Genomic DNA, 55,144 nt, shown 5'->3' with positions numbered 1-55,144 from the left:
GGGCGAGCGACAGCGGAACATCCTGATTCACATGCAGGCGCTGGTCACCGAGCCACGCGCCCGACCCTTCGGATGCCGTGAACACCTCGCCGAGGGCCGGGTTGACGACCGCGCCGGCGAGGGTGTTCCAGCTCATCGGATCGGGATCGCCCTGCACCACGGCGATACTGACGGCGTAAAAAGGAATGTCGTAGAGGTAGTTGACGGTGCCGTCGATGGGGTCGACCACCCAGGTGAGCCCGCTCGTACCGCCCGTCGCGTCGGATTCTTCACCGTAAAACCCGTCGTTCGGCCGGGCATCGGCCAGCAATTCACGAATGTGCCGCTCGACCTCACGGTCGGCCGCGGTGACGATGTCCTCCGGCGATGATTTGGAGGCGGCGATCTCGACCCCCTCGACGCGGCGGTGCTTGGCAAGCGCACCCGCTGTGAGCGCCACGGTGCGCGCGAGATCAAGCAGCTCGGTGGGGGCAGGATGCGTCATGCCCCAACGCTACAGGTAGCCGTCTTAACCAGATCAGGCAGGCCGGAAGGCCTGCCTGATCACGCTGCACTACTGGTGGCGAGTGCGAGGTTCGAACTCACGAAGGCTACGCCGTCTGATTTACAGTCAGATCCCTTTGGCCGCTTGGGTAACTCGCCAGGCGCTCCCGACCAGGTGTAATCACTTGACCGGAGACGCGGGATTAACAATACAAGATGAAACGCCTCACCGAGAAATCAGCTTCTCGATAAAGGCGCATCGGCTACCCGGCGGGCGGACCGCCCATGCTTGCCGGCGGGGCGCCCGGTTCGGTCGACGTGTCGCCGCCAAGGCCCGCGAGCCCGCTCTCGGTCTCAGGCTCGGAACTGGCGATGGCTGCATTCAGATCGGCCAGAATCACTGTGTCACCGGCAGTGACTCCCGACGTGATTTCGGTCAGCTCGGAGCTGACCGCGCCCACCGTTCCGACGGCACCGCTCAGCACCCACCACCGGGCCTTGATTTGACGGATGCGTGTGCGCAGCTTCATTGTTCTCCTCAGATATTCACCTTTGGCACGTTGTTGCCTGTGCCGCTACAACGAACCTAAGGACGCTGTCTATGCCCGAGGCATCCGTGGCCTATGAATCGCCTATGAGTCACACGAGAGCGCGTTTGGAGTGCTCAATCGGACACTCTTTGCGCTCTCGCGGGTCGGATACCATGGGGGAATGGCAGATTCAACGTTCGACATCGTCAGCAAGGTCGACCCGATGGAGGTCGACAACGCCCTCAACCAGGCCCACAAAGAAGTCGCCCAGCGCTACGACTTCAAGAACGTGGGGGCCTCGATCGCGATGAGCGGCGAGAAGGTGCTCATGAAGGCGAACACCGAGGAGCGCGTCAAGGCGATCCTCGAGGTGTTCGAGTCCAAGCTGATCAAGCGCGGCATCTCTCTGCGCAGTCTCGATGCCGGCGAGCCGTTCGCCTCCGGCAAGGAGTACCGCATCGAGACGTCGATGAAGGCCGGGATCGACCAGGAGAACGCGAAGAAGATCAGCAAGATCATTCGCGATGAGGGGCCCAAGGGCGTCAAGAGCCAGATTCAGGGCGATGAACTGCGGGTCAGCTCGAAGAGCCGCGACGACCTACAGGCGGTCATGGCGCTGCTCAAGGGCAAGGACCTCGACGTGGCCCTGCAGTTCACCAACTTCCGCTAGCCGGCGCGCGGCCCTCCCGGCTCACCTTACGGAGGCGGGCCCCTGACGGGTTATGGGCCCCGTTTCCGGGCCCGGTCCCGGTCGAAAAAGAGCGGGCTACTCCGCGCGGGAGACCGCGACCATTTCGTCGCGATCGACGACCTTGATGCGGGTGCGGCCAGCCGCCTCACCGAGCGCGAGCTCGTGCTGGTCCAGGTTGTGCCATCCGTCGAGTCCGGTGTAGCGCACGCCGCGCGCGTCGAGCAGCGCCACGATGCTCTCCTCCGACGGCGACTCGGGCCGCCACCAGTTTCCCAGGTCGTTGATCACGTGCTTGATGGTTTCCATCGCGTCGCTCTTGGTGTGGCCGATCAAGCCGACCGGCCCACGCTTGATCCAGCCGGTCACGTAGACGCCGTACATCTGCTGGTTGAACAGTCCGCCGGTCCCAGCTGAGGGGTCGCGCCGCAGCACCTGGCCCTCGCGGTTGGGAATCACGCCGCGCTTCTTGTCGAACGGCACGTCGGCCAGCTCCGACCCGAAGTAGCCGACCGCCCGGTACACGGCCTGAACCGGGATCTCGCGCATCTCACCGGTGCCGACGACGCCACCGGCGGCATCCGTTGTGGTGCGTTCCCAGCGAAACGCGCCGACCCGGCCGGTGCCGTCGTCGACGACCTCGACTGGCTTGGCGAAGAAGTGCAGGTGCAGGCGGCGGCTGGCCGTGCCGGTTTCGCGGGCGCGCCACGCGTTCAGCGTCTTGTCGATCACGAAAACCTGCTTGTTGCTCACGACGGCATCCTTGGCGGCCTCGTCGTAGTCGAAGTCCTCATCGTAGACGATCATGTCAACGTCGTTCAGCTCGCCGATCTCGCGCAGCTCAAGCGGCGTGAATTTAACGGATGTCGGCCCGCGGCGGCCAAACACGTGCACGTCGGTCACCGGTGACGCCTTCAACCCGTCGTACACGTTTCCGGGAATCTCGGTCGGAAGCAGGTCCTCGGCGTGCTTGATCAGCATGCGGGACACGTCGAGGGCCACGTTACCGTTGCCGATCACGGCAATCTCGCTTGCTGTGAGCGGCCAGGTGCGCGGCACGTCGGGGTGACCGTCGAACCAGCTGACGAAGTCGGCGGCGCCGTACGACCCCGCGAGCGACGCGCCCGGAATGTTCAGGTCAGCGTCCTGCACGGCGCCGGTCGCGAAGATGACCGCGTTGTAGTGCTTTTTGAGGTCGTTGAGGGTGACATCGACGCCGAACCGCACGTTCCCGAACACTCGAATATCGCCGCTGTCGAGCACCCCGCGCAGGGCGGTGATGATGCCCTTGATGCGCGGGTGATCTGGCGCCACGCCGTAGCGTACCAGCCCGTACGGCGCGGGAAGGTGGTCGAACAGGTCGATCGAGACCTCAAAGTTGCGCTCAGCCTTGAGCAGAATGTCGGCGGCGTAGATGCCGGCCGGGCCTGCTCCGACGATGGCCAGTCTCAATTTGGTCACGGAAACTTCCTTACTGCGCGAGCAGTCGGGGCAAGCCCCAACACGCTCTAGCTGGAACGTTCGACGATGGTCTCGGCGAATCGGGTGAGGGCTTTCTTGACCGAGCCCTTCGGTAGCGGGGCGAGGGCGGCGACCGCGTCGCGGGCCCAGCCGTGCGCCTCGGCGAGGGTTTCAGCGGTGACGGCGTGCTCACGCAGCGCCGTGATCGCTGCATCGGCAGCTTCGGTCGGCTCGGCGACGCCACTCATCACGTCGCGTTCGAGCCGCTCCAGCAGATCAGCGGATGCCCCATCGCTCGCGGCGCGTTCCCGTAATCGAAGCAGTGGCAACGTCACCACTCCCGCCCGGAGGTCCGTCCCCGGCACCTTGCCGGTCTCCTCGGGTTGCGGTGACAGGTCGAGCACATCGTCGATGAGCTGAAAGGCCACGCCGATCTTCTCGCCGAAGTCGACGACGGGCTGCTCGAACTCGGCCGGAGCGTTGGAGAACACCACCCCACCCTGGGCTGCGGCGGCGATGAGCGAGCCGGTTTTGCCGGCGAGTACCTGAATGTAGTGTTCGACCGGATCATCGCCGGCGCGCGGGCCGACCGTCTCCTGAAATTGGCCCATCACGAGGCGCTCAAAGGTGATCGCCTGCAGTTTGATGGCACGTTCGCCGAGCCGGGCCATCAACTGGCTGGCGCGGGCGAACAGCAGGTCGCCGGTGAGGATCGCGATGGAGTTGCCCCACACCGTTTGGGCACTCGGCACCCCGCGGCGTTTGTCGGCGTCGTCCATCACATCGTCGTGATAAAGCGAGGCGAGGTGGGTCAGCTCGATGGCCGTCGCCGCGGTGACCACGTCGGGAACGACGCCATCGCCGAGGTGCGCGGTGAGCAGGGCGAGCATGGGACGCACCCGCTTACCACCCGCATTGAGCAGGTAGCGACTGGTGACGGTGGCAATTTCGTTGGCGTAAACGAGCTCGTCGAGGAGCGCGGCTTCGATCCGCTCGATGCCGGAATCGATGTTCGCAGCCAAGCCACGATCGGCCGCAGTCGAGAAAATACGATCGCCGAGGCCCGCCTGGCTAATCACCGACGCGCTTCGTCGGATCACGGGGGCTCTGGATTTCACGTAAGTCAGCCTATCGAGTTGATCAGGATTTGGTTCCACGGTGCAGCGCCACGATGCCCAGCGTGAGATTGCGGTAGGCGACGCTGGAGTAACCGGCCGAGCGCAGCCATCCGCTTAATACCGGCTGGGTCGGCCAAGCCGCGATGGACTCCCCCAGGTAGTCGTAGGCCTCGGCGTTCGACGAGGCAAGCCGCACGACCCGCGGCATCACGTAGTTGAGATAGGCGAAATAGCTTTGGCGCACGAGCGTGAGCGGCGGAGTTGAGAACTCGCAGATGACGACGCGACCGCCGGGCTTGGTTACCCGGTAGAACTCGGCGAGAGCCTTCTTCGGTTCGACGACGTTGCGCAGTCCGAACGAGATGGTGACGGCGTCGAATTCGTTGTCTTTAAAAGGAAGCGCGGTGGCGTCGGCCTGTACGAATTCGATGTTCGGGTTGTGCGCGTGGCGAGCCTGGCCGACCTCGATCATTCCAGCCGAGAAGTCGGCGGCGACGACGTGGGCGCCGCTGTGCGCAAGGGCTGCGCTGGAGGTTCCGGTTCCGGCGGCGATGTCGAGAATGCGCTCCCCGGCCTGCGGGTTGACGGCCTTGGTGGTGGCGAGGCGCCAGAGCGACGCGTTGCCGACCGACAGCAGCGCATTTGTGCGGTCATAGTGGGCGGCCACCTCGTCGAACATGGCAGCCACCTGCGCGGGCCGTTTGTTCAGGTCTGCTCTATTCACCCCATCATTCTAGGTTGCGGGAGGCTCCCGAAACTGCACGGTTGCCGGGGCCCAGAGTCGCATTGGCGCAGTGACGCGGGCGTAGGCTACAGAAGTGAATGTGCAGGCCTTGACGGTCGAAACCTCCCCGATAGCCGATATCCGCCAACTGATCCTGTTGCTCGATGACCGCACGCCCCTGCTCTGGATGCGTCGCAACCAGGGTTTGGCCGGCATCGGTTGCGCGCTGCGGCTCGAATTCTCCGGTCCCACCCGCATGACGGATGCTGCGGCGGCGTGGAAACAGGTCGTCGCCCTGGCCACCGTGACCGACCCGCTGGCCCGCACCGGCACCGGACTGCTGGCCTTCGGTGCGTTCGCCTTCGATGAGTCGTCCGCGCAGACCAGCGTGCTGATCGTGCCCGAGATCATCGTCGGCCGCGAAGACGGCCAGTGCTGGGTGACGCGCATTCACGTGACCGGCGAGAGCGCCTCCGCGAACCCGCTCGCGCTGCATCCACTCGGCGACGAGTATCGCATCGCGCTACTCCCGGGAGCGTTACCCCCCGCAGGCTTTCGCACCGCGGTCAGCTTTGGTATCGAACGCATTCGCGCGCAACAGGTCAACAAAGTCGTGCTCGCCCGCGACCTGGTCGGGCGAGTACCGGCCGAGTCCGACCTGCGCCGCGCTATCAGCAAGCTCGCGCTCGGCTACCCGGATTGCTGGACCTACGCTGTCGACGGCCTCATCGGGTCGAGCCCGGAAACCCTCATTCGCGCTGACCACGGCTCCGTCAACGCCCGGGTGCTGGCCGGCACCATCTCGCGGGGAGCGGATGCCGAAGACGACCGCGAGGCGGCACTCACCCTGGCCACTTCGTCGAAGGACGGCGACGAACACGAGTTTGCCGTGCAGAGCGTGCTCAAATCTTTGCGCCCGCACACCTCGGTGCTCGCGACGAGTGAGATTCCGTTCACGGTAAAGCTGCCGAACCTGTGGCACCTCGCGACCGACCTCGAGGGCACGCTGAGCGACGGGTCGACCTCGCTCGATCTGATCGCGGCATTGCATCCGACGGCCGCAGTCGCCGGAACGCCGACTCTCGAAGCCCTGAGCCTCATTCGCGAGCTCGAGCCGTTCGACCGGGGCCGCTATGCCGGGCCGGTCGGCTGGGTTGGCGCCGACGGCGACGGTGAGTGGGCGATCGCCCTGCGCTGCGCCCAAGTCGCCCCCGAGGGCGGCATCACTGCCTATGCCGGGTGCGGCATCGTGCTGGACTCCGACCCCGACCGCGAGTTGGCCGAGACGAAGATGAAGTTTCGCCCCATCGTCGAGGCCTTCGGGTAGCTCGACCACAGCCTCGCCGGCCGTCGCGCCCGACTCGCGCGGCGCTGGGGCGCAAGTTGTCCTAAAACACGCGCCCAGAGAACGCTTTGCGACCCCTCGCCCTCGCGGCACAGTCTCAGCGAACGAGCGGAACCTCGAGGATGACCGGACCGGTCGGAGCGGCGGTCAGGGCACGCTCCAGGTCGGCCCGCGTGGCTGCGGCCTCGTAGTCCCAGCCGTAGGCGGCAGCGAGCGCACGCAGGTCGACATTGCGCGGCGTGTACAACACCCGTTCCATCGCCTCAGCGGGCGCAGTCCGGGCCACCTCGAGGCCGTCGAAGATGCTGCCGCCGCCATCGACTCCAACAATGACCTGCAGTCGCGGCCGCGGTTCGCCGGGAGCGAGCAGCAGCGAACCCACGTCGTGCAGAAACGTCAGGTCGCCCATCAGTACCCGCGTCACTCCGACGGAGCGCGGTTCCGGTTCGGCCTGGCTGGCCAGGGCTACTCCGAGGGCCGTCGCAATGGTGCCGTCGATGCCGGCCAGCCCGCGGTTGGCCAGCACGGTGATCTTTTTGCCGGGAACGCGCTTGTCTGCTTCTCTGATAAGCCGGGAGGCACCGAGCACGAGCCGGTCGTGCGGCCACGATGCACGCCACACGGCGTCGACGAGCAGCGCCCGGGTCAGCGGTGCCCGCAGCACGGCCAGCTCAGCGCGGGTGATACCGCGTCTGTCGATTGGTACCCGGCCTTCATCGGCCGCCGCATCGGTCAGGGCCCGGCTGGTCATGACCCAGCGGCCCAGCCACTGGCGACCGGCCGGCGTACGCGCGGCCGCAGCGCACGAAGCATCCGCTCCAATCGAGCGGGTGAAGGCACGCACGGCGTGGCCGGGGTTGTACCATTCGAGTCCGGTCGGGGCGATCACGATGGTCTCCACACCGTGGCGTTCGATAAGGGCAGGAATCTCACGGCTGAGCGTGGGGTGGCCGAACACGATCACGCGCTCGACCTCGCCGCCCAGATCGACGGCGCCGAGCAGCTCGCGATAATGCACGACCAGGTTCGGGCCGAACCGAGCCCCGCTGGAGACTTCGGCCAACAGCGGCCAGCCTCCGACATGGGCGAGTTCTTCGGCCTCCGTGCGGGCGCCATCGCCGGCAACGACGATCGTGCGGGGTCCGGGTGCGAGCAGCATGGTCGGTCCGCCGGTCGAAGCGACGGGTGCAACGGAAGCAACCGGCGCCACCGGCGGCAATCCAGCAGGAAGCGCGGCCGACAACGGTTCCCGAAACGCCAGATTCACCTGCACCGGGCCGGGGGCCGCGGTGAATACGCCGGTGGCAGCATCCGTCGTTTGGCGGGCCAGCGCTGCGGCAATACCGGTCTCGTCGGGTTCGCCGACCGGCGCCGGAACGTCGAGGCACAGTCGGGTGGCGACACCGAAAATGCCGGGCTGCACGGTGGTCTGGTTCGAACGGATGCCGCGCAGCTCGGTCGGACGATCGGCCGTCAGCAGGATCATCGGCACCCCGGCGTGGTGCGCTTCGAGCACAGCCGGGTGCAAATTAGCCACGGCCGTGCCCGACGTGACGACGACGAGGGCAGGCCGACCGGTCTCCAAGGCGAGGCCAAGCGCGAGAAAGCCGGCGCTGCGTTCATCGGTGCGCACATGCAAGCGTATGCCGCCGGCCCGTTCCAGCTCGGCCGCGGCCAGCGCAAGCGCCTGCGAGCGCGCTCCGGGACAGAGCACGAGATCGCGCAGCCCGAGAAGGACGAATTCGTTCAGCAGGGCGATGCTGAAGTCAGAAGCCGGGCTCTTCTGGTGTGGGTTGACAACAACGACCCGCTCAGGCATCCCGACGGCCAGGCTGCTCGCCCTCGCCCGGTTCCTTCTTCTTCGGGTCTACGCCGGCACCCTTGCCCGGTGCCGGATCGTTTTTGTCGAGATCGGCGAGGTCCTGCTCCATCCGCCGGATGCGTTCCTGCTGGTCTTTCTCGTTGAATGGTCGGTTTTCGCCGGTTGCTGTGGCAACGCCGCCGCCGTTCAGGCCACGCAGAAAATCGAGGTCGTCATCGGGAGCAACCGATCGGTACGACCGGGTGGTGGGAGTGGAGCGTCCGTGGCCGACCAGCAGCCAGAGCAGCGGGCCGATCAGTGGTACCAGTACGATGACGAAAATCCATACCCATCGCGGCAAACCACGAATGCGTTTGCGGTCGAAGACGGCGCAGTCTACGAGGGAGTAGACCGTGAGAATGACCAGGGCCAGTCCTAGTCCGATCAAGAGCTTGGGCATGAGCTAATTGTATGGCGCTTGGCCGTGAGAGACATGTGCGGATGCTCAGGCGCGGCATTCTAAACTTGGCTCATGAAATTCGTGGCCCCTTGGCTGTACTACTCCGTGATGCGCGTGCTGATGTTTGCCGTACCGCTGGCGATCCTGCTTTCCTTCGGCTTCTGGCCCTGGGTTGCAGCCGTCATCGCTGCCATACTCGGCCTGTGCCTGTCCTACCTGTTCCTCGGCAAGTCCCGCGAGAGCGTTGCGCGTGACCTGTATAAGGCGCGGCACCCCGACAAGGAGCCGGTGAACCCGGATTCTGAGGTCGAGGATGAGGCGCTGAATACCGAAGAAACCACCAACTCAAAACGCGAAAGCAAGTCCCAGTAACAGCCCATAGGCCAACGCCGCGAGGCTGGTCAGCTTGAGCGCAAGTATGAGTTCCTTGGCCGACGTCGCGGTGACCGTGATGAGGCAGGCCGGCAGCGCCAGCAGCAGCACGAAGAACGTGAAGATCCCGAGCGGATAAACCAGGCTGAACAGTCCGGCGATCACGAACGGCAGCAGCAGGAAGACGCAGAAGACAACCCGGGAGGCTGTGCGTCCGATGCGCACCGCGAGGGTGCGCTTGCCAGCGGCCTTGTCGGGCACGATGTCACGCAGGTTGTTGACCATGAGCACGGCACAGGCGATCAGGCCGATGGCCACACCGCCGAGCACGCTCTCGGTCGTAAAGTCGCCGACCTGCACGTAGGTGGTGCCGGTGGTGGCGACGAGGCCGAAGAAGACGAACACGAACAATTCGCCGAGGCCGAGGTAGCCATAGGGCTTCTTGCCGCCGGTGTAGAACCAGGCCGCCAAAAGGGCGACGACGCCGACGAGTAGCAGCCACCAGTACTGGGTCAGAATGACGAGGGTCAGGCCGGCCACAGCGGCGAGGCCGAAGAAGACCAGCGCGACGCGCAACACGGTGCGGGGGTCGGCGACACCGCCGCCGGTGAGCCGGGCCGGACCGACCCGAAAAGCGTCGGTGCCGCGAATGCCATCGGAATAGTCGTTGGCGTAGTTGACGCCGATCTGCAGCAGAAGGGCCGCCGCGAGGGCGAGCAGCGCGCGCACCGGGTGGTAGATACCGGGGCCAGCCGCGACGATGGCGGCTCCGGTGCCGAGAAGCACAGGAGCGATGGCGAGCGGCAGGGTGCGCAGGCGCGCACCGACGATCCAGTCGGCGGCGGTGGCTTGTTTGACCGCAGCCGGTCCCTTGCGCGGCGGACCGTTCTTGTAGGCGGGGTGGCCGGATCTGCCGCTGGTTTTGCCGCCGGAAGCGGCACCGGCCAGCGTCGCTGCAGGGTTCAGTCTTTGTTGTTTGGGCCTGACCGGCCTAGCTCCTTGTGCCACGCCACCATATTACTGGTCGGGCGTACCGGCGAAAGCCTGCCGGGCCAGCGCCACCCGGTCGGGCTTACCCGAGGCCAGCAATAGAATCTGCTCCACTCGCACGACGCGCGCGGGCCTGGCCGCACGCCCCAGCAGCGCTACAACGGAAGCCCTGACTCCAGCCAGATCCGCGGCTGCGCCTTCTGCCCCGGCGACCACCAGAACCGGCACCTGGCCCCATTGGGCATCATCGCCGCCGAGCACAACCGCCGTCTCGAAGCCTCCAAAAGACCGTACGATCCGTTCGACGGCGTCGAGGGACACCTTCTCACCGCCGGAGATGATCACGTTGTCAGCCCGGCCGAGCACCGTGACGCGGCCACTCGCCGGGTCGATCGAGCCGAGGTCGCCGGTGCGATACCAGCGCACCCCGTGCTCCACGACAAACCGGTCAGCCGCGCGCGCAACATCGTCGAGGTAGCCCTCGGCGAGCACCGAGCCCGACAGCTCGAGCTGCCCGTCGACGATGCGCACAAGGGTGTCACCGATCGGAACCCCGTTGTAGACGCACCCACCTGCGGTCTCCGACGATCCATAGGTGCGCACGACCCGCACATCCAGTTCGGCCGCCCGCGCAATGAGCTCGGGTCGGATGGCCTGCCCGCCGACCAAAATCGCAGTGAAACGACGCAGCACGGCCAGCAGGGCCGGGTCATCCGCAGCGTCGAGCAGCCGGGCCAGCTGCACCGGAACCAGCGCGGTATAGCGCAGCGGCTCGGTCAGGCTCTCGGCCAGGCGAAGAAAGTTCTGCGGATCGAAGTGGCCCGGCGCCAGCACGAGCGGGGTGGTTTCGGCAGCGATCGAGCGCACCAGCACCTGCACCCCAGCGATGTAGTACACCGGCAGGGCCAGCAGCCATTGCCCCGCTCCACCGAGGGCGACCGCCGACGCCGCGGCACCGGCCAACAACGCATTGGTGGCGAGCATGGCCCGTTTCGGCACCCCCGTCGACCCGGAGGTCTCGATCACCACGGCGACCCGTTTCGGCACGTCGCCCAGGACCGGCATTCCAGCAGCCCGCTCGGTCGCCAGCGGCAGCACGGCCGGCCCGCTGCCAGCGAGCGCGTTTCGCAACACGACCAAAAAATCGAGCGGATTCTCCGGCGCGACCGCGAGCAACGACCTCACGACGGGCCGATCATGACGGGCGAATCACGTCAGTACTGCCATGGGTACGGCGACCAGTCCGGTTCCCGCTTCTCCAGGAAGGAGTCCCGGCCCTCGACGGCCTCATCGGTGCCGTAAGCGAGTCGGGTCGCCTCGCCGGCGAACACCTGCTGGCCGACCAGGCCGTCGTCGACGGCATTGAAGGCGAACTTGAGCATGCGAATCGCGGTGGGCGACTTGGTCAGAATCTCCCTGGCCCAGTCCAGTGCCACGGTTTCGAGTTCGGCGTGCGGCACGACGGCGTTGATCGCGCCCATCTCGAGCGCCCGCTGGGCCGAGTATTCGCGGGCCAGAAAGAACACCTCGCGGGCGGCCTTCTGGCCGACCTGGCGGGCGAAATAGGCGCTGCCGTAACCGGCGTCGAAGGAACCGACGTCGGCATCCGTTTGCTTGAATTTGCCGTTTTCGGCGCTGGCAATGCTCAGGTCACAGACCACGTGCAGGGAGTGCCCGCCGCCGGCCGCCCAGCCGGGTATAACCGCGATGACGACCTTGGGCATGAAACGGATGAGGCGCTGCACTTCAAGAATATGCAGGCGTCCGGCGCGCCCGCGGTCGATGCCCGCTGCCGTCGCGCCCTCGGAGTACTTGTAGCCGTCCCGGCCGCGGATGCGCTGATCGCCACCGGAACAGAAGGCCCAGCCGCCGTCTTTGGCGCTTGGGCCATTGCCGGTGAGCAGAACGACGCCGATCTTCGAGTTCAGCCGAGCGTCTTCAAGAGCGCTGAACAACTCGTCGACCGTGCGCGGGCGAAAGGCGTTGCGCACCTCGGGCCGGTCGAAGGCGATGCGGGCGATGCGCCCACTCAGATCGTGATGGTAGGTGAGATCGGTGAGATCCTCAAAGCCCGAAACGGCCTTCCATTGGCTCGCGTCGAAGATTTCGGATACCTGTTCGCTCATACTCTCAGCCTACGGGGACAGACGCGCGGTTTGCGGCGTTGCCGACTCGTAATACTCACGGTTGTAAAAACGAATTAACCTCAGGTAACCTTTACCGAACAATAAGTCAAGCCCTTGATCGCTACCCCCTTTCGGGGGTGTACTAATGACTTGGAATGCACGGGGAGGTGGCCATGAATATCACAGACAGCAGTAGCCAGTGCGGGGGCAAGCGCTCATGATGACGACAGTTCAAACGAGTACCGCCTCGGCCAAGACCGTGCACGTCACGAGCCTTCAACCGCCGCGCCTTCAAACTACCTCGGCTTCGCTGCCGCGCCCGGCAGCGACTGCCGCTCCACGCCGCGCCGCGTCATCGGCCAGCTATAGCGCCGCATCGACGGATGCCTTCGGCGATTACCTGCGCCGCATCGGCAAGGGGACCCTGCTCAACGCCGAGCAAGAGGTTGATCTGGCGCGCCGCATCGAGGTGGGTCTGTTCGCTGAGGCCCGACTGCTGCGGGACGGCGATGCCATCCCGCGCGATTCGGTGGAGCAGCGGGAGCTGGCCTGGCTCGTGCACGACGGGCGCCGCGCCAAGAACCAGTTCATCGAAGCGAACCTGCGGCTGGTCGTCAGCATCGCCAAACACTATTCCGGTCGCGGGGTGCCCATCATGGACCTCGTGCAGGACGGCAACATGGGCCTGGTGCGGGCGGTCGAAAAGTACGACTTCATGACCGGCTACAAATTCTCCACCTACGCCACCTGGTGGATCCGCCAGGCCATCCACCGCGGCATGGCCGACAAGTCACGCATGATCCGCATCCCAGTGCACACTGCGGAGAAGCTCAACAAGATCAAGCGGATCCGTCGCGATCTCACGAGCGTGCTCGACCGCGACCCGACAGCACGCGAGATCGGTGAGGCCGCCCAGATTCCTGTGCGCGATGTGCTGCGGCTGCTGCAGTACGACAACGAACCGATTTCCCTGCACACCCCGGTCGGCGATGGCGCCGGCGACATGGCTGAACTCATTATCGATGACGACCTGCCCCAGCCCGACGAGCACGCCACCTTGACCCTGCGTGCCGCGGACATTCGCTTCTTTCTGGAAACACTGCCGCCTCGGGAACACTCTATTCTGCGGGCCCGGTTCGGCCTCGACGGCAACGAACCCCGCACCCTCGACCAGATCGCCCACATCGAGGGCGTCACCCGGGAACGCGTGCGGCAGATCGAGAAACGCGCGCTGGCACTGCTGCACGTACCTCGACTGGAGCACTACCTGAGCGACTAGCGGGTTCACCGATCAACCGAATGCACACGAGCTGGAGCGAGACATGGGAAAGCTGACCTACGCCTCAACCCTCACCGCAGACTTCGACGATCGCGTGCTGGCCCATATTCAGGTGGTCGTCGGTGCCAAGCTTCGGCGCGGCGAGTCGTTCTATTTCACCTGGCGCGATGACCCGCAGGTGGGCGACGGGCGCACCACCATCTGGCTACACCCCGGCATCCCGATCGCGTACAAGTACTTCGGCAGCCGCTCCCCTACCCTGAACCGCGAGTGGATCGAGGCGCTCATGGCCACGGCCAACTCCTCTGGCGGCCTGCAAATCGTTCCCGAACCCCGTTCCCCAGCCGCGCCATCGAGTTCGAAGGACGAACCATGAACCGCATCGATATCGTCTATGGCGGCAAGCCTTATTCCCTTGGCGGCCGTTCGGTCGAGTCGATCCAGGTGGAGATCGACGGCGCCATCGCTGCTGGGCTGCCGTACTGGTGGCGGGTGAACAGCGGGGAGGGCCGGCTTGAAGACGCCTACCTGCTCATCGCCCCCGGCATCGCGGTCGCCCTGGTCAACGTCAAGTCGAACGGCATCGACCACGATGATGAGGGCGATGACCGCTATCAGGATTCGCTTTGAATCCTGAGCAGCAGGCCGGTCACCAGCCACCAGCTGCTCTGGCCGTCTACCCAGCCGGAGGCTGCCAAACTAGAACCATGATGCCCTCACTGGATGAGATACTCGGTTCCGCGCACGTCGTCTCCCTGAAACTGTTCGACCGCTTTCGAGGCTTGGACAACCGGGAAGCGCTGCTGTTCGAGGGGCCGCAGGGATGGACGGAGTTCTCGCCATTCGTCGAATACGACGGCGCTGAGGCCACCAACTGGCTGCGGGCCGCGATTGATTTCGGCTGGCAAGACACGCCGCACCCGCTGCGCAGGAGTATTCCGGTCAACGCCACCGTGCCGGCCGTCGCTGTAGACAAGGTCGCCGAGGTGCTGGCCCGTTTTCCCGGCTGCCGCACCGTCAAAGTGAAAGTGGCCAGCCCTGACCAGACCCTGGCCGATGACGTGGCCCGGGTCGCCGAGGTGCGCCGCGTGCTCGGCTCGGAGGGACGCATCCGGATCGATGCGAACGGACTGTGGAACGTGGATGAGGCCGAGCATGCCATTCACGCCCTGAGCGCCTTTGATCTCGAATACGTCGAGCAGCCCTGCATGACCGTGCCGGAACTGGCAGAGATTCGCCAACGCACGACCTACCTGAGCGTACCGATCGCCGCCGACGAGAGCGTACGCAAGAGCAGCGACCCGCTCGCCGTGGCGAGGGCCGGCGCCGCCGACATCCTGGTGATCAAGGCGCAGCCGCTCGGCGGCATTCGCGCCGCCCTGTCGATCATCGGCCAGACCGGGCTTCCGGTCGTCGTCTCCAGCGCCCTCGACACCTCGGTCGGGCTGTCCATGGGCGCCCACCTGGCCGCATCCGTTCCCGGCTTGTACTTCGACTGCGGGCTGGGCACAGCCTCGCTGATGGCCGAGGACGTCACGACCGACCCGCTGCTCCCGGTCGACGGCGCGATTCCGGTGCGCCGGGTCGCCCCCGACCCTGCTCTGTTGAAACAGCACGCGGCCAGTCCGGAGCGCCGAGACTGGTGGCTGGCGCGCCTCGCGCGCACCCACGCGCTCCTCGCCGCCGCCGAGTAGCGCGCATCCCAGCTCACGAAAGTGGGAAAATTGTTGCTTCAGCCCGGTCGAAGCAACGTTTTTCCGCTTTTGCGGGACCTCGGGTTTGGGCTAGAGGCCCGAGTAGGCGTGCAGGCCCTTGAAGAACACATTGACGATGCCGAAGTTGAACATGACGGCGCTGAAACCAATGATAGACAGCCACGCCGAGCGTGATCCGCGCCAGCCGCGGGTTGCGCGTGCGTGGATGTAGCCGGCGTAGATGACCCAGATGATGAAGGTCCAGACCTCCTTGGTGTCCCAGCCCCAATACCGGCCCCAAGCCTGTTCGGCCCAGATCGAGCCCGCCATCAGGGTGAAGGTCCACAAAATGAAGCCGACGATATTGATGCGGTAGGACAGATTCTCCAGGGTCGCCGACGACGGCAGCGTGGCCAGAAAACGCAGGCGCAGAGCGGATGCAATCGCCCCGCGCGGCGAGACAACCCCCTCGAGCACGTGGTTCTCTCTTCGCGACTGCAACAGCTGCACGGTCGACAGCGCAAAGCCGAGAGCGAACATTCCGGTGCCGAGGGACGCCACGAAAACGTGGATCACCAGCCAGGCCGACTGCAGCGCAGGCGGCAGCGGGGCCACCTCGACGTAGAACTGCAGGGCGGCAATTCCGAGCAGCACGAGCACGAGGCCGGTGACGAAGGTTCCGAGAAAACGCAGGTCCGAGCGCACCAGCACCAGCAGGAACACGGTCATGATGAGCAAGGTTCCGGTCATTGCAAACTCGTACATGTTCGCCCACGGCACCCGGTCCGCGGCGAAACCGCGCATGACAGTCGCCGCGAGGTGCAGTGCCCAGGCGAGCACTGTGAGCGAGACGCCGACCCGCAGGCTCGACGAGCGGCCATAGGGCAGGGCCGCGTCGTTGTCCATTCGCGCGCTGATGCGGGACAACACTGGCCGTTTCAGGGTCAGGGTGCCGCCAGCGGGTGGTGCGGCGCCGGCCGAAGCAGCGGCATCCTGTTCAACCAGGTGGGCCGCCTCGATCACGCCGACCGCGCTCGAGCGGCGGGCAAGGTCGATCGCGAAGGCGATGAAAGCGAGGGCATAGACGGCCATCGCCGAGTACAGCGCGTAGAGCGAGTACGAGTTGAGCAGTGCGGAGTCAGTCAGATTCACGATCTAAGCCTAAGTCGATTCGGGGGTGGCGGCGATGGGTTGGTGGAATTTGAGCAGTTTCAGGTGTCGGTCGGCCAGGGCTGTGACGGCGATTTTGAGGGCAGGGTCGTCGCCGCGGGCGAGACCGGCGTATTCGAGGTGCACCGTTCCATCGGCACGCGTGGTCGCCTTCACCCAGACTCGGCGACGCGGCACAAGCAGTCCGGTGAACAGGCCGAACAGCACGAGTGCAGAGAAGGAGATCAGCCAGATCTGGGTCGGATCGTGATGGATGTCGAAGCTGGCAAAGCGCGGAACGGACTGCTTGAAATCGCCGGCAGCCGAAGCGGCTGGGTCATTGTCGATGAAGCTGACGGTGCCGAGGTCATTCGGCAGCTCGGTGGACTCGCCCGGCTTGAGTTCGATCGAGTCGACACCGGTGGTGCCGCCGGTCTGCCGGGTCAGATCGTCGGTGACGAGTGCATAAACGGATGTCGGCACGCCGTCATCGAGACCGAGGTCGCCGGTGTACACGTTCAGGGTGAGCAGCGGATATTCGAGGTCGGGGTAACTTGAGAAGTTCGCCCCGGACTGGGCCTTGTCCTGGGTGGGATAGAAGAAGCCGATCATACCGAGCTGTTCGGCCAGACCGTCTGGGACCTTGACAATGCCGAGCGAGGTGAGGTTGGCGTCTTGCGGCAGAAACGGTACCGAGTCGGAGAACACGACGGTACCGTCGGGTGCCGTGACCTGAATGGTCGGTGCGTAGCCGTTGCCGAGCAGGTAGATGCTCGTGCCATTCGTGCGCAGCGGCCCATTGACCTTGACCGCGCTGGGCTCGGCTTCTGCGCCCTTGGGAGTAACGGTCACGTCGGCGGTGAAGTCGATCGGCTGGCCGTAGGCTTGCAGGTTGAGCTGCTCGTAGGCCACCGCGAAGTCGTCGAGGCTCAGGGTGTACGGGTCGAGGGTGCCGTCGTCGAAAAAACGCCCGGGGTTGAAGGAGTCGTACGCCAGCAGCGTGTTCACGAAGGTCTGGCCTTCGACCAGCACGCGCTGGCCGCTGAAGCCGTAGCCGCCGCCGAATCCGACGGTGATTAGAACGCCAACCAGGGCGCCGTGAAAGATCAGGTTCCCGGTCTCGCGCAGGTAGCCGCGTTCGGCCGAGACCGATGACTCTCCCTCGGCCTCGAACCGGGCGACGCGGTAGCCGCTGGATTTCAGGAGGGTGCGGGCGTAGGTGATGGCGGCGGCGGCATCCGCTTCAGCCGGCGCGTCACGCTCGGTGAAACCCGCCAGGCGGGAGAGCCGGGCCGGAGTGGTCGGCGGCTTCGCGCGCAAGGCCAGAAAGTGGTGTTTGGTGCGCGGAATGACGCAGCCGATGAGCGAGATAAACAGCAGCAGGTAGATCGCCGAGAACCAGGCCGAGGTGTACACGTCGAAGGCTTGCAGCTGGTCGAGGGCCGGCGCCAGGTCGGGGTTGTCGGCGAAATACTGCGTGACACCGTTCGGATCCGAGCTGCGCTGCGGCACAAGCGATCCGGGAATAGCGGCGATGGCGAGCATCAGCAGCAGAAACAGGGCGGTGCGCATGCTCGTGAGCTGGCGCCAGAACCAGCGTAGCCAGCCGGTCAGGCCGAGCTTGGGCTGCAGGACCCCTGGTGTTTGCGGTCGGGAGTCGTAGTGGTCAGATGGCCGGGACAAAGCTGCCAATCACCCCTTGCAGGTCGAGGAGCCAGGTGTTCCAGATACCGGTCACCATAAGGACTCCGATGACGACGAGCAAAACGCCGCCGAACAGGTTGATGGCACGTATATGCCGTTTCAGGAATGCGACCGATCCGGTGGCCCAGTTGAGGCCGAGGGCGATCAGCAAAAATGGAATACCGAGGCCGAGGGAGTAAAACAGCGCCAGCAGGCCGCCCTGCCAGGGCGAACCAGTGCCGAGACTGAGCGAGTTGATGGCGGTGAGCGTCGGGCCGGTGCACGGCGTCCAGCCGACCGCGAACACCGCGCCGAGCAGGGGCGCTCCGGCCAGACCCATTTTGGGGCGCCAGTTGGTCTTGATGGTGCGCTGCATCACCCCGAACTGGCCAACGAAGACCAGGCCGAGCAGAATAACCACGACGCCAGCGATCCGGGTGATCACGTCGCGGTAGGAGTTAAGCCAGAATCCGGCCGCACCGAAGACGACGCCGGTGAGCACGAACACCACTGTGAAGCCGAGCACGAACAGGCCGACCCCGGTCAGCAGTCGGTTGCGTCCGCGCCGATCCCGCTTGGACGTGCCGGCCCTCCCGTCGGTGAAGCCGCCGATGTAGGCGAGGTAGCCCGGCACGAGCGGCAAAATGCACGGGGAGGCGAACGACACCAGACCTGCGAGGAGCGCGATGGGAATAGCGAAGAGCAGCTGCCCGCTGAAGACGATCTCTCCGAAGGGATTATTCACTCGGTCGGGCCAGTCTCCGCGATCGTGTCCCGAATCAGGGTTTCCAGAATGGATGGCGAGGTGACCTGACCGAGAATGCGCGCGGCGACCCGGCCTTCGGCGTCGAGTACGAGCGTCGTGGGCACCGCGTTCGGCGGAATGCTGCCGCTGAAGGCGAGCTGCATGGCGCCGGTGTCGACGTCGAGCACCGAGGGGTAAGTCACGCTGTAGGTCTCGTTGAACGCGATCGCGTTCGGCGCCTGGTCACGCACGTTAACGCCGAGAAAACTCGCGCCCTTGTTCTCGAATTGCGCGTTGAGGTTCTGCAGATCGGATGCCTCGGCGCGGCACGGCGCGCAGCTCGCGTACCAGAAATTGACGACCAGAACCTCGCCGAGCAAGGCGTCGCTGGTGACCGTTTCACCGGTCTCGGTCACGCCGGAGAACGCGATGGCCTCGCCACGGTCGGCGAGGGCGATCTCGGTGACGCTGCCGTCGCCGGCGATGAAGCCCTTGCTCGAGCCCTCGCGGTACTGCTCGGCTAGAGGGTCAGAGGAGCAACCAGCGAGAAGGAACGAGGCGGCTGCAAGTCCGGCAAGCAGCCGAATCAAACGGCGGCTCATACTGCGCCCACATCGTTGCTCGGGTTCAGCAGCGCCAAGGCCGGGCTGGCGTAGCTGGTCTCGGCGAACCGGTCGCCGCGCCAAGACAGGGTCGTGATACTCGACAGATCGCAGCAGCGCTTGCGCGGATCGTGGGCGAGGCTTTCGTGGGCGAGCGCACGGTGCACCATCCAGATCGGCAACTGGTGGCTGACCAGCACGACATCGCCCTCGTCCACGGAGTTCCAGGCGTCATCGATCGCCGCGAGCATCCGCTTCGCGACAGCCCGAAAAGGCTCACCCCAGCTCGGCCGGATCGGGTTGACCAGAGCCGGCCAGTTGCGGGGGTCGCGCAGAGCGCCGCCCTGGCCACGCACCCGCTTGCCTTCGAACCTGTTGGTCGGTTCGATGATGCGTTCCTCGGTGTCGATCGGCAACGCGAAGGCTGCGGCGATCGGAGCGGCCGATTCCTGCGCACGCTGCAGCGGCGAGGCGATCACGCGCACGACCGGGCGGCCACGTTCGACCAGTTCGGCCGCGGCGGTGGCAGCCATGAGCACGCCCTGCTCGGACAGTCGATAATTCGGCAGCCGTCCGTAGAGCACGCGTTCGGGGTTAAAGACCTCACCGTGACGCACGAGATGCACTTGACTGGCTACCACCCGACTAGTCTACGGAGGCCCCAGCCTTGAAACCGCCGTGAGAGCGCTCAGGCGTCAACGATGCTGATGCTCCGGGCGAGGTCATCCACGATCGGCAGCAACTCGGTCAGCAGCGCAATGTTGAAATTGGCGGCGATGACCACCACGTCTAAGTCGTCACCCTTCCACGCATACTGCGCAATCGCGGCAATGTCATGATCGGGCTCTCCCGCGTCTGCATAGCGGATGCTGCGCACCCCGTCACCGAGCAGCTCCGACGAAAACGTGGTCACCGCGACCGCGCTCGTGGCGGCGGGGTCATGCACCGCCGCGAGGTCGTCGAGGGTCAGTTCCGGTGACCTCGCCGGGTAGAGCACGCTCACAAAGAAGACAGACTCCGCTGGGTTGGCCAAGTAGACAAAGCGGGACTCGGTCTTCGGTCGGTCGTTCGCGATCGAGTGCAACGATTCATCAATCCAGCGCGCGGTAGCCGCATCGAGGGTATAGGCATCCGTCAACAGAACCGTGATCGTGCCGGCCCAGTCGTCGAGATCCGCGAACTGGTTCCACGGCCATTCCTCGGGTACATAAAGCCACAGGTCGCGATCGAAGTCCACCCGAATGGTTGCGGTCATGACCAGACCACCGATTCCATCATGACGTCGAAGAGCTCGGTGAGGGCCTCGACGATTGGCTCGAACTCCGTGATCGGCTGTCCAGAGATCGTGAGCGCGGCGACCAGAAAGGTGCCCGGTGCGCCAGGGACGGGCCAGGTGTAGTGCACGGTGCGCACGGCGGCCACGGCGGCCACGGTCAGTTGATCAGCACGCGGCAGATCAACGAGTTCGCGCACGCAGCGCCCGGCCCGGGTCACGGCGCTCGTCGCGTTGGGTTGCCGCACCTGCATGCGTTCCACGAGCAGAGCGACCGCCGTGCCGGACGGCGCGTCCGTTCGCACCTCGCTCACCACAATGCCCGCTGAGACGGGTACCAGCCAGGGCATAGCCAGCGGAAAAATGAGGTCAATCCCACCGGCCTGGCGAGCTTCGGCGGCGATGGTGCGGAGGCCGTCGCCGAGACGCTTCTTCTGCGGGCCGTAACTGTCATTCGGCAGTCCGGCGAACTGTCGGTCGATGAGATTCGTGATGGCCTGCTCGGCAGACTCACCAACTGGAATCAGCACCCAACCGGGCGGAAGCACGAGCCGGTAGGCGCTTCGGACGCGTGGGGCTGATGGCGCGGTTGGCCGGGAACCCAAGTCAGGCATCCGCTGACGCCGGCTTCCGTGCACGACGGCTGCGCGCCGTTGGGCCCTCTCGCCACGCCCGTGGAACGAGGTGCACCCAGCCGAGGATGTCGCGTACGACGAAGAGTACCCACGCCGCCAGGTAGACAAAGAGTGCCAGCGTCCCTTCGTTGTGAATGCCGGGTGCCCCGAAATAAGCGGTGCCCAACGGAATGGAGAACAGGAAGGCCACGAAAGCGAACCAGGCGAACGTGGCGCGCCCGGGTTTGGGAAACCGTCGAAGCGGCAATGGGATGGTGAAGATGGAGAGGAACAGCAGACCGATTGCTGGGACGAAGAGCGTCCAGGATTGCGGGTTGAACGCTGGATACTTGGCACTCCAGCCGAAGAACCCACCCTGTTCCTCGGTCGGCGTCGAGCCGGTGGTTAGCCCGAGCACCGCGATGACGAGTGCCGATCCCATGCAGACAATCACGAAAAAGACGACGGAGCCGAAGAAAACGAGGTCTGAGATTCGGTGGGCCTTGTTCGGCCATCCCGGCTTCACCACGATGTTCCCACTCTCCATGTTGCCTGCTCATTCACGTGCTCGTACCAATCGTCCACGGAGGCACCCGCGTTGAGTACGTTATCAACGGCGTCGGGCATGATGGGGTTGAGCACCTGCGCTGGGAGTCCGAGCTGGTCGAGGGCTAAATTCGTTCCCTTGAGCACGGTGGGGATTGCCAGTTCCACGCGCTGAAACCCGATATTAACCTTGGCCAAGCCAACGAGCAGATCATCGCCAGGGCCACCAGCGCCGGCTCGCGCATTGCTCAACACCCGCGACGCCTGAGCGTTGGCGACTCCCTTGGTCGAAAGCACCTCTCGGTACCAGCCCACCTTGTTCGAGAACCCGACCTTACTCGGGAGCACGCCGTTGAAGCTGGACGATACCGAGCGCAGGGGATTCTTGCTGGTCCCCAACCTGGTGATTTGGGCTACCCGTGTGGTCTTCAAGGCTGCCATCGTGCCCTTGAGCGCCACGCCGGCGATGGCGGCGACGCCCAAACTAGCAAACGTGAGCGCGTCCAGGCCAAACTCAATCCATGAGATTTGTCCGGTGCTGGCGAGAACCAGGCTCAGCAGTGCCGTTGCCCCGGCGATGGCCAGGGCAAATGGGATGAGGAGCGGAAAGAACAAGCTCAGAAGCGCCAGTCCCGCCGCCAGATAACCCAAAATGTTCTTGATGGTGGTTAGGACGGCAGCATTTTCGGCGACCCAGCCGCTGAAATCATCCCAGAGGGAGTCGTTAAGGCCATCCTGCTCGATCGCAGCAGCGATTTGCTCGGCAGCGACGGCCGCGGCAGAATCGCGCAGTGAAATCGCATCATGATAATTCTGCAGGGTCGCGGCAAGTTGTACCGTCAGTTCCTCAACGACCGACTCGTGCGCGAAGGCTAGTCGCTGGGCGTCCACCTGGTCTGCCGGGTCGATCGCTGCGCGCGCCGCGTCGGAATAGTGGTCGGCCCACGACTGAGCGGTAGATGCTTCGGTCGCCGCGTAGTCACGCGCATCGATTGCCTGCCGCGCCATGGTTTGGGCCGTTTCCAATGAATCGGCGTAGACGGTGAGCGACGAACCCGCTGTCTCATAGCGGCCGTGCAGCTTTTCCAGCCGGCCAGCGACATCGCCGGACAACTCCACAAGTGCCGACACGGCCTCGCTCCGACCCAGGTCATCAGCCGCAATGAGCCGGCGCAGTTCGGCGGCGGAATCGCGCACGGCATCCGCTGTCAGCGTGTACTTGGTTGCCGCTGTACGCACGCCGGTCGGATCGCCCGGAAGCGGGTCGTAGCCGCTCACGAACTTGGGGTCTCGGTCAGAGCACGAGCTAGTCCAGAATCCACCGATTCGAATCCGTCCGCCACTGCTTGACCCATGGTGTGCATTTGCGTGAGCTGCTCGGTCAGTTCGGTGCGGCGATCGTCCCATTTCGACGAGAAGTCGTCGATAACGCTCGCCAGGTGCGCGTGACCGACCATGGTCCCCAATTCCACACCGACGGCGCTCGCATCGCTGAGGCCGCGACGAACGACGTCGAAATTCTCTGCGAGGCTGCGAACGGCCCCGGTATCAACCTCAAGTCTATTCTGCGTCATGGCGTCGTCCCTCCCGAAACATACTCTACCGGGCGCCCCTCGGCGGGGACCCTCGAGCGGCTCCGGCTAAGCTCGAACAGTGACTTCGCGCGTATTAATCAAGAACCTGTCCGCTCTCGACGACGGCCCCGTATCGGTGTCCGGCTGGGTCGACACCGTTCGAGACCAGAAAAAGGTGCAATTCGTCGTGCTGCGCGACGAATCCGGCGCCGTGCAGCTGGTTAATCCCCGCACAACGGATGCCGATGGCGTCGTTGTCGCCGACGAACCGGCTACCAGCATCTCGGGTCTCGCCCAGGGTACCTTCGTCACGGTCACCGGGGCGCTCAAGCACGACGAGCGAGTCAAGCTCGGCGGCATCGAGATCAAACTCACAACCCTCACCGTGGTATCCGCTGCCATCCCCGAAACACCGATCGCGGCCGATTCAAGCCTCGACAAACGCATGGACTGGCGCTTCCTCGACCTGCGCAACCCGAAGCAGAACCTCATCTTTCGCATCCAGACCACGTTCGAGCACGCGCTGCGCACCTATTGGATCGAGCACGACTTCATCGAGTTGCACACCCCGAAGCTCATGGCCAGCGCGAGCGAGAGCCGCGCCGAACTGTTTGAGGTGGGCTACTTCGACACCAAGGCCTACCTCGCGCAAAGCCCTCAGTTCTTTAAGCAGATGGCGCAGTCCGCCGGCTTTGGCAAGATCTTCGAGGTGGGCCCGGCATTCCGCGCCGACCCCTCCTTCACGAGCCGGCACGCCACCGAGTTCACCAGCGTTGACTCGGAGATCAGCTGGATCAACAGCCACGACGACGTCATGCAGCTGCACGAGGACCTCATGGTCGCCGGCTTCACCGCGGTCAAGGCCAAGCACGGCGACGAGGTGCTCGCCCTGTTCGACGTTGAGGTAACCGTTCCGAGCACGCCGTTCCCGCGTATCCCGCTGGCCGAGGCCAAAGAGATCGTGAAGAGCCGCGGCTACGAGGTTCCCCGCGACGACGACGACATGGACCCGGAGGGCGAGCGCCAGATCGCCGCCTATGTGGCCGAGAAGTACGGGCACGAATTCGTGTTCCTCACCGACTACGCCTCGAGTATTCGCCCGTTCTATCACATGCGTCACGAGGACGACACGTCGATCACCAAAAGCTACGACCTCATCTTCAACGGCACCGAGATCTCGACGGGAGCCCAGCGCGAGCACCGCATCGACGTGCTCGAAGCGCAGGCGGTGGAGAAGGGCCTCGACCCGAAGGAGATCGAGGGGTACCTGGACTTCTTCCGGTATGGCGTGCCTTCTCACGGAGGGTTCGGCATGGGCCTCGCGCGCGTACTGATGCTCATGCTGCACCAGGCGAGCATTCGCGAGGTCACCTACCTGTTCCGTGGCCCGACCCGCCTGGAGCCGTAGCCCCGACTCCACACCAAACTTGCCCGTGCGTAAAACGGGAAGAATTTGAAACACGCCGGCGAGAGCATCGGCCTCACCCGGTGTGCCGCAAATCTGCCGGCATCGGCTACGCCAGCTAGACCTCGAGGTCTACGGCCAGGCGGTCGGCGACGACGGTGCGAATGAACGCGCCGACCTTTTTGTGCTCTGGGTGCTTCTGGTAGCGGTCGAGGGCTTCGAGGTCGTCGAAGTCGGCGATCAGCGCGACGTCCCAGTTTTCGTTACCGGCGACATCCGGCCCCACCGTCAACGCGCGAATCTCAGGCACAATCCCGACGAGCGCCTGCAAGCCAGCGGCGATCTCAGCGGCGGCGTCGGCTTTCTTGCGCGGGGTGAGGGCATTGAGCTTCCAGCAGACAATGTGACGAATGGTCATGAGACCTCCAGTAGGGCGGTGCGCAGGCGCACGGGATCAATGCGCCAGTAGTTGTGCATCTTGCCGTTGATGAGGAGCACCGGGATGTCCTCAAAGTAACGCTCGTGCAAGTCGGCGTCATCGAGAATGGAACGTTCCTCGAGCGTGATCGTGGGGGCCGATGCGTCATCGGTGAGCTTGGCCACAACGCTGCCGACCACGTCGCGTGCATCGTCGCAGAGGTGACAACCGGGCTTGCCGATCAGAGTCAGGTGTACGATGGCCATTGTTCCAGCCTAGGCCGACGAACCAGACGCTGACACCGATACCGCTCGCCGGACAGCAAAAAGCGCCAGTCCCGAAGGGCTAGCGCTTTGCTCACAGAACGACGAGGAGTCGTTCTACTTCTTATTACGACGCTGGTGGCGAGTTTTGCGAAGCAGCTTGCGGTGCTTCTTCTTCGCCATACGCTTGCGTCGCTTCTTAATTACAGAACCCACACGGACCTCACAAGTTTTGGTTTAGTCGCGGGGCCCGCGACTGACACGAAAACACCATTCTATCGGACAAATCGCGCCCCAACTACTCACCGGTCGGATCGCCCCGTTCGCAGCGACACGAAGGCGCCCGATTTCAGCCGTTTCTGCGCCACTTCTTGGCTGTCGCATCCTTGACGACCTGAGACATCTGCGTGGCATCGGCAAAAGCCTTGCCGATTGCCGAGGCGAATGCTCGCTGCTCTTCTTTCAAGCCCTCACCCTCCAGATCGGCGGTCTTGACGGCCTGATCGAAGTCGACACTGAGGAATGGAATCAGCCAATCCTCGATCTCTTCAAGCGGCGAATATTCCAGTCGGTAGAAGCGGTGTTGCCCATCTTCGCGCACAGTGACCAAACCGGCTTCGCGCAGCACCTTGAGGTGTTTGGATACTGTCGGCTGGCTCAGCCCAAGATGACCGACGATGTCGGACACGCTCAGTTCGCTGCGCCCTGCGCCCACGGGCTCGCGGGCGGGATCAGCCCGCTCCAAGAGGATGCGCAAAATGTCGCGCCGCGCCGAGTCCGCCACCACGGTAAAGATGTCTGCCATACCCTCAGGGTAGTCATTCGTGCTGGGGAAAAACACCGCCGGGTAGTACCATGTCAAACTGGTATAGGTCGCAGGTCAATCGGGGGTCCCAGGTGTTGTCTCGAAGTGGGACTGGGCCGCCCCTTCGTCGCCCACTGAGCGTTCTGGCGCACCTGCGCGACGGCGTAGACGCCCTCGCTCACAAATCACCATCGCGGTTTGCCATTCTCATTTTCACGGCACTCATCATGCTGTTCACCCTGTTGTTCTCGTTGCCGGTCGCATCGGCTGACCGCACGGTGACACCCCTGCACGATGCGGTGTTCACCGCCGTCTCGGTTATCTGCGTGACCGGACTGACTACGGTCGACATGGCGACACACTGGTCACCATTCGGCAATATTCTCGTCTTCGTCGGGGTCAACATTGGGGGCGTCGGCGTGCTGACCCTCGCGTCCCTAATGGGGCTCGTCATCGCCCGGCGCCTCGGCCTTCGCGCCAAACTCATGGCCGCGAGCGATTCCAACCCGTCACGCATCCACGCCGGCCCGGTCAACGAGGGTCAGACCGTGCGCCTCGGTGAGGTCGGCAGCCTGTTACTGACCGTGGCGATCAGCGCCCTGGTCATCGAAGTCGGCGTTGCCGCCCTGCTCTTTCCGCGCATGCTGGCCGACGGTGTCGCGATCGGCGAGGCCGTTTGGCACAGCTTCTATTACGCCGCGATGGCGTTCACCAACACCGGTTTCAACCCGAACATCGGCGGGCTCGAGCCGTTCGCCAACGATTATTGGTTTCTCGGTGCGCTGATGATCGGTGTATTTCTGGGCAGCCTCGGTTTTCCGGTCATTTATGCCTTCGCCCGCGGGTGGCGTTCCCCACGCCGTTGGTCGGTGCACGTGAAACTGACCCTCGTGACCACGACCGCCCTCATGATCCTGGGCATGGTGTTCTACATCATTCTGGAATTCGACAATCCGAAGACGTTCGGCTCGTTGAATGCCGGCGACACTATTTTTCAGTCGCTTTTCATGTCGGTGATGACGCGCTCGGGCGGCTTCGCAACCATCGATATCAGCGAACTGCACGGGTCGAGCCTGCTGCTCAGCGACATGCTCATGTTCATCGGCGGCGGGTCGGCGTCGACCGCCGGAGGAATTAAGGTGACGACCCTGGCCATCCTCTTTCTTGCTGCCTTTGCCGAGGCCCGGGGCAAACAAGAGATGGAGGCCTTCGGCCGCCGCATTCCCAGCGACATTCTGCGCCTGTCGGTGAGCGTGGTGCTGTGGGGCGCGACGACCGTTGCGGTGGCGAGCATCCTCATTCTGCATATCTCCAAACAACCGTTCGACCTCGTACTGTTCGACGTGATCAGCGCTTTTGCGACCTGTGGTCTCTCCACCGGTCTCACCGCCGACCTGCCACCTGAGGGCGTGTACGTGATGGCCGCAACGATGTCCATGGGCCGGGTTGGTACAGTGACTCTCGCGGCAGCATTGGCCGCCAGTCAGAGCAGGCAACTGTTCAAACGCCCGGAAGAGAGGCCCATCGTTGGTTGATCGCATCAAACACGACGCCCCCGTACTCATCGTCGGGCTCGGGCGGTTTGGCGCAGCCACGGCCGGCCAGCTTGATCGGCTGGGTCGTGAAGTCCTCGTGGTCGACACGAGCGAGGCCCTCGTGCAGAAATGGTCGGAGCGAGTCACCCACGCTGTGCAGGCCGATGCCCGTTCCCTCGAGGCGCTGCAGCAAATCGGTGCCCAGGACTTTTCCATCGCCGTCTGCGCAACCGGTTCCTCGGTCGAAGCGAGCGTGCTCATCGTGGCGAACCTGGTTGACCTGAAGATCCAGCAGATCTGGGCCAAGGCTATTTCTAAGTCACACGGCAAGATCCTCGAACGCATCGGCGCTAACCACGTGATCTACCCAGAAGCCGAGGCGGGGGAACGCGTCGCCCACCTCGTGTCGGGTCGCATGCTCGACTTCATCGAGTTCGATGATGATTTCGCCCTCGTGAAGATGTACCCGCCGAAGCAGATCCGCGGCCTCAACCTGGTTGATTCCGGGGTGCGTCGCAAGTACAACGTCACGGTGGTCGGTGTGAAGAGTCCGGGAAAGCCGTTCACCTATGCCACCGCTGAGACGGTGGTGTCCAACCATGACCTCATCATCGTGTCGGGCGCCGAGGCCGACATCGAGCGGTTCGCGGCGCTCGGATCCTAGCCGATCAGCGTCCGTTCTGGCGGAATCCACGCGGATTCAGTGAATAATCCTCCAATTCAGGGACGGCGACCAGCTATTCTCCTACTACGCACATAACTCGTCGCAGCTCACCCGAGGCTGCCTGCGACGTCATGTCCGAGAACGGAAGGCTTACTCATGTCACGAAACGTTCCCGCGCTCCCCGATACCGTTGCGCCCGAGGCCGGATTCACGGTGCCTGACACCACGGCTGACATCATCGCCGAAGTGCAAACCGATACGACGGGCGAGGTCACCATCAACGGTGCCACGCGCATGGTGACCGGCAACGATGAAGCCGGCGTGCGTGAGGAGATCATTGGTCTCGTCGTCGAGACCGCCCGTAGCCGTGGGCAGTCCGTGCTGCTGCAGGTCAGCGATGAGCAGGGTGACTGGCCTTTGACCGTGCACCCCAACGGGCGCGTCGAGTCTGCTGGTCCGGTCGTCGTCGGGCGGCACCCCAAGCCGGCTCACACGGTGCCGCTTCCGGTGCAGGCGCAGGGGCAGGCCGAGACTGATTCGCCGCGGCCTGCCGTGCCGGTCGAAGCGGATGCGCCCACCCCGTTCGCTGTGCTGCTGCAGCCGCCCGCCGCAGAAGCCGCCGATGAACCCGACGATGAAGCCGGTGATGAACACGTCAGCCTGTTCGAGTCGCTGCTCGCGCCGCTGGATGTTGCCGCGGAGCCGCGGGTCTCCGGCGGCGGAGTGTCGCGGACACCGTCGCTGCCGGTCGCATCAGTGCCGGTCCCGTCACGTCCGATCACGTCACGTCCGATCACCTCGCCATTCGTCACCTCGCCCGCTGCCGCGGTCGCCGTACCATCGACGAACGTGCCGCCCAACCTCGCCGACTTTCTGAGCTCGCGGCCACCGGCGCCGACCGGTCCGGCAGAGCACGGCTGGCAGGGCGCCGTGCGCCGTCTCACCGGCGGGCTGGTCTCGCTCGCGCCGAGTCCGACGGAGCAGATGCAGCGCGGCGCAATCACGGCCGTGCAGCGCAGCCTGAACGGCTCTCGCACGATCGTGGTCCACAACCCCAAGGGCGGGGCCCACAAAACCACAGCCACGCTGCTCATTGCGGCAACGTTCGGCATCTATCGCGGCGGCTACACCCTCGCCTGGGACAACAACGAGACCATGGGAACCCTCGGCGTACGCGCCCAAGCCGCGCGGCACACCAATACGGCCGTCGATCTGCTCCGCGACCTGGACCGCTTCGGCGATGCTCGCTCCCGGGTGGGCGACCTCGACAACTATGTGCGGTCGCAGGGCGACGCCCAGTTCGACGCACTCGCCTCCGACCTCGATCCGGCCGGCGCCGCGAGCATCGACGATGTCGCATTCCGCAAACTGCATACAACGCTCAGCCGCTTCTACCGAGTACTCGTCATCGATACCGGCAACAACATGCGGGCCAGCAACTGGGAGGCGGCCGTGGAGACCGCCGACCAGCTCGTGATCGTCTCGACCATCCGCGAGGACACCGGTTATGGCGCGGCCTCGCTGCTCGACGGCCTGCGCCAGAAGGGACACGCCGATAAGGTCGCCCAGGCGGTGACCGTGCTCGCTTCACCGTCGAAGACGGCGGATGAGCAGTTGTCCGCGCGCCTGCACAACCACTTTCGCCAGCTCACCCGTACCGTCGTCGACGTTCCCTACGACGCTTCGCTGGTCGGCGGCGGACCGCTCAACGTCGACGCGCTGGCGCCCCGTACCCGCGCTGCGTGGCTGCAGGCGACGGCCGCCATCGCCGAGGGGCTGTAGGCGCTAAGAGGCGGCGAGTTCCTTCGCGCGCGCGAGGGCGGCGTCTGTTGCCGTGTCGAAGAGTTCCTTGAGACCACCCTTTTCGAGCTCCCAGACGGCGCGCTCGGTGGTGCCGGCCGGACTCGTGACCTGGCGGCGCAGCTCGCTCGGTGACTTGTCGGAGACCGCGAGCAGGGCGCTTGCACCGAGGAAGGTTCCGTTGACCATGACGGCCGCTTCTTCGGGCGTGAACCCCTTGGTGATGGCCGTTTCGGTGAGCTGCTCGATCAGATAGAACACGTAAGCGGGGCCGGAGCCGCTGATGGTGCTGAGGGCGTCTAGCTTGCTCTCGGGAACGACCAAAACGTCACCGACGGTCGCGAACAAGGCGCGGGTGAGTTCGAGGTCGGCATCGCTCGAGCGGGTGCCAGCGCTGATCCCGGTGACGGCCATGCCGACGACGGCGGGGGTGTTCGGCATGGTGCGGATGACGTGCACGGTGCTCGGCAGAAGAGATTCGAAGGTGTCGATGGTGACGCCGGCCGCGACGCTCAGCACGAGCGTGCCGGGCGCCAGGGCGCCGCTGATTTCAGCGAGCAGGTCGGCGACCATGTAGGGCTTGACGGCGACGATGACGATCTGGGCACCGTCGATGGCTTTGAGGTTCGCGTCGACGTCGATTTCGGTCGCGTAGGCGGTGACCCCCTCGGTGTCGGCGAGCTCGGCGGCCTTCACCGCCGTGCGGTTGGTGACACGAATGCCGCCCTCGACGGTGACACCCGGCCCCCGCAGACCGGCCAGAATGGCGCGAGCCATGGAGCCGGCTCCGAGGAAGGCGATCGTGGGCAGAGTCACATTCGGGGAAGAAGTCATCCCAGCAGTCTACTTTTTCGCCAGTCAGCCACCCAAAACGGTCTCCCCGAGCAGTTCTAAGATGATTCCATGAGCCCGTCGGACGGAAACAAGGCAATTGTGGCGGCCTTCGCGATTAATCTGGGCGTTGCCATCACCAAGTTCGTGGCCTGGGCCTTTTCCGGCTCCTCCTCAATGCTGGCGGAGGCGGTGCACTCGGTAGCGGATGCCGGCAACCAGCTGCTCCTGCTGCTCGGTGGCCACAAGGCGAAGAAGCGGGCCGACCTGGAGCATCCGTTCGGCTATGGGCGCGAACGATACGTCTACGCCTTCGTGGTGTCGATTATCTTGTTCTCGATCGGCGGTGTGTTCTCGCTCTATGAGGGTTTCAACAAGCTGCAGAACCCGCATCCGCTTGAAAATGCCTGGCTGCCGATTCTGGTGCTCGCTATCGCCATGGTCCTCGAGAGCTTTTCGCTGCGCACCGCGATTCGGGAATCGAATCCTGTGCGAGCGAAACAGAGCTGGGCGCAGTTCGTGCGGCACGCGAAGGCGCCCGAGCTGCCGGTCGTGCTGCTCGAAGACGTGGCAGCTCTCACCGGCCTGGCATTCGCGTTCGTAGGTGTCGGCCTGACCATCATCACCGACGAGCCGATCTGGGATGCGATCGGCACGCTCGCCATTGGCGCGCTACTCGTGGCGGTCGCGATCATTCTCGGCATTGAGACCAGGAGCCTGCTGGTCGGTGAAGGGGCCAACACGAAAGACCTCGATGCAATCAAGGCGGCCATTCTCGACGGCCCGGAGATCAAGCGCATTATTCACCTCAAGACCCTCTACCTCGGCCCGGACGAGATTCTGCTCGGTGCCAAGGTCGCCTTTGACGGCGACCACCGCCTTACCGACGTCGCCGCGGATATCAATGCCGTGGAGACCCGCATTCGAGCCGCTGTTCCGTTGGCCCGCACTATCTATCTCGAGCCGGATATCTACTTCGACCCGAACCTGGCCAACCCAACGACCGACAGCTTCGTGATCAAGGGACTCGAATAGGGCTCAGCGCCGACTTCTGCGCGCGGGATCTTCGAAGAATTCCCGCAAAATGATACCGCACTCGACCGCTTTGACGCCCGCGAAGACCTCGACCCGGTGGTTGAGTCGGCGGTCGCGCAGCACGTCGTAGACCGACCCAGCCGCTCCCGCCTTTTCATCCCAGGCGCCGAAGACGACGGTGGGCATCCTGGCGGCGAGGATGGCGCCGGCACACATGACGCAGGGCTCAAGCGTGACGATCAGGGTGCAGCCGGTCAGGTGCCAGTCGCCGGAGTGCGCGGCGGCCTGGCGAATGGCGACGAGCTCGGCGTGCAGGGTGGGGTCCTGGTGCAGTTCGCGCTCGTTGCGGCCACGGCCGATCACCTGGCCCGCACTGTCGACGATGATGGCACCGACCGGCACGTCGCCCCCGATCAGGGCGGCGCGGGCCTCGGTCAGGGCCAGCAGCATCCACTCATCGTGCTGGTCTCGTCCACCCATGTCTCACCTCATCGCGTCGGTTCGTCTCTAGTAGAATCGAGCCTATGCGAGTCCACGTTGCCGACCACCCGCTCATCACGCACAAGCTCACCGTGCTCCGCGATAAGAACACCCCGTCACCGCTGTTTCGATCGCTGGTCGAAGAGCTCATGACGCTGCTCGCCTATGAAGGTACGCGCGGCGTGCGGGTTGAAGCCGTCACCGTGCAGACCCCCGTGTCGGCCGCGCAGGGAGTGCGGATCAGCGACCCGAAGCCGCTCGTGGTGCCGATTCTGCGTGCCGGCCTGGGCATGCTAGAGGGTATGGTCAAGCTGCTGCCGACCGCCGAGGTCGGTTTTCTCGGAATGGCCCGCAACGAGGAGACCCTGCAGCCGACGACATACGCCGAGCGTCTGCCCGACGACCTGTCGGATCGACAGTGTTTCGTGCTCGACCCGATGCTCGCCACCGGCGGCTCCCTCATCGCCGCCATCAACTTTTTATTCGACCGCGGCGCGGTCGACGTGACGGCGATCTGCATCCTGGCTGCCCCCGAAGGCCTCGCGGCCGTCGAGAAAGCCCTGGCCGGCCGCGAAGTGACCATTGTGCTGGGTGCTGTTGACGAGAAGCTAAACGAGTTGGGTTACATCGTGCCAGGCCTCGGCGACGCGGGCGACCGCTTGTACGGCCTGGTCTGATTTCATGCAGGTCCTGCGACCGACGACACACTAAGCCGAAATCACATCAATAATCTTTGATCAATCCACGTTTCATCATGAAATATTTTATGAAGACGTGATTTTGCACGGAATCGCCTAAACGAGCAGCACACTGCGAACGTGTTGCACGTCATTCGGCGACTTGCCACGTCGTCAAATTGACACGCGGCGTCACATTCCGCTTTACTCACAGTTATGACAATCAGCGCACGCCCCCTGACCTCCCTCGAGGCCCCCGGGACTGCCGCCATGATGATGGCCGGCACCCCCGCCATCCGCTGTTGCCGAATGCACCGCTAACCGAGACTTTCCTCCTCGCGTCCCCTGCCTAACAGGTCAGGCTGACGCCCCGGATGCTTTCTAAGCATTCGCTCTCGCGGCCCCACGGGCCACACCTCGAGCGCCGACCGGATCAAGCACTTTTGCGCATCCGTCGGGCTCCCGTCGATCGAACAGTCAAGGACCTTACCCATGTCTCTCGCACACATTCACGCAACTCGCCCCACGTTCAACCGCCCCGACCTGTCCCTGGCCCCGCCGGTGGCCGCCCCCCGCATTCGCGCCGTACCCAGCGGCACCGAGGCTCGCGGCTTCGTGCTCTACGTCGGCATCGATGAGGCCAAGGCGGCCGCGGCCGGCACGAGCTTGAACCGCATCGTCGAGGCGCTCAAGGCCCTTGCCGTCGACATCGCCCCCTCGGCAGAGACCTACGCCGCTGTCGCTTTGGCGCCGCAGGGCACCGGCGGCCGCGACGTTGACGTCGTGCGCCTGGCCCTGCAGGATCCGGCCGCACTCGCTGCACACCGCGCCGAGCCCGAAGAGCTTGACCGGGCCCGCAGCGGTGTCATCGTCGACATCTCCCGCAAGCGCGTCATTCTCGACAACGAGACTGCAGCTCTGACCTACAAGGAGTTCGAGCTGCTGCAGTACCTCGTGCTGCGTGAGGGCCGCACCATTGACCGGGCCGAAATCATTTCGTCGCTGTGGAATTCCGCCGACGAGGAAGACACCCCGAACGAGCGCACCATCGACGTGCACGTTCGACGTCTGCGCTCCAAACTCGGCCGCTACGAAGACATCGTGCGCACGGTGCGCGGTGTCGGCTACCGCTTCGACCGCCACGCGGACGTCGCCATCCGCCAGTCGACCACGCCGAGTCCCGACCTGTTCTAGGCCGCCGGGCGCATGGTGCCAGTCAAAAGAACTGAGGGCCAGTCGCAGAGGCTACGACTGACCCTCTTCCCTTGCACCAAGAGTGTCCTGCAATCACATTTCACGTCGTCCGCCACAGCAAACGGTTGACGCACCTAAAACATATAACGAATAGGTAACGGGCGCCACCTTTGGGCCAGAAAATCACCTGCGAGTTTCATGCACGGCATCCGTTTGTTTCTCGAAAAGCGGATGCTGCCTGCCCTGGCCCGGTCTGCCCCGCCGAGTCTCTATCCTTGGAGAACGAGGTTAGGAGCCGCAAGGTGGTGGATCGAATGATCGCGGTGGGTGCATGGGAGTCCCTCTTTCGGGCTCAGGTTGCCATTATGCGCAATCTGGCAGCGAATTTCCCCTCGAAGGAGATTTCTCTCAATGAGTATGACGTTATGTTCAACCTGTCTCGGCAGCCTGACCGATGCATCCGCTTGCGTGATCTCAATCAGCATGTGCTGTTGACTCAGCCGAGCGTGAGTCGCCTCGTCGATCGGCTCGTCTTGCGCGGGTATCTGCACAAGCACAGCGACCCGAGCGACGGGCGCGGCGCGATCATCGAGCTCACCGAGGCGGGCCTGGCCCTGTTTCGACGGGTCGCCGTTCTGCACATGGGCGCGATCACCGAGCGCATTGGCGAGTCCCTGACTCAGGCCGAGCTGCTGCAGCTCACCGCGCTGTGCGACAAGCTGCGCGTCGACTGTCCTGGCGAGCGTGACGAGGTCCCAACACTCGACGCCTGATCCACCCCGGCCAACGAAAGGTGGGGCGGTGGGACGAGGGCCCTACCCCTCGTCCCACCGAGGCAATCCCTCGCGGGAATGCCTTCCTCACCGGGCGCCCGAACATTGCCTGGTGAGAAACTCGGGCGCAAGCACGAACCGATCCCTCAGAACAAGAAGAACGCAAATCAGTTGAGCAATGCTCACGCTGGTCGAGGCTATCCCAGCTTGGGGGTGGAAACCTTAATCTTGCGCAAGCACTCAGCATCTCGTTTACTCTGGAGCCATGACTTCTCTCTCCGGTTCATCCGTTCTTATCGTCGGCGCTACCGGTGGCTTGGGCCGCGAAATTGCCCAGCTTCTGAGCGAAGGGGGGGCTCTGCTCACTCTGCATGGACGCAGCGTTGAGCGTCTCGCCGAACTCGGCAGCTTTGGAGCGACGGTCACTGGCGATCTGAGCGATTCGAGCACGTCCGCACAGCTCGTTTCCGCCGCCATCGCAGCACACGGCCGCCTCGATGGAATCATCAACGCCGCCGGAGTCGTCGCGTTCGGCCCCCTGGCGGATGTCGCTGACGAAACAATAGATACCCTGATGGCGGTGAACGCGACGGCACCGATGCGCCTGCTCCGGGCAGCCCTTCCCGCTCTGACCGAATCGTCCGGCGGGCATCGTGATCCGTTCTTTGTCACGCTCAGCGGAATTGTGAGCGAGCGCCCGACCGCGAACATGGCGGCGTACTCGGCCTCGAAGGCAGCCCTCGCGGCATTCGCGCAAGCGGCAGGCCGGGAGATGCGACGGGACGGCATCCGCTTTCTCGATGCACGACCCGGTCATACCGAAACGGGACTGGCCACCAGGCCAATCCAGGGTTCGGCACCGCCACTACCTACCGGCTATCAGCCAGCGGATGTCGCCCGACGCATTGTCGACGCGATCATCTCCGGCGAGCGCGACCTGCCGAGTACCGCCTTCGCCGGATAGGCCCTACCAGTTCGTGCGCGTGCGCTCCTGAGCCACAACCTCGTCGCGGTCCACCAGACGCCGCAGGCCGGCGAGCGGCTGGGCCATGCGGTGATTACCGCGGATGCGCGGCTCCACTCGATCCAGGAATGCCCAATATCCGGCCGTGAACGGGCAGGCCTCCGGCCCCAGCCGAATTTTCGGATTGAATCGACAGCTCCCGCAGAAATCGGTCATCTTCGAGATGTAGGCGCCACCGGCGGCGTAGGGCTTCGTCGCGACAATGCCACCGTCGGCGTGCTGCGACATGCCGACAACATTGGCCGGCATGACCCACGGTGTTCCGTCGACGAAGGCATTGATGAACCAATCCGACAGTGCTGACGGCTCGTAGCCCCGCTGCAATGACCAGTTGCCCAGAATCATGAGACGCTGAATATGATGCGCATACCCGGTGCGGGAAACCTCATCGAGCACGTGGCTCAGGCACCGCGCTTCGACGGCGTCACCGTCCAACTCCAGAAACGCCGGCGGAAGCGGCTCATGGGCGCCGAGAAAGTTGCTCTCCGCGATGTAGTTCTCGCCGAGGTGCCAGTACAGGTGCCAGACCCAGTCCCGCCAGCCCATGACCTGGCGTACCACGGCCTCGGCGCTCGGCAGCGGAACCTGACCGGAGTGGTACGCCGTGACGACCGCGTCGATGACTTCCTGCGGATGCAGAAGGCCGAGGTTGAGTGGAACGCTCAACCTCGAGTGGGCCATCGTGCTGTCCCCGATCAGCGAGGCATCCTCGAAGTGCCCGAAGTCCGGCAGTCGCGTTTCGATGAAATCATCCAGCGCCGCGAGCGCTTCCGCGCGGGTGGCCGCAAATCGGCGTGGGCCATCCGCTCCGATCAGGTGCACTCTGCCTTCGGTGACGAGGCGGTCAAGGTCTCGGCGCACCTCCTCGTCGATGTCGTCTTCGACCGGGGCCCACGGGTCGGGCAGGCCGAGACTGGCCGCACGTTTCGGGGGCGGCTGACGATTGTCGTGATCGAAATTGAAACGCCCGCCCTCCGGCTCAGGGCCACGCATGAGTATGCCGGTGGTCGTGCGCACCTGGCGGTAGAACTGTTCCATCACGAGTCGGGATGCGGGCCGGCCATCGGCCCAATTGGCGAAGTCCTGTTCGCTCGTCACGAAGCCTCGACTCGGCAGAACGGATGCGCCCAGTTCGGTGACCAGCGCGCGTGCACCCCATGAGGTGGGGTTGATCACCTCGAGGTCACGGCCCTTGAGCACGTCCCGGTAGTGCTCAGCTCGCAGAAACTCGACGCGGTCGCCCAGCTCACGCGCGCGGTGGCGAAGCGCGCTGAGAATGAGATGGGCTTTGGCCCGATGGTAGGTACGTCGCCCCAGCACGGCAGTCGCCTCGACCAGCACAATAGGCCCACCGTCGTCGTAGTGGGGACCGAGCTGGTCGGCAAACAGAAAGCGCGGCAGGGACATGCTGCCGATTCTATCCCCGCCGATAAAAGACACAAAAAATCCCCTCCGACACGTGTTGAACGGGGTTTAGCTGTGCGCCCGAAGGGATTCGAGCAGTGCTCCCGCCAACATCGAGAATCCAAGACCCACTGTCTTCGTCCATATAAATACCGATACTGCCTTCCGTATTTTTACGAGTATGCGATGACGACCGTGGAGATAGTGTGGCGCACTTTGGCCGATGTCGCGCTGGACGGTCAACGGGATTGGGCCAGCATCGGTGATATCGCCGGCGCAGCTTCTGTCGCGCCGTCCACCACAACCTGCGTGCCGACACGACGGTGTCAACAACCCGTCCCGCTACCCAAAACCTCTTTGACGACATCGAGGTCGACTACGTTCAACTCGACATCTACCTGCTCTACGAATCTCAACTCGGCGCAAACTGCGCCCAAAGGTTGAAGTCTTCGCAGAATACCCCGATGAACTCTCGTTCGGTGGAATACCCGTTGGGACCATCATGCTGCCGTGATCTTCTACACGAGCAACGGTATCTTCCGCGACGGGGACCTCACCAGCAGGAACCTGTCGTGGCGGAGGGACAAAGCACGCCGCAGTCGAACCGCCCTCCCGGCCACCGAACAACGCAAATTTGTGGCATTGCGAACAGGTGGCTTAGGGATCCGCGCACCAACTTTTCGTCGCTTTCAGAAAATCTGTTCCTCGCGGCCGTCGTCGCGCGAGCCCGCTTTCTCAAGCTCATACAAAGGTCGCCCGCTCCGGGTAGCGGGGCGTGCTGAAGAACTATCCGCGAACAGCCGATCTGGTGAACCGACTCAGCCGCGGGCAAATCAACGTCACTTTGCGGGTCACGAATTTATCGTAGTGGCGACACGGATGCGCCGTCGTGCAAAACGGCATCGGCTTCCTCGTCGTCGATGGCTTCTGGATTGCGCTTGAGATTGAGCAGGGCCAATCCCAGCCCTCCCCATACGGCCAACAGAGCGATGATCATCATGACGATCGCGGAGGTACTCATGGGTTCTTCCCTTCCCCTGCTGCGGATCCTGATGCGGCGGTTTCGGGTAGGCCAGTTTGGCCACCCTTGGTCTTATTCGTGGCGGATTTATTCGCATCGAGTTCGGCGTCCAGGATCGGTTCATGGATATTTTTCTCATAAGCGGCAGATCGAAGGCTCCACGGAATCTTCGAGAGCAGGTAGGCGATCAGTACCAAGGCAATCACCATGCCCCAGCCGAAGACGCCGACAAACCAGTCCGGCAAACCGCCGTAGCCCTCGCTGATCCTGGTGGTGAGGGTGTCGATCAAGATGTAACCCAGGACCACCGGAGTGACACCGCCGATGAAAATCTGCCAACTGCGGCCCAGCTTAACCGAGGACGTTGCATTGATGTGTTCGCGCAGCCGGGGAAGTGCGCCGAACCCAGCGGACATCGCCACCACGGCCACCAGTGCAACGGCTACAATTCCGAAGCTATTGACAAAGGCATCGGTCACATCGAGCAGGTTCAGGCCCGTCGTCGTTGGAAATAGCAGGATCGATATCAGGGCAATAGGGATGCCGACGATCAGCGCTGCCTTCACCCGCCGCCAGCCTAACTTGTCCTGAACGGCGGCAATGATAACTTCGACGATACTGATCAGCGACGTTAGACCGGCGAACACGAGCGAACCGAAGAACAGCACTCCCAACAGAACACCCGCCGGCGCCTGCGCAATGATCGTCGGGAATGCAATGAATGCCAGACCGATACCGCTGACAGCGACTTCGTCCACACCAACCCCGCTCGATGCCGCCATGAATCCCAAGGCAGCGAAGACCCCGATGCCGGCCAGCAACTCGAAGCCGGAATTGGCGAAGCCGACGACGAACCCAGAACCGGTCAGATCGGTTTTTCGCCGCAGGTAGGAGGCATACGTGATCATAATCCCGAAGGCCACCGACAGCGAGAAGAAGATCTGCCCATAGGCAGCAACCCAGATAGAACTGTCACCGAGCCGGGTCCAGTCCGGCGTGAAGAACGCGTCCAGTCCGGTCCAGGCGCCCTCAAGGAACAGCGCTTGGACGACCAGAATGAGGAACATGATCAAGAGCAACGGCATAAAAACGATGGAGGAGCGGGCAATTCCTTTTTGTACTCCCAAAGCCAGGATGGCGATAACCACGCCCCACACGAGAATCAGTGGAATGAGTACGGAGGGCACGAAGTCGAAGCCCAGGTTCACCTGATCACTGACCTGGAGGAACTCGCCGGTAAAGAAACCCGCAGCGTCCTCGCCCCAAGCGGTGGTGAAGGAGAATATGAAGTACATGCCTGCCCAGGCAATGATCACCGCGTAGTACACGGCAATGACGAAACAGATTCCTACTTGCCACCAGCCAATGGCTTCGGCTTTGGGATGCAGTCTTCGCATTGCCAGCGGAGGTGACCCACGGAATCGGTGCCCGATGGCATAATCGAGGAAAAGCAGCGGTATTCCGGCAGTGAGCAGGGCGACCAAGTACGGGATAATGAACGCCCCGCCGCCGTTTTCGTAGGCAACGTAGGGGAAGCGCCAGATATTGCCTAGTCCCACGGCGGACCCGATGGCGGCGAGAATGAACACTCTCCGCCCGGACCACATTTCACGTTGTGGCCGCGCGCTCACGTTCGAGGGCGCTTGTTGTGTCTTTCCCGATGCACTCACAATTAGGATCCTCGCTGCTAATGCTTTTGGTGGGTAATTATCTTCACGGTATCCCCGCCCCAGAAATCATGTCAAGACGCCCGGCTAGATTGATTCTTAGAATCATTCGAAAGAAAGCCTCATATAAGTCGATATCTTCTGATTTCATTTCTGGTTATCGGTGTCACTGGTGCTTGCGAACGCGTAGTCAGGCGTCTTTGACAGGAGGCTGAGTGCGAGGTACCGCATGTTTGGGTCGTTGTGGCTGTATTCGATAGATAAAAAAGGTGTAGTTCTGAAATATTGGCAATAGAAACCGGGTGGCCCGGGCACCCGTGAGGTATGCCCAACCAAAATCTTTATCGGTTAACACCAGTTGTGCTGCCCTGCCGGTCACGCACCCGTGCAAGTGCACAATTCCGGCGAACTCCTTGTCCAAGGGTGGGGTGGGGTGGGACCAGCCAAGGTCTCCAAGACCTCACGGTCAGCTGCCGCCGCCGCAGATAAGAGATGCATGTCGAAATTTGTCATCACAATTTGCAGTGCGCCTGTCGAGTCGGCGATTCGCACAATGGCGGCATGCGTCAAATTGGGTTCAGAACTCTCGCGATCGATGAGATCGCATGCGTGTCGACTGACTTCGAAGTCGTCGGGCATCAAGCCAAGAAAGTAGTCGATTCCAATGTAATCGTCTAACGGCGCGTGGGCCATATTGGCTAGCGTCTGGGTTAATTCGTCAAAGTCTGGGCTAATTCGTCAAAAAGGAGTAGCCCTAGTGGTCCTTCCAACGACGCCCCGCACCCTTATACCTTCCCGTCCGCCCAATTTGGCCGACCGGGGTTTGCACAATCCAGCCGCTCCCACGCTCTAATTTCTCGCAATTTCACTCGTCCGAGCGTCAATGGACAGACAATCGCGTTTTGCGCGAGACTCCACGTCTCAACCCAGGTGATAATAACATTTATTTCAGGAGCCTGCGGACCTATCAAAGAGGCCAGAAGACTTTAACGAAGTGCGCCGACATGTCGCCAAGTGGAGAGACGCCCGCGCTGGCATGGGCGGCGCTCAGCGCGACCCATCGTTCATTCTGACAGACGTCATCGAAATTCTCGGAGGTACGGGGGTGCGCATCAACGTGCTCCTCGGTCTTCGACACTCCGACGTCGACGTTGACGTTGACGTTGACGTTGACGCAGGGTACGGTGGCGGTTTGCGCCACGCTCGTCGAGCTAAAAAGCCTCGGCCTCTCCCAGCCACGAGCAAAGACTTCCGCGGGGAATGCGCATGCTCGCGCTGCCTTAAATCATTCTCGACAAGCGTCGCCGTCAGTCAACTTTTAACGGTCATCCTGAATACATATTCTCTACGGGCACGGGCAACTTCGTGAACGCCCACAATCTGGCTCGGTCATTGCGGGAGGCTCGTCGGGGTTTGCGATTCGGCTGGCTCACCCTGAAATCCTTTAGGGCCACCCTCGCGACCTGGCTGAAGGCGAAAACGGGTCTCGCTGCGGCCTCGGGCCCAGCTCCGTCACGCCGTCGAAGTGCTAGGCGTATGGAAAGCGACACAGAAGCCCTACATCGGCAAGGAAGACCGAATTACTGTGCACAACGCAAAAATTCTCAGCCGACTTCTCAGACCCAATGTGGCGAATGCAAGTGGTGAGTGAAATTTCGAGAGAAACAAAAAAACCCCACAATCCCAATGATTGCGGGGTTATCTGTGCGCCCGAAGGGATTCGAACCCCCAACCTTCTGATCCGTAGTCAGATGCTCTATCCGTTGAGCTACGAGCGCATGTCGATCCCGCGAACTTTCACACTCGGAGACAACTTGAAAACTATACCAGTTATCGAGACCTCCCCGTGCCGCGAGGGCGTGCCCGGCCACGCACGAGACACCCTTTTAGAGTTTCTACCACCTTTTATGCGTTCATCGCGTTTTGAGATTTCTGGGAATGACACCGACTCGTTGGCACTTCTCAAATGAGAAAGTAATTACCGAAGTCTCTATCTCCCATAAGGGTGGGTGTGTCTCATGAACGAAATAATTTCGGTACTGCGTGGGCACATCCTGCGACTGGCCCTGCTTCGCACCGGCGTCGCCGTGCTGTGCACCGCTTTACCCTGCTGCTCGGCACTCTGCGGTGGTTGCACCGACCCGCCTCAACTCCGGCGGTGGCAACACGCCCGGCGCGGCATCCGATCTTCCGTCGGGAGCCTCTCGCTCATCAGCATCTGCGCGGCCAACGTCGCCGAGGCACACGGCATACCCGGAGCCGACTGAATCATCTAGGCAGCCAGATCATCAGCGACGTGTCCGCAACGATCACACTCAGCGACAGTGTCGGGAGAATATTCGGTGATTCCTCAGCCAGCAAACCGTTCTCAACAACCAGCACAATGCCGGCTGCCTCGACATTGGTCTTGTTTCGCGGCACCGATGCAGCCTCGGTGAGCACCGGCAACTCCTCACCCGCGGCGTTGAACATGACACCGCTCTTCGGCTCGACTCTGGCCAGTGCTAGGGCCAACGCGTTGCCGCTCTTGGTCCTGGGCCTGTTGCACGACCTGGCCGGTCTCGGCCTGGTCCTGCGACGCGCGGCGGGACGACGCGGGCTACTGACCCAGTAGCGGGCAGCATCCGCTGATATCAGCCGGGCGCTTCGGCTTTCAGGTCGCAGCGCCGGCTGTTGCGCGCCATCGACGGTAAAATCAACCCCTGTTATCGGCCTCGGCCGGGTGATTTACTAGGTGGGTGAATGAAACCAGCCGCGCCGACACGGCAGCCTTTGACTACTCCGGCCTGCGCGCCGTCTTCATCAACTGCACCCTGAAACGCAGCCCCGAGGTGAGCAACACCCAGGGCATCGTTGACCTCAGCGCTCGAATCATGCGGGAGCAGGGCGTGCAGGTCGACCTTGTTCGCGCCATCGACCATGACATCGCCACCGGCGTCTACCCGGATATGACCGAACACGGCTGGCAAACGGATGCCTGGCCGTCGCTGTTCCCGAAGGTGCAGGCCGCCGACATTCTCGTGTTGGCCGGGCCGATCTGGCTCGGTGACAACGGCTCGGTGACCAAACGCATCGTGGAGCGGCTCTACGCTCACTCGGGCGAATTCAACGATAAGGGCCAGTACGTTTTCTATGGCAAGGTCGGCGGCGCCATCATCACCGGCAACGAAGACGGTGTGAAACACTGCACGTCGAACCTGCTTTACAGCCTGCAGCACATTGGCTACTCGATTCCGCCCGCCGCCGATTCCGGCTGGATCGGCGAAATCGGTCCGGGCCCGAGCTACCTTGACGAGGGGTCTGGCGGTCCGCGGAACGACTTCACCAACCGCAACACAACGTTCATGAGCTGGAACCTCATGCACCTCGCCTCGATCCTGAAGCAGAACGGCGGCATCCCGGCCTACGGCAACCTGCGCCAGGACTGGGACCGCGGCGAACGCTTCGGGTTTGAGCCGAACCCGGAATATCGGTAGCAGCCAGTTTCAAGATTCTTCAGATTCGAGATCCCGTTGGCTAACATGGGGTCATGGTTCTCGCCCGCTCTCGCCGGGGCCGCGGCAGCTATCTCGCGATTGTCGGCTTCGCGGTGGTCTACCTGGGCGTCGGCTGGTATTGGTCACCACCTCTGTGGGTAGCCGGTCTGTATCTGGCGGCGAGCCTGGTCTGCTTCGTGCTCTACCTGGTGGATAAACGCCGGGCCGGCACCGCACGCCGGCGGGTATCGGAGCGAACGCTTCTGCTCTGGGGATTTGTCGGCGGCTGGCCGGGGGCAATCCTGGCGCAACAAATTGCGCGACACAAGACGCAGAAGAGAAGCTTTCGCCGCGCGTTCTGGCTCACGGTCGTCGCCAACGTTGGGCTGTTCATCGCACTGAGCTCACAAACATTCGACGAAGCGCTGGGTCAATTGTTTAGTATTCGTTGATTTCTTCCCCGGTTTCGGCCTCGTATTTTGCCTTCAGAATGGCCAGGTTGATCTGCACAAACGCTTCCAGGCGCTCGTTGCGATGCTCGGCATAGTCGGGTTCACGCTGATCGACGGCAAGTTCGATGAGCTTCGACGAGACGGCCGAACTGACCTCTTCACTCGCCGACCGTTGAGCACTCGCAACGATGCGTCCCACCTGATCGTCATCATCGGCAGCGGCGTCGAGGGCCAGAGCCAGCCGCTCGTGCACCCGCAAGCGCAGAGCGAACTGCTTGAGGTCGTGTCGCTGGTCGTCGGTCAGACTCAGCCGCCATTTCATTGACGCGAGGTCCTTGCTCATCCGGCTGACCCGCCGCGCGTACTCCTCGTTTTGCCGGGCCAGGTGGTGCAGCTCACTGCGGGCGTTGTTGGCATAGCGCGCGGAGTCGTAGTCATAGTGTTCGCGGAGCGCGCCAACGATGATGTCGTTCTTCACTGCCATGCGCACGGCCGACACGGCGATCAGCAGGCCCTCATCGACGGTGCGTTCGAGATCGGGCAGCTCAGCATTCACGTCGGGTTCTCTGACGTTCGCGTGAGCGTCAGCACGACGCCGGGACCGGTTCCAAATGATTGCGCCACCACTTCCTCGTGCAGGTGACTTTCATTTTATCGAAGGAACTGGTCAGTACCGTGCGCGAAGCGTGTGAATCCTGCCGTCCAGCTGATCGAGGGCCTCGGATCTGATCAAGGCACCCGGTGCTGACACTGTGGCATCGCCGTGGGGCATGAGCCGCACCCCTGGGCAGGGTCGTCACGCCCTGTCCGAAAGGGCGATGCTTGCGGTGGAGCGCCAAGAGTACGGTGAACGCATGGAAACCAGGCAGGGCGCGAGTGTCGCGCTCGGTCTTGCATCGTTTCTCTTTGCCGGGTGTGCTAGCCCAACGCCGCCGACCTGGAGCTGCGTAGCCGTCTCCCGCAGAAACAACAGCGGGTAGGTTTACGAATCCCAGTTAGCCTCACCCCCGCCAGATCTTCTCCGTGTCGAGCTCATCCATCAGCGCCCGTACGCGCGCGGGAGGGAGATACCCGGCACCGGTCAAACGGATGCCGCCGCCCACGTTCCCAAGGAATGTCTGGATCACCGCAGTGGCCGCGCCAGGTCCGAGTTGATCGCGGCGAGGTCGACGCGGAGGCGGAACAGAAGCGGAGTCTCAGGTGGTGTCAGCAGTGGGAGGGGCTTGAGCGGTGCATCCATGAACGCCAGGGCTGAGTCATCGGGACTCCTGAGGGCGCCCAGCAAGTCCGGCGAACCCGAGCCAGCCGTCGCGGCGTCAAACCGCGCCTTGACGTCGGCAAAGTCGGTCACGTTTTCGGCCGCGGACGCGGACTCATGGTCGCGCGGTGTCGTCATACCGACAGGATATTTGAGATTGCTCAGAACCTCGTGGATGCGTCGTCGGCGTTGCCAGCACGTGCTCGGGTTGGAGTTCCGCCACTAGATCAGGTTCTGCTTCTCGATCTGTTCGAAGCTCCTGGTCGCGTCCTTCAACCCGCCCCACAGCGTCACCTCGCCGCGGGCCAGAGACTTTCTGACGTCGATGATCCGCTGGTTGCTGCTGCCCCGAAACTGCAGGTTGAGATCGCGCTTCGCCAATTCGAACCGACCGTCGACCAAAACGTCAATCTTGCCGAGCATCTCGAGTTTGTCCACACTCGCCAGCAACAGTTCTTCGAAGGTGTACCCGGTCCAGGACCAGACGTCCTTCGCGGTGCCGAGCTCCCGACGCACCCGGTCGAGCAGCGACAGGCACACCCCGGTGTTGAGAAACGGCTCGCCGCCCAGAAGGGTGAGGCCTTGCACATACTCCTGGCCGAGATCAGCCAGAATCTGGTCCTCAAGTTCCTGGCTGGACTGCTGTCCGTAGCGAAAACTCCAGGTGGCCTCATTGAAGCACCCCGCACAGGCGAATAGGCAACCGGACAGGTACAGGCTGCACCGCACCCCCTCACCGTCGACAAAGACAAACGGCTTGTAGTCGCCGACGTACCGCTGGCTCAGCTTCTGCGACAGCCACTCACCGGGCTGGGGATTACGCATCCAGGGCGGCGGCATCCGTGCCCCGAATGCCGGTGGTGCCGGGCATGTGCTTGACCCGGGAGGTGATCTCGCTGTGCCGGCCGTGCACCATCGGGCGGGCCTGGGGGTTGCCGAGGTAGCCGCAGGTTCGTTTGACGACATCGCAGGTCATGGGGTCGGCACTCCGGACACTCCGGACACTCCGGACACTCGAAACCGCGCTCGGTGGCGTCGAAGTCGCCCGAGAAGCCGCAGGCGTAACAGCGGTCGATCGGAGTGTTGGTACCGAGATAACCGACGCGATCGTAGGAGTAGTCCCATACGGCTTCAAGGGCCTTGGGGTTCTGTTGCAAGATCGGGTATTCGCAATAGTGGATGAATCCGCCTCCGGAATACGACGGGTACACCTTCTCGAAATCCAGCTTCTCAAACGGCGTCGGGCTCTTGCGCACGTCGTAGTGAAAGCTATTAGTGCAATAGTCCTTGTCGGTGATATTCGGCACGAAACCGAACTTCTCGGTGTCCAGCCGGCAGAACCGGTCGGTCAGGCTCTCGCTCGGCGTCGCGTACACGCTGAACTGGTAGCCGTACTCGACGCTCAATTTCTTCGCCCGCTCCTGGAGCGTACGCAGAACAGCGACGGTGAAATCCTTCACCTCGCTGTTGGTTTCCCAGTCACCGCCATAGAAGGCCGCCGCGACCTCGTACAGGCCGATATAGCCGAGGGACACCGTGGAGCGTTTGTTCCTGAAGAGGGTGTCGACCGGCTGCCCGGCCGCAAGGTGCTGGCCGAAAGCACCGTAGATATACAGGATCGGGGCGTTCTCCGGGGTCGCCTCCTTGCACCGCTCAATTCTGAACAGCAGAGCGTCGCCGACCGTGGTCACTCGCTCGGCGAGAATGCTCCAGAACTTGCTCTCGTCCCCGCCGGACTCGAGGGCGATCCGGGGCAGATTGAGCGTCACGACTCCGAGGTTCATCCGCCCCTCGGAGACATCGTTGCCCTTCTCATCGGTCCAGCCCTGCAGAAAGGAGCGACAGCCCATCGGCACCTAGAAGCTGCCGGTGAGTTCGACGATTTTGTCGTAATTGAGAATGTCCGGATACATGCGCTTGGTGGCACACTCCAGTGCCAGCTGCTTGACGTCGCAGTTCGGGTCAGTCGGTGCGAGGTTGAGGCCCCGCTTGACGGTGAAAATCAGCTTCGGGAAGATTGCGGTGCGCTTCTCGCTGCCAAGCCCGGCGATCCGAATTTGCAGGATCGCCTTTTGAATCTTGCGTTCCAGCCAACTGGTGCCGAGCCCGAAACCGAGCGAGGTGAAGGGTGTCTGCCCGTTAGAGGTGAACAGGGTGTTGATCTCGTATTCGAGACTCTGCATAGCGTCGTAGATGTCCTTGAAGGTCTTCTCCTCAGCGTAATCCTGATGCTGGGACTCGTCCGCTATCCACTTTCGGGCATCGCCCAGGTGCTTTTCGAGGTTCTTCCCGGCGTAGGGAGCGAGCACTTCGTCGATGCGGTTCCCCAAGCATCCGCCGTACTGACTCGACGACACATTTGCGATGATCTGTGAGATCTGAGCCGTCGCCGTTTGAATGGACCGCGACGGGTTGACGTCGGCGTTGCCGATCCGAAAACCGGTGCTCAGCATCGTCTTGAAGTCGATGAGGCAGCAGTTCGTCATTGGTGCATAGGGGTGGTAATCGAGGTCGTGGTAGTGCAGCTCGCCCTTTTGGTGGGCCGTGGCGACGTGCGGCGGCAGCATATTCAGGCCGATGGCCTTGCCCACAGCGCCGGCGGTCAAGTCACGTTGGGTGTTGAAGACGTCGCTGTCCTTGTTGGCGTTCTCGTTGACGACCGATTCGTCTTTGCTGATCAGTTTGACGATCGAGTGATTAATGTCGGTGGCTTGGCTGCGCGCGAGGTCCCGCTGGATGCGGTATTTAATGTACGCCTCGGCGGCGTCGTATTCCTTGCTGTCCAGCAGGGCGTGTTCCACCATGTTCCGCACCTCATAGATCTTGATGTCGACCGTGAAGTGCGAGGCGATCTCACGGTTGACGTGAGCGACCACGTCACGAATGATCTGGTGCGTGAGCGGGGTCAGCTCACCGTTCACTTCGGTGAAACTTTTGGCGAGGGCGGCGTAGATGCGCGCCTCATCGAAGGCAACCCGACGTCCGTCCCGTTTGGCCACCATGAGGGTTTCTGAGCTGAGGTTTTCCATCTTCAACATGCGCAGCATGTCTCCTTGAGTCGTAGCACCCACAGCGATCGAGCAAAAGCTTGAGCCGGACGAAGGAACCATATGTAGTGGTTAGAGTGTGGTTTACACACTACATATAGTGGTAGACGTTCGTTCACCATTCGTTGGGAAGGGCGCAGCGCCCCGAGTCAGAAACCACTGACAATATCTCAAATCGCTCCACCGATATCGTCGCGAAACTCCCCACTCGCAGTATCAACCGCGGCGCCCACCGTCGGCGCGAACCGCTCGGGTGAAAACCGGTCACCCAATCCGAAAGCCTGCAGCTGGTCCTTCACCGGCCCCTTCATCTCGGCCAGCACGAGCGACACCCCCCGAGACGCAAGGTACTCGTCAAGCTCGAGTAGTTCGTCGATGGCGGTCGTGTCGATATCGGTGATCGGTTCGGCGGCAAGGATGACGGTGTGAATGGGCGTTCCGATCGGCCTGCCAGCGGCCTCCGATTCCCGCTCCGCTCGCCGCACTACCGAGCGCACGTAATCATCAAAGATGCCCCCGTTGGCAAAGAACAGCGGGGCGTCGAAACGCACAATGACGATGCCGGGAACGCGATCGGCATCCGGATGCCGTGAGCGATCATGGTATCCGCGCATACCGGGAATGCGCCCGAGCTCGGCCCGGTACGGACGCCACGCGCGGAGCACGAACGCGACCAGAGACAGCCCGATCGCCACGAGAATGCCTTGCAGAACGCCCACCAGAAAGACGCTGAGGAACGCGGCGATCGAGAGCAGGGCATCCGTTTTGTCGATCCGCCACAATCGCGAGACGCCCGAAACATCGACCAGGCTGGCGGCGGCCACAATGACCACGGCGCCAAGTGTCGCCGACGGGAGGTACCCGGTTACACCGGGGGCAACGAGCATGAAGATGACGATGATCAGCGCGCCGACGACATTCGTCAGCTGGGAGCGCGCCCCTGCCTGCTCGGCGACGGGTGTGCGCGAGGTGGAGGCCGAGATCGGAAAGCCGCCAAAGAACCCGCCTCCGATATTGGCGAGTCCGAGGCCGGCCATCTCTTGGCTGCCGTTCACACTGTCACCGCGGCGCGCTGCGAGTGTGCGGGAGAGCACCCCGGTGTCAGCGAAGGCGATGAGCGCTATGCCCAGCGCCGGCGCGATCAGCGAAACCACGTCGCCCCAGACGAGTCCGCCGAGCGCCGGGGCGGGGAGCCCCTGCGGCATAGCGCCGACGACCGGCAGCACGTTCTGCAGCGAGAAAATTGCCGTGACCACAATAGACGCGACGACCGCGATCAGCACACCAGGGACACGCCCGCCGAGCAGGAAACGCAACCCGACGATGACGGCGAGGGAGGCAAGGCCGAGCAGCATTGCGACGACGCCGATGCTCCCCGCCGCGGCACCCTGCACGATTGCACCAATCCCTTGAATCGGACCGGGAGCCTCGATGGAGAACCCGAACAGCTTGGGAATTTGCGAAATGATCACTAGCAAAGCGACGGCGTTGAGGTAGCCGACCCGGATTGGCTTGGAGAGCAGGTCGGTGACGAAGCCGAGTCGGAGCACGCCGGCACTGAGCAGGGTGAGGCCGACCATCAGGCCGAGGAGCCCTGCGAGGGCAATCGCTCGCTCGGTATTGCCGAGCGCCAGCGGCAGGATCGACGCTGCGATGATTGGGGCGAGCGCCGAGTCAGGACCGAGCACGAGGATGCGCGATGGGCCGAAGACGGCGTAGATTAGCAACGGCACGACCGTCGCGTACAGACCGGTGTACGCGGGTAGCCCGGAGGCCTCCGCATAGCCCATACCGGCCGGGATCAGCAGGAAGCTGAGCGCGATGCCGGCACGCAGATCAGGCACCAGCCACGCGCGCTGGTAATGCAGGGCGGTGTTTAGCCCCGGGATCAGGCTGAGGACGACGCCGCGGAATCCGCCGATTGGCATGCCTACACGGTAGTCCGGTCCTCGTCTGCTGTCTGGACTTCCTGAAAGGTTCCGCTGCGTCACGTCGAACGGATGCTGATTTGAGTGGATGTCTACCCGATCGCGACGACCAGGCACAGCCCCGCCAACACGAGGCTCACCGGCGTCATCACGAGGCGTTCCGGTTTGCTGCGGGAGATCCCGTTCATGATCACGCCGAGCGTGAAGTACCCAGTGAGCACCCAAGCGGCCACGCCGATGAAGGTCGCGGTGGGGATGAGAGACGTCAGCGCCACCCGTTCGAGGACGTCAGCGCCACCCGTTCGAGTACGAGAAGTGCGAACACGAGGTAGAGCACGATCGAGACGGCGCTGCCGATGCGCAAGTGCGTCGGGAGCACCGCGTGCTGGCCGCCCCAGGCGAACCGCCCGAGCGGTAGACCTGCGATCAGCAGCAGCTGGAAGATGGCAAGAAATGCCAAGATGATGCAGAGCAGGGTGGCGGCTGCGGTTGTCATGTGGTTCAGCTTAGGTTGGCCGCACAATCGCCCTGTCAGCCCTCGATCGCCAAGCGTCTCAACCAGGCTGTACCTTGTCACAGGTGGCGCAATTCAAGGCAAAGAAAAACCCCTGAGCCCCCGTGCTTACCAGAGATTCAGGGGTTCAAAGATCTGCGGGTAGTTTACGTAATTCCCACAGGCCAGTCATAGAGCGGACCGCGGCTGCAACGAGTAATCACAATTCCATCACTTTGGAGTTTTAATTCCATGTGGTTCAGATCTATGGCAGTGAAGATCGAGCGCCACCGCCGACAACCGCGTCGGGGACGGGTCAGGCAGCAGGGAGGGGCAAGCGAGATGACCGAAAATAACTCTTATCCTCAGCTGGTTGGCTCCTCTGCTGGTCAAGCGGTACCAGACTCGATTGCGCCGTCAAGTGGGGACGCGGAAGCAGACACTGGCCTCGAAACGAGGCCCACCTTTCGTTCTTCCCACCGAGTTGCGCGGTCTTCGCGTCCGACTTCTCGTGCTGCTGCAATGGCCAGGTCGATCAGTTCTTGTTCTGCGGCACAATCACCGTTCAGTTTCCAGATATCACCGGACTGCACCCAGAGGAAACCCGTCATGGCATCTGATTGGCGCTGGCGCTGCCAATAGTTCTCCGCGAGTTCCAAGGCTTCTCCAGCGCGGTTCAGTGCGACGAGGCAACAGCACTGGTTGTAGATATTGATCGGCACATCAACGTACCCATTAACTGCTGCTTCGCCCAGCCAATGAAGCGCTTTGCTTGGACTCAGCGGAAAAGTGCAGAAGCCCAAGTTGTTCAGGGTGCGTGCATCATTCAGATTGCGGCGCAGGTGGAATTCAAATAGCGTTTTGGCTTCGAGGTACTTGCCTTTGACCAAGTAATCCACGGCCGTTTCTTGGAGCTGCCAAAACAGCTGGTCCTGTTCCATTTGCTCCGCATGCTGCGGCGCGACGGCGCGGAGGGCGATTTCGGCGTTCAGCAGGCGTCCCTCCGGACCTGCGGCACTCAGCGCAACCGCACTGAAGAGACCAACTTGTTGATCGTTCTGCCACCTATATTCGAGGTGGAGAGACTCCGTGCTCCACCTGCCCAAAGTTTCAGTGATGCTTCGTTGCGAGAGCCAACGGTACGCGCTGATCGTCTCACTGGCTTCAGGCGTTAGGACCGCCCACTGGGCCCAATCCTCATCCGACGGAGGGGCGTACCCCAAGATGTCATTCATCGGGGCGTTCGCCACCCACATGTCGAGCAGATGAGGCACGCGGTGCAGGCTGAGGCTCATTGCCTCAAATTCGGCCTCGTCCAGGTCGCTTAGAGGGGCAGTCGGAGTAGGCACTTTGAGCACTTGGCGCCAGCGGCTTGTGTCAACGATACGTGTCAGATCGTCATCGTCGGGAGAGAACATCGCGCGGTAGACCGCGATGGCCGCGCGTGCCGACATCCCGTACCTGATAAGACTTTCGCCGTCAATCCCGAAGTTGCCCAGAATCTTCTTGACCGAGGTGATTGTTCGAGCCCGGTGCCGCGAGTCTTTTGTATTCTGTGGAACTCCAACAAGAGATGTGTCAAGGACCGCGATCAGCTCGCGCACGGGCTGATCAGGGATGCCTTGAGAATTCCTCTGACTCACCATTACCCCCGCCTGGACTCGGACTACTTTCTTACATACGATAGTATCAACAGGAGAAGAGGGAGCCAAATGGAAAGAGTCATTTTCCAATCGAGCGATCTAGCCAAAAAGCGAATCAAAGTTCTCGAAGCGGCTCGTGCCGGGAGAGCGTTGGTGCGCGATGGGAACGGAAGCGGACTCGTGATGTTGCCTGAGTCAGATCTAGCAGTCCTCGAGGGATTTGCTAGCTGGTCACAGCGACTGCAGCGACTCACTGCGCTGGTCGACTCGGAGCGCGATGTGTCTGTTGCAGAGCTCGGTGATCTAGCTTGGTTGCGAGTCTTCGACAAGGACGACCAACGAGCCTTCGCGGACGAGCTCCATGGATCTCTTATCGCTGGACTCGCTGATCAAGATCTCTCATCCGTGGACGAAGTCGTTACCGCCTGGCGTGTGACTGCGCGTCAACTTGAGGACCCTCTACGCCGTTCCGTCCTTCTCGGCAGGCATGACCTCACAGACTATGACGACGTGGAAGAACCAGTCGAGTGAGGGAGCGGGCGTACGCCCCTTTTATTCCGGCTCGAAGTCCCGGGGGGAAACCAAGAAGAAGACCTCCGTACCGAATCGTCGTGCATCGGAAGTTCGCTAACCATTGGGCTGAACTAGTGGAACGAGTTGGAATCCAGCAGGCTCGGCAATTCTGGGACCATGCAACCACTAAGCCAGGACAGCCCTCTCCCATCGCTTCGATAAGCATCCTTCGTGGAAAAGCAGGTCGGCCAATGGGTGACGGCTGGTCGCGAACTCATCACTATGAGGTAAGTGGGGCTGGGCGAATCGATTACCAGTATCACAATGCGTACAAGGTGTCTGAGGCATCGGACGCACACGCGGTCGTGGCAATTATGACCATCAACTACAGCAGCCACTAAGATGTGTCTGCTAATGGCTTGAGCTAAATTGTGATGGCTCGTAGGATGACTCGGCCGCGGTAGTTGACGGCGAGTTTGTCGTATCGGGTCGCGATGCCGCGCCATTGTTTGAAAGCCTGGAAGCATCGCTCGATCACGTTGCGGCGTTTGAGCTGCTGCGGATATCTCGGACGGCGGGCCCTCTTGAAATGAGGGATCACTGAAAGTCGAGATCAGCATGACCGCAGCACGTAGGCGTTTCACCCAGGAGTTCAAAGACGAGCTGTGCCGTGAGGTGATCAACACCTCCAAGCCGATCAAGGACGTCGCCATCGCGTATGGCGTCGGCGCTGAGTCTCTTCGGAACTGGCTGGGCAAATACCGCGAGGAGAACGGCGGGACCGAAGCGGACTTGACGGTGTCGGAACGCGCCAGGTTGAAGGAACTTGAGCGGGAAGTTCACGAGCTGCGGGCGGAGACCGCTTTCTTGGAAAAAGCCAGCGCTTACTTCGCGCGGGAGCAGCGGTAGTGAGCAAGTACGAATACATCGACTCCCAAAAATCTGAGCCCACCAACCGGAATTCGGTGGTGAAAATGGGCCTCTGGCTGGCCGTGTCCACGTCCGGTTTCTACCACTGGGCAATCCGGCCGCAGTCCGCGACCGTGGCCCGCCGAGAGGCCTTGGTCGCCCGAATACAACACTTCTTCGAGGAGTCCGATGGCACGTATGGATACCGTCGCATCCACGCCGACCTTGCCGCGGAACAGGCCGAGTGCTCGCCCGAGCTGGTGCGGCAACTCATGCGCCAGATCGGCCTCGTCGCCTGCCAACGACGGCCCTTCCGCATCACGACCGAAGCCGATGCGAAGGCGGCCGCGAACATGCCCGACCTCGTCAAACGCGACTTCACCGCCGACCGCCTCGGAGCGAAATTCGTCGGCGATATTACGTACATCCACACCTGGCAAGGATTCATCTATCTGGCCACCGGCATCGACTGCTACTCGAAGAAAGTCGTCGGCTGGTCCATCGCCGATCACATGCACCCGAACTCGTCGCCGACGCCCTCCGAAACGCCGCTGCGACGACCCTGATCGAGCCTGACGCGATCTGGCACTCCGACCGTGGCAGCGTGGGCGGATTGGCGTTTTCTAGCCATCGTCGCAACACACGGTCAAATGTGGGCTAGTTCTTTGAGCCTATCGAAGTGCGTTTGCGATGGCTCCCAATTGCGCGATTCGCGGGGGCGAGCGTTGATCTTGGCGGCGACCTCAGCCAAGCGTTCGGGGCTGTGGAGGTTCAGGTTGGTGCCCTTGGGGAAGTACTGGCGAATGAGTCCGTTGGTGTTCTCATTGGAGCCTCGTTGCCACGGTGAATGTGCGTCGCAGAAGTAGACGGGGATCGTCGTTTTTTCCTGGAACTGCCGATACTCGGCCATCTCCGATCCTTGATCCCAAGTCAGCGTTTTCCTGAGGTGCGCTGGTAGGGCGGACATCGCCGTGCCGACCCGTTCGCGGACGGTTGCTGCGTCGTGCTTGCCGCCCAGGTGCACGAGCATGAGGAAGCCGCTGGTGCGTTCCACGAGCGTGGCAATGGCCGAGCGGTTGAACGCCCCGCAGACTAGTGTCTTGCGTCGTAAATTCATTGGTTAAGTGTTATGATGAGTCATGTCGCGAACTGGACGCCCAAAGACTGAGCTG

At 63.0% G+C, this 55,144-nt stretch carries 61 protein-coding genes, 2 tRNA genes and 3 pseudogenes (1 of these 66 cut by a window edge); 22 read left to right on the top strand and 44 right to left on the bottom strand.

All coding sequences use genetic code 11. The features are described 5' to 3' along the window. The 3 genes from CXY73_RS05135 to CXY73_RS05125 all read right to left on the bottom strand — a co-directional run. On the bottom strand, window positions 1-484 hold the 5' portion of the coding sequence (locus CXY73_RS05135; RefSeq protein WP_104177026.1) for an inositol monophosphatase family protein. The gene continues 344 nt to the left of window position 1, outside the view; only the first 484 of its 828 coding nucleotides appear in the window; it begins with the start codon at window positions 482-484; its stop codon lies off the left edge, out of view. A gap of 73 nt (window positions 485-557) precedes the next feature. Further along, a tRNA-Tyr gene (locus CXY73_RS05130) sits at window positions 558-642 on the bottom strand. Window positions 643-746: 104 nt separating this feature from the next. After that, window positions 747-1,013 carry a hypothetical protein gene (locus CXY73_RS05125; RefSeq protein ID WP_104134855.1) on the bottom strand — a complete coding sequence of 89 codons (267 nt, stop codon included), beginning with the start codon at window positions 1,011-1,013 and terminating at the stop codon, window positions 747-749. Window positions 1,014-1,194: 181 nt separating this feature from the next. On the opposite strand from CXY73_RS05125, the gene CXY73_RS05120 reads away from it, so the two are divergent. Further along, window positions 1,195-1,683, top strand: a complete 489-nt coding sequence (locus CXY73_RS05120; RefSeq protein ID WP_092448417.1) for a YajQ family cyclic di-GMP-binding protein — start codon at window positions 1,195-1,197, stop codon at window positions 1,681-1,683. A 96-nt stretch (window positions 1,684-1,779) separates the two neighbouring features. On the opposite strand, the gene CXY73_RS05115 is transcribed toward CXY73_RS05120, so the two are convergent. Genes CXY73_RS05115 through ubiE form a run of 3 tightly spaced genes read right to left on the bottom strand, consistent with a single transcriptional unit; the run spans window position 1,780 to window position 5,004 of the window. Further along, on the bottom strand, window positions 1,780-3,162 hold the full coding sequence (locus CXY73_RS05115; RefSeq protein WP_104134854.1) for an FAD-dependent oxidoreductase: 1,383 nt from the start codon (window positions 3,160-3,162) through the stop codon (window positions 1,780-1,782). Window positions 3,163-3,209: 47 nt separating this feature from the next. Next, a complete protein-coding gene (locus CXY73_RS05110) occupies window positions 3,210-4,280 on the bottom strand; it encodes a polyprenyl synthetase family protein (RefSeq protein ID WP_233198149.1) in 1,071 nt (356 codons plus the stop codon). A gap of 22 nt (window positions 4,281-4,302) precedes the next feature. Then, window positions 4,303-5,004 (bottom strand): bifunctional demethylmenaquinone methyltransferase/2-methoxy-6-polyprenyl-1,4-benzoquinol methylase UbiE, encoded by a 702-nt coding sequence (gene ubiE, locus CXY73_RS05105; protein WP_104134853.1) that lies wholly within the window; start codon window positions 5,002-5,004, stop codon window positions 4,303-4,305. A gap of 94 nt (window positions 5,005-5,098) precedes the next feature. Here ubiE and CXY73_RS05100 point away from each other — a divergent pair, with 94 nt between their 5' ends. Then, window positions 5,099-6,331 (top strand): isochorismate synthase MenF, encoded by a 1,233-nt coding sequence (locus CXY73_RS05100; RefSeq protein ID WP_233198148.1) that lies wholly within the window; start codon window positions 5,099-5,101, stop codon window positions 6,329-6,331. 115 nt (window positions 6,332-6,446) lie between these two features. Here CXY73_RS05100 and menD read toward each other — a convergent pair whose 3' ends face one another. Together menD and CXY73_RS05090 are read right to left on the bottom strand one after the other, a co-directional pair. Then, complete coding sequence (gene menD, locus CXY73_RS05095) at window positions 6,447-8,168, bottom strand: 2-succinyl-5-enolpyruvyl-6-hydroxy-3-cyclohexene-1-carboxylic-acid synthase (protein ID WP_104177025.1); 1,722 nt, start codon at window positions 8,166-8,168, stop codon at window positions 6,447-6,449. Next, entirely contained in the window at window positions 8,161-8,610 is a 450-nt protein-coding gene (locus CXY73_RS05090) for a PLD nuclease N-terminal domain-containing protein (protein WP_104134851.1), read from the bottom strand. The genes menD and CXY73_RS05090 overlap by 8 nt, the downstream gene beginning before the upstream one ends. Window positions 8,611-8,682: 72 nt before the next feature. On the opposite strand from CXY73_RS05090, the gene CXY73_RS05085 reads away from it, so the two are divergent. After that, complete coding sequence (locus CXY73_RS05085; protein ID WP_104134850.1) at window positions 8,683-8,982, top strand: DUF4229 domain-containing protein; 300 nt, start codon at window positions 8,683-8,685, stop codon at window positions 8,980-8,982. Here the strand turns inward: CXY73_RS05085 and CXY73_RS05080 are convergent. The 3 genes from CXY73_RS05080 to CXY73_RS05070 are packed head-to-tail and all read right to left on the bottom strand — an operon-like array spanning window position 8,956 to window position 12,098. After that, window positions 8,956-9,990, bottom strand: coding sequence for a 1,4-dihydroxy-2-naphthoate polyprenyltransferase (locus CXY73_RS05080; RefSeq protein ID WP_369831209.1), 1,035 nt, complete (start codon window positions 9,988-9,990; stop codon window positions 8,956-8,958). The genes CXY73_RS05085 and CXY73_RS05080 overlap by 27 nt on opposite strands. A 9-nt stretch (window positions 9,991-9,999) precedes the next feature. After that, a complete protein-coding gene (locus tag CXY73_RS05075) occupies window positions 10,000-11,157 on the bottom strand; it encodes an AMP-binding protein (protein ID WP_233198147.1) in 1,158 nt (385 codons plus the stop codon). 29 nt (window positions 11,158-11,186) lie between these two features. Next, window positions 11,187-12,098 carry a 1,4-dihydroxy-2-naphthoyl-CoA synthase gene (locus tag CXY73_RS05070; protein WP_104134849.1) on the bottom strand — a complete coding sequence of 304 codons (912 nt, stop codon included), beginning with the start codon at window positions 12,096-12,098 and terminating at the stop codon, window positions 11,187-11,189. Window positions 12,099-12,318: 220 nt separating this feature from the next. On the opposite strand from CXY73_RS05070, the gene CXY73_RS05065 reads away from it, so the two are divergent. From CXY73_RS05065 to CXY73_RS05050, 4 genes are all read left to right on the top strand, one after another. Then, window positions 12,319-13,377, top strand: coding sequence for an RNA polymerase sigma factor RpoD/SigA (locus CXY73_RS05065; RefSeq protein ID WP_104177031.1), 1,059 nt, complete (start codon window positions 12,319-12,321; stop codon window positions 13,375-13,377). A 43-nt stretch (window positions 13,378-13,420) separates the two neighbouring features. Continuing rightward, on the top strand, window positions 13,421-13,753 hold the full coding sequence (locus CXY73_RS05060) for an ATP-dependent DNA ligase (protein ID WP_104134847.1): 333 nt from the start codon (window positions 13,421-13,423) through the stop codon (window positions 13,751-13,753). After that, window positions 13,750-14,007 carry a hypothetical protein gene (locus tag CXY73_RS05055; protein WP_104134846.1) on the top strand — a complete coding sequence of 86 codons (258 nt, stop codon included), beginning with the start codon at window positions 13,750-13,752 and terminating at the stop codon, window positions 14,005-14,007. Before CXY73_RS05060 ends, CXY73_RS05055 begins: the two co-directional genes overlap by 4 nt. Before the next feature lie 77 nt (window positions 14,008-14,084). Continuing rightward, on the top strand, window positions 14,085-15,071 hold the full coding sequence (locus tag CXY73_RS05050; RefSeq protein ID WP_104134845.1) for an o-succinylbenzoate synthase: 987 nt from the start codon (window positions 14,085-14,087) through the stop codon (window positions 15,069-15,071). A 90-nt stretch (window positions 15,072-15,161) separates the two neighbouring features. On the opposite strand, the gene ccsB is transcribed toward CXY73_RS05050, so the two are convergent. From ccsB to CXY73_RS05000, 10 genes are read right to left on the bottom strand one after another with little or no spacing between them, the layout of a single operon-like run. Further along, window positions 15,162-16,217: a c-type cytochrome biogenesis protein CcsB gene (gene ccsB, locus CXY73_RS05045; protein WP_369831211.1), complete on the bottom strand. Its 1,056-nt coding sequence runs from the start codon at window positions 16,215-16,217 to the stop codon at window positions 15,162-15,164. Window positions 16,218-16,232: 15 nt separating this feature from the next. Then, window positions 16,233-17,903: a cytochrome c biogenesis protein ResB gene (locus tag CXY73_RS05040; RefSeq protein WP_104177030.1), complete on the bottom strand. Its 1,671-nt coding sequence runs from the start codon at window positions 17,901-17,903 to the stop codon at window positions 16,233-16,235. Next, window positions 17,887-18,648 carry a cytochrome c biogenesis CcdA family protein gene (locus CXY73_RS05035; protein WP_104177024.1) on the bottom strand — a complete coding sequence of 254 codons (762 nt, stop codon included), beginning with the start codon at window positions 18,646-18,648 and terminating at the stop codon, window positions 17,887-17,889. The genes CXY73_RS05040 and CXY73_RS05035 overlap by 17 nt, the downstream gene beginning before the upstream one ends. Continuing rightward, window positions 18,645-19,250 (bottom strand): TlpA disulfide reductase family protein, encoded by a 606-nt coding sequence (locus CXY73_RS05030; protein ID WP_104134843.1) that lies wholly within the window; start codon window positions 19,248-19,250, stop codon window positions 18,645-18,647. Before CXY73_RS05030 ends, CXY73_RS05035 begins: the two co-directional genes overlap by 4 nt. Beyond that, window positions 19,247-19,891: a histidine phosphatase family protein gene (locus CXY73_RS05025; RefSeq protein WP_104177023.1), complete on the bottom strand. Its 645-nt coding sequence runs from the start codon at window positions 19,889-19,891 to the stop codon at window positions 19,247-19,249. The genes CXY73_RS05030 and CXY73_RS05025 overlap by 4 nt, the downstream gene beginning before the upstream one ends. A gap of 47 nt (window positions 19,892-19,938) precedes the next feature. Beyond that, a complete protein-coding gene (locus tag CXY73_RS05020; protein ID WP_104134841.1) occupies window positions 19,939-20,505 on the bottom strand; it encodes a hypothetical protein in 567 nt (188 codons plus the stop codon). Further along, the gene (locus CXY73_RS05015; RefSeq protein ID WP_146071630.1) at window positions 20,502-21,137 is read right to left on the bottom strand and encodes a hypothetical protein; all 636 of its coding nucleotides are present in this window, start codon (window positions 21,135-21,137) and stop codon (window positions 20,502-20,504) included. The genes CXY73_RS05020 and CXY73_RS05015 overlap by 4 nt, the downstream gene beginning before the upstream one ends. Next, window positions 21,130-21,666: a hypothetical protein gene (locus CXY73_RS05010; RefSeq protein WP_146071629.1), complete on the bottom strand. Its 537-nt coding sequence runs from the start codon at window positions 21,664-21,666 to the stop codon at window positions 21,130-21,132. Before CXY73_RS05010 ends, CXY73_RS05015 begins: the two co-directional genes overlap by 8 nt. Beyond that, on the bottom strand, window positions 21,660-22,961 hold the full coding sequence (locus CXY73_RS05005; RefSeq protein WP_104134838.1) for a hypothetical protein: 1,302 nt from the start codon (window positions 22,959-22,961) through the stop codon (window positions 21,660-21,662). The genes CXY73_RS05010 and CXY73_RS05005 overlap by 7 nt, the downstream gene beginning before the upstream one ends. Next, window positions 22,958-23,257: a hypothetical protein gene (locus CXY73_RS05000; RefSeq protein ID WP_104134837.1), complete on the bottom strand. Its 300-nt coding sequence runs from the start codon at window positions 23,255-23,257 to the stop codon at window positions 22,958-22,960. Before CXY73_RS05000 ends, CXY73_RS05005 begins: the two co-directional genes overlap by 4 nt. Window positions 23,258-23,336: 79 nt before the next feature. On the opposite strand from CXY73_RS05000, the gene aspS reads away from it, so the two are divergent. Continuing rightward, complete coding sequence (aspS, locus tag CXY73_RS04995; RefSeq protein ID WP_104177020.1) at window positions 23,337-24,665, top strand: aspartate--tRNA(Asn) ligase; 1,329 nt, start codon at window positions 23,337-23,339, stop codon at window positions 24,663-24,665. 115 nt (window positions 24,666-24,780) lie between these two features. Here the strand turns inward: aspS and CXY73_RS04990 are convergent, their stop codons facing one another. From CXY73_RS04990 to CXY73_RS04975, 4 genes are all read right to left on the bottom strand, one after another. Next, the gene (locus tag CXY73_RS04990; protein ID WP_104177019.1) at window positions 24,781-25,080 is read right to left on the bottom strand and encodes a Dabb family protein; all 300 of its coding nucleotides are present in this window, start codon (window positions 25,078-25,080) and stop codon (window positions 24,781-24,783) included. Continuing rightward, window positions 25,077-25,346, bottom strand: a complete 270-nt coding sequence (locus CXY73_RS04985; RefSeq protein ID WP_104177018.1) for a glutaredoxin family protein — start codon at window positions 25,344-25,346, stop codon at window positions 25,077-25,079. The genes CXY73_RS04990 and CXY73_RS04985 overlap by 4 nt, the downstream gene beginning before the upstream one ends. Window positions 25,347-25,460: 114 nt before the next feature. Further along, complete coding sequence (locus CXY73_RS04980; protein ID WP_003792170.1) at window positions 25,461-25,559, bottom strand: 30S ribosomal protein bS22; 99 nt, start codon at window positions 25,557-25,559, stop codon at window positions 25,461-25,463. Between the two features lie 133 nt (window positions 25,560-25,692). Beyond that, on the bottom strand, window positions 25,693-26,148 hold the full coding sequence (locus CXY73_RS04975) for a helix-turn-helix transcriptional regulator (RefSeq protein WP_104134833.1): 456 nt from the start codon (window positions 26,146-26,148) through the stop codon (window positions 25,693-25,695). 134 nt (window positions 26,149-26,282) lie between these two features. On the opposite strand from CXY73_RS04975, the gene CXY73_RS04970 reads away from it, so the two are divergent. The 3 genes from CXY73_RS04970 (at window position 26,283) to CXY73_RS04960 (ending at window position 30,129) form a co-directional block, all read left to right on the top strand. Then, entirely contained in the window at window positions 26,283-27,683 is a 1,401-nt protein-coding gene (locus CXY73_RS04970; protein WP_369831210.1) for a TrkH family potassium uptake protein, read from the top strand. Continuing rightward, the gene (locus CXY73_RS04965) at window positions 27,676-28,347 is read left to right on the top strand and encodes a TrkA family potassium uptake protein (protein WP_104134831.1); all 672 of its coding nucleotides are present in this window, start codon (window positions 27,676-27,678) and stop codon (window positions 28,345-28,347) included. The genes CXY73_RS04970 and CXY73_RS04965 overlap by 8 nt, the downstream gene beginning before the upstream one ends. A 156-nt stretch (window positions 28,348-28,503) precedes the next feature. Beyond that, on the top strand, window positions 28,504-30,129 hold the full coding sequence (locus CXY73_RS04960) for a chromosome partitioning protein (protein WP_233198146.1): 1,626 nt from the start codon (window positions 28,504-28,506) through the stop codon (window positions 30,127-30,129). A gap of 3 nt (window positions 30,130-30,132) precedes the next feature. Here the strand turns inward: CXY73_RS04960 and proC are convergent, their stop codons facing one another. Then, window positions 30,133-30,981 carry a pyrroline-5-carboxylate reductase gene (proC, locus tag CXY73_RS04955; protein ID WP_104134830.1) on the bottom strand — a complete coding sequence of 283 codons (849 nt, stop codon included), beginning with the start codon at window positions 30,979-30,981 and terminating at the stop codon, window positions 30,133-30,135. A 69-nt stretch (window positions 30,982-31,050) separates the two neighbouring features. Here proC and CXY73_RS04950 point away from each other — a divergent pair, with 69 nt between their 5' ends. Next, a complete protein-coding gene (locus CXY73_RS04950) occupies window positions 31,051-32,013 on the top strand; it encodes a cation diffusion facilitator family transporter (protein WP_104177016.1) in 963 nt (320 codons plus the stop codon). A gap of 3 nt (window positions 32,014-32,016) precedes the next feature. Here the strand turns inward: CXY73_RS04950 and tadA are convergent, their stop codons facing one another. After that, window positions 32,017-32,493 carry a tRNA adenosine(34) deaminase TadA gene (gene tadA / locus CXY73_RS04945; RefSeq protein WP_233198145.1) on the bottom strand — a complete coding sequence of 159 codons (477 nt, stop codon included), beginning with the start codon at window positions 32,491-32,493 and terminating at the stop codon, window positions 32,017-32,019. Window positions 32,494-32,537: 44 nt separating this feature from the next. Here tadA and upp point away from each other — a divergent pair, with 44 nt between their 5' ends. The 4 genes from upp to CXY73_RS04925 all read left to right on the top strand — a co-directional run bounded on the left by upp (window position 32,538) and on the right by CXY73_RS04925 (window position 36,101). After that, a complete protein-coding gene (upp, locus tag CXY73_RS04940; RefSeq protein ID WP_104134828.1) occupies window positions 32,538-33,170 on the top strand; it encodes a uracil phosphoribosyltransferase in 633 nt (210 codons plus the stop codon). A gap of 492 nt (window positions 33,171-33,662) precedes the next feature. Further along, complete coding sequence (locus CXY73_RS04935; protein WP_104177015.1) at window positions 33,663-34,364, top strand: winged helix-turn-helix domain-containing protein; 702 nt, start codon at window positions 33,663-33,665, stop codon at window positions 34,362-34,364. Between the two features lie 365 nt (window positions 34,365-34,729). Next, window positions 34,730-35,137 (top strand): MarR family winged helix-turn-helix transcriptional regulator, encoded by a 408-nt coding sequence (locus CXY73_RS04930; protein WP_233198144.1) that lies wholly within the window; start codon window positions 34,730-34,732, stop codon window positions 35,135-35,137. Between the two features lie 265 nt (window positions 35,138-35,402). Next, entirely contained in the window at window positions 35,403-36,101 is a 699-nt protein-coding gene (locus CXY73_RS04925; RefSeq protein WP_104134825.1) for an SDR family oxidoreductase, read from the top strand. A gap of 3 nt (window positions 36,102-36,104) precedes the next feature. Here the strand turns inward: CXY73_RS04925 and CXY73_RS04920 are convergent, their stop codons facing one another. From CXY73_RS04920 to CXY73_RS04900, 5 genes are all read right to left on the bottom strand, one after another. Then, entirely contained in the window at window positions 36,105-37,568 is a 1,464-nt protein-coding gene (locus CXY73_RS04920) for a cryptochrome/photolyase family protein (protein WP_104177013.1), read from the bottom strand. A gap of 856 nt (window positions 37,569-38,424) precedes the next feature. Continuing rightward, on the bottom strand, window positions 38,425-38,586 hold the full coding sequence (locus CXY73_RS04915) for a methionine/alanine import family NSS transporter small subunit (protein WP_104134823.1): 162 nt from the start codon (window positions 38,584-38,586) through the stop codon (window positions 38,425-38,427). Beyond that, complete coding sequence (locus CXY73_RS04910; protein WP_104134822.1) at window positions 38,583-40,193, bottom strand: sodium-dependent transporter; 1,611 nt, start codon at window positions 40,191-40,193, stop codon at window positions 38,583-38,585. The genes CXY73_RS04915 and CXY73_RS04910 overlap by 4 nt, the downstream gene beginning before the upstream one ends. Before the next feature lie 1,027 nt (window positions 40,194-41,220). After that, entirely contained in the window at window positions 41,221-41,454 is a 234-nt protein-coding gene (locus CXY73_RS04905) for a hypothetical protein (RefSeq protein WP_104177012.1), read from the bottom strand. 504 nt (window positions 41,455-41,958) lie between these two features. Continuing rightward, a tRNA-Arg gene (locus CXY73_RS04900) sits at window positions 41,959-42,031 on the bottom strand. A 240-nt stretch (window positions 42,032-42,271) separates the two neighbouring features. Here CXY73_RS04900 and CXY73_RS04895 point away from each other — a divergent pair. Continuing rightward, window positions 42,272-42,520: a hypothetical protein gene (locus tag CXY73_RS04895; protein WP_146071628.1), complete on the top strand. Its 249-nt coding sequence runs from the start codon at window positions 42,272-42,274 to the stop codon at window positions 42,518-42,520. A gap of 1 nt (window position 42,521) precedes the next feature. Here CXY73_RS04895 and CXY73_RS04890 read toward each other — a convergent pair whose 3' ends face one another. After that, window positions 42,522-42,725, bottom strand: a complete 204-nt coding sequence (locus CXY73_RS04890) for a hypothetical protein (RefSeq protein ID WP_104136706.1) — start codon at window positions 42,723-42,725, stop codon at window positions 42,522-42,524. Between CXY73_RS04890 and CXY73_RS21850 the strand changes: the two genes are divergently transcribed. The 3 genes from CXY73_RS21850 (at window position 42,724) to CXY73_RS04880 (ending at window position 44,181) form a co-directional block, all read left to right on the top strand. After that, the gene (locus CXY73_RS21850) at window positions 42,724-42,867 is read left to right on the top strand and encodes a hypothetical protein (RefSeq protein ID WP_158254030.1); all 144 of its coding nucleotides are present in this window, start codon (window positions 42,724-42,726) and stop codon (window positions 42,865-42,867) included. The genes CXY73_RS04890 and CXY73_RS21850 overlap by 2 nt on opposite strands. 124 nt (window positions 42,868-42,991) lie before the next feature. Continuing rightward, window positions 42,992-43,729, top strand: coding sequence for a flavodoxin family protein (locus CXY73_RS04885; RefSeq protein WP_104177010.1), 738 nt, complete (start codon window positions 42,992-42,994; stop codon window positions 43,727-43,729). A 53-nt stretch (window positions 43,730-43,782) separates the two neighbouring features. Then, the gene (locus CXY73_RS04880; protein ID WP_104136711.1) at window positions 43,783-44,181 is read left to right on the top strand and encodes a DUF1294 domain-containing protein; all 399 of its coding nucleotides are present in this window, start codon (window positions 43,783-43,785) and stop codon (window positions 44,179-44,181) included. On the opposite strand, the gene CXY73_RS04875 is transcribed toward CXY73_RS04880, so the two are convergent. The 9 genes and pseudogenes from CXY73_RS04875 to CXY73_RS04845 form a co-directional block, all read right to left on the bottom strand. Beyond that, the gene (locus tag CXY73_RS04875) at window positions 44,168-44,737 is read right to left on the bottom strand and encodes a hypothetical protein (protein WP_104136714.1); all 570 of its coding nucleotides are present in this window, start codon (window positions 44,735-44,737) and stop codon (window positions 44,168-44,170) included. The genes CXY73_RS04880 and CXY73_RS04875 overlap by 14 nt on opposite strands. A 445-nt stretch (window positions 44,738-45,182) precedes the next feature. Next, on the bottom strand, window positions 45,183-45,308 hold the full coding sequence (locus CXY73_RS23175) for a hypothetical protein (protein WP_255411359.1): 126 nt from the start codon (window positions 45,306-45,308) through the stop codon (window positions 45,183-45,185). After that, entirely contained in the window at window positions 45,305-45,577 is a 273-nt protein-coding gene (locus CXY73_RS04870) for a hypothetical protein (protein WP_104136717.1), read from the bottom strand. Before CXY73_RS04870 ends, CXY73_RS23175 begins: the two co-directional genes overlap by 4 nt. 84 nt (window positions 45,578-45,661) lie before the next feature. Next, window positions 45,662-46,264 carry an anaerobic ribonucleoside-triphosphate reductase activating protein gene (gene nrdG / locus CXY73_RS04865; RefSeq protein ID WP_104136930.1) on the bottom strand — a complete coding sequence of 201 codons (603 nt, stop codon included), beginning with the start codon at window positions 46,262-46,264 and terminating at the stop codon, window positions 45,662-45,664. Further along, a pseudogene (gene nrdD, locus CXY73_RS04860) lies at window positions 46,222-48,441 on the bottom strand (anaerobic ribonucleoside-triphosphate reductase). The gene nrdG and the pseudogene nrdD overlap by 43 nt, the downstream one beginning before the upstream one ends. 215 nt (window positions 48,442-48,656) lie before the next feature. Next, a complete protein-coding gene (locus CXY73_RS04855; RefSeq protein WP_104177009.1) occupies window positions 48,657-50,414 on the bottom strand; it encodes a SulP family inorganic anion transporter in 1,758 nt (585 codons plus the stop codon). Between the two features lie 92 nt (window positions 50,415-50,506). Next, entirely contained in the window at window positions 50,507-50,689 is a 183-nt protein-coding gene (locus CXY73_RS22605; protein ID WP_233198143.1) for a hypothetical protein, read from the bottom strand. Then, window positions 50,680-50,910 carry a hypothetical protein gene (locus CXY73_RS22600; RefSeq protein WP_233198142.1) on the bottom strand — a complete coding sequence of 77 codons (231 nt, stop codon included), beginning with the start codon at window positions 50,908-50,910 and terminating at the stop codon, window positions 50,680-50,682. The genes CXY73_RS22605 and CXY73_RS22600 overlap by 10 nt, the downstream gene beginning before the upstream one ends. 386 nt (window positions 50,911-51,296) lie before the next feature. Next, entirely contained in the window at window positions 51,297-52,511 is a 1,215-nt protein-coding gene (locus CXY73_RS04845; RefSeq protein WP_146071627.1) for a hypothetical protein, read from the bottom strand. Between the two features lie 108 nt (window positions 52,512-52,619). Between CXY73_RS04845 and CXY73_RS04840 the strand changes: the two genes are divergently transcribed. Next, complete coding sequence (locus tag CXY73_RS04840) at window positions 52,620-53,081, top strand: hypothetical protein (RefSeq protein WP_104177007.1); 462 nt, start codon at window positions 52,620-52,622, stop codon at window positions 53,079-53,081. A gap of 406 nt (window positions 53,082-53,487) precedes the next feature. Here the strand turns inward: CXY73_RS04840 and CXY73_RS04835 are convergent, their stop codons facing one another. Next, the gene (locus CXY73_RS04835) at window positions 53,488-53,664 is read right to left on the bottom strand and encodes a transposase (protein WP_104177006.1); all 177 of its coding nucleotides are present in this window, start codon (window positions 53,662-53,664) and stop codon (window positions 53,488-53,490) included. A gap of 17 nt (window positions 53,665-53,681) precedes the next feature. On the opposite strand from CXY73_RS04835, the pseudogene CXY73_RS04830 reads away from it, so the two are divergent. After that, window positions 53,682-54,579, top strand: a pseudogene (locus tag CXY73_RS04830) (IS3 family transposase); the annotation flags it as partial. Between the two features lie 39 nt (window positions 54,580-54,618). Here the strand turns inward: CXY73_RS04830 and CXY73_RS04825 are convergent. Beyond that, window positions 54,619-55,068, bottom strand: a pseudogene (locus CXY73_RS04825) (IS30 family transposase); the annotation flags it as partial. Between the last annotated feature and the right edge of the window lie 76 nt (window positions 55,069-55,144).

The organism is Cryobacterium sp. Y50, from assembly GCF_002929805.1.
Classification (GTDB): Bacteria; Actinomycetota; Actinomycetes; order Actinomycetales; family Microbacteriaceae; genus Cryobacterium.
The sequence above is the reverse complement of the archived record's forward strand: the minus strand, read 5'-3'. Positions and strand labels throughout refer to the sequence as shown.

Bases quoted from the DNA above. Each gene is read 5' to 3' on its own strand.
- CXY73_RS05125 (WP_104134855.1), bottom strand. From the start codon at position 1,013: ATGAAGCTGCGCACACGCATCCGTCAAATCAAGGCCCGGTGGTGGGTG.
- CXY73_RS05120 (WP_092448417.1), top strand. From the start codon at position 1,195: ATGGCAGATTCAACGTTCGACATCGTCAGCAAGGTCGACCCGATGGAG.
- menD (WP_104177025.1), bottom strand. From the start codon at position 8,168: ATGCCTGAGCGGGTCGTTGTTGTCAACCCACACCAGAAGAGCCCGGCT.
- CXY73_RS05090 (WP_104134851.1), bottom strand. From the start codon at position 8,610: ATGCCCAAGCTCTTGATCGGACTAGGACTGGCCCTGGTCATTCTCACG.
- CXY73_RS05085 (WP_104134850.1), top strand. From the start codon at position 8,683: ATGAAATTCGTGGCCCCTTGGCTGTACTACTCCGTGATGCGCGTGCTG.
- CXY73_RS05070 (WP_104134849.1), bottom strand. From the start codon at position 12,098: ATGAGCGAACAGGTATCCGAAATCTTCGACGCGAGCCAATGGAAGGCC.
- CXY73_RS05065 (WP_104177031.1), top strand. From the start codon at position 12,319: ATGACGACAGTTCAAACGAGTACCGCCTCGGCCAAGACCGTGCACGTC.
- CXY73_RS05060 (WP_104134847.1), top strand. From the start codon at position 13,421: ATGGGAAAGCTGACCTACGCCTCAACCCTCACCGCAGACTTCGACGAT.
- CXY73_RS05055 (WP_104134846.1), top strand. From the start codon at position 13,750: ATGAACCGCATCGATATCGTCTATGGCGGCAAGCCTTATTCCCTTGGC.
- CXY73_RS05050 (WP_104134845.1), top strand. From the start codon at position 14,085: ATGATGCCCTCACTGGATGAGATACTCGGTTCCGCGCACGTCGTCTCC.
- CXY73_RS05030 (WP_104134843.1), bottom strand. From the start codon at position 19,250: ATGAGCCGCCGTTTGATTCGGCTGCTTGCCGGACTTGCAGCCGCCTCG.
- CXY73_RS05020 (WP_104134841.1), bottom strand. From the start codon at position 20,505: ATGACCGCAACCATTCGGGTGGACTTCGATCGCGACCTGTGGCTTTAT.
- CXY73_RS05015 (WP_146071630.1), bottom strand. From the start codon at position 21,137: ATGCCTGACTTGGGTTCCCGGCCAACCGCGCCATCAGCCCCACGCGTC.
- CXY73_RS05000 (WP_104134837.1), bottom strand. From the start codon at position 23,257: ATGACGCAGAATAGACTTGAGGTTGATACCGGGGCCGTTCGCAGCCTC.
- CXY73_RS04990 (WP_104177019.1), bottom strand. From the start codon at position 25,080: ATGACCATTCGTCACATTGTCTGCTGGAAGCTCAATGCCCTCACCCCG.
- CXY73_RS04985 (WP_104177018.1), bottom strand. From the start codon at position 25,346: ATGGCCATCGTACACCTGACTCTGATCGGCAAGCCCGGTTGTCACCTC.
- CXY73_RS04975 (WP_104134833.1), bottom strand. From the start codon at position 26,148: ATGGCAGACATCTTTACCGTGGTGGCGGACTCGGCGCGGCGCGACATT.
- CXY73_RS04960 (WP_233198146.1), top strand. From the start codon at position 28,504: ATGTCACGAAACGTTCCCGCGCTCCCCGATACCGTTGCGCCCGAGGCC.
- proC (WP_104134830.1), bottom strand. From the start codon at position 30,981: ATGACTTCTTCCCCGAATGTGACTCTGCCCACGATCGCCTTCCTCGGA.
- CXY73_RS04950 (WP_104177016.1), top strand. From the start codon at position 31,051: ATGAGCCCGTCGGACGGAAACAAGGCAATTGTGGCGGCCTTCGCGATT.
- tadA (WP_233198145.1), bottom strand. From the start codon at position 32,493: ATGGGTGGACGAGACCAGCACGATGAGTGGATGCTGCTGGCCCTGACC.
- upp (WP_104134828.1), top strand. From the start codon at position 32,538: ATGCGAGTCCACGTTGCCGACCACCCGCTCATCACGCACAAGCTCACC.
- CXY73_RS04935 (WP_104177015.1), top strand. From the start codon at position 33,663: ATGTCTCTCGCACACATTCACGCAACTCGCCCCACGTTCAACCGCCCC.
- CXY73_RS04930 (WP_233198144.1), top strand. From the start codon at position 34,730: ATGCGCAATCTGGCAGCGAATTTCCCCTCGAAGGAGATTTCTCTCAAT.
- CXY73_RS04925 (WP_104134825.1), top strand. From the start codon at position 35,403: ATGACTTCTCTCTCCGGTTCATCCGTTCTTATCGTCGGCGCTACCGGT.
- CXY73_RS04920 (WP_104177013.1), bottom strand. From the start codon at position 37,568: ATGTCCCTGCCGCGCTTTCTGTTTGCCGACCAGCTCGGTCCCCACTAC.
- CXY73_RS04915 (WP_104134823.1), bottom strand. From the start codon at position 38,586: ATGAGTACCTCCGCGATCGTCATGATGATCATCGCTCTGTTGGCCGTA.
- CXY73_RS04910 (WP_104134822.1), bottom strand. From the start codon at position 40,193: ATGTGGTCCGGGCGGAGAGTGTTCATTCTCGCCGCCATCGGGTCCGCC.
- CXY73_RS04895 (WP_146071628.1), top strand. From the start codon at position 42,272: ATGAACGAAATAATTTCGGTACTGCGTGGGCACATCCTGCGACTGGCC.
- CXY73_RS21850 (WP_158254030.1), top strand. From the start codon at position 42,724: ATGACACCGCTCTTCGGCTCGACTCTGGCCAGTGCTAGGGCCAACGCG.
- CXY73_RS04890 (WP_104136706.1), bottom strand. From the start codon at position 42,725: ATGTTCAACGCCGCGGGTGAGGAGTTGCCGGTGCTCACCGAGGCTGCA.
- CXY73_RS04880 (WP_104136711.1), top strand. From the start codon at position 43,783: ATGGTTCTCGCCCGCTCTCGCCGGGGCCGCGGCAGCTATCTCGCGATT.
- CXY73_RS04870 (WP_104136717.1), bottom strand. From the start codon at position 45,577: ATGACGACACCGCGCGACCATGAGTCCGCGTCCGCGGCCGAAAACGTG.
- nrdG (WP_104136930.1), bottom strand. From the start codon at position 46,264: ATGCGTAATCCCCAGCCCGGTGAGTGGCTGTCGCAGAAGCTGAGCCAG.
- CXY73_RS04855 (WP_104177009.1), bottom strand. From the start codon at position 50,414: ATGCCAATCGGCGGATTCCGCGGCGTCGTCCTCAGCCTGATCCCGGGG.
- CXY73_RS22600 (WP_233198142.1), bottom strand. From the start codon at position 50,910: ATGACAACCGCAGCCGCCACCCTGCTCTGCATCATCTTGGCATTTCTT.
- CXY73_RS04840 (WP_104177007.1), top strand. From the start codon at position 52,620: ATGGAAAGAGTCATTTTCCAATCGAGCGATCTAGCCAAAAAGCGAATC.